We start from the raw sequence: 57,671 nt of genomic DNA, 5'->3' as shown, positions 1-57,671 counted from the left end.
CCACCAGCAACACATGCTTCCCTTTCACATCACCAATGATGGTGCCGCCGACGCCATACTCCTTCTCCCCCTTGCGTATGATGGCATAGGGTTTGTCGGACGCCAGGGATGCGGCCACTGCAATGGGCACCGCACCGACCGCAACACCCGCGACACAGTCAAATGATTCCTGCTCTGATATGGCACAGCCGATTGCCGCAAGCAGTGCGGGCTGGGTCGCTGCCTCTTTTATGTCAATATAATACGAACTCTTTGCTCCGGAAGCGAGCGTAAACTCACCGAACTGTATTGCCCCGTATTTTATCAGGGATTCTTTCACTGCATTATCTACCATGGTACGTCTTTCACTCCTATGAGATAGCCAATAATATTTGCTCCGCGATGCAGAAGCGGAGTCAGGATGATGATCCAGACCAGTATGAGAGGGGTGATAGTGGAGATGACCCACTCAAAGTTAACGATCAAAAGCAGGGCAAATGCCCCGAAAACGAGATCATACTGATCGGCAATCAGCCATTCCTCTCCGCGGGTCTTGTTGAGACGCCGTTTGGCAAAACTCTTCACCATATCCCCCAGGAGCGCGCCTGCGGCAAGGCAGACCACCACCGGGGGTGTCAGAAGCGAGAGGCCAAGGCAGGGCTCAGCTGCCACCTGAATCATCCCGATACAGATTCCGGACATTACACCGCCAAAAAGACCCCGCCAGGTCTTTCCATCGCCCAGCATTCGTCTCCCGTCACGCCAGTTCCTCCCGCCGTCAATCGGTCTTCCGCCGCCGAACACAGCAGCCGCCGAATTCGGGACATAGGCAGGAATCATAATCCAGAAAGCGAGGAGTAAAGGAAACAGAATGTCATATATACCGATGCCAATACCTCCCCGGAAGTACAAGAATATAAGACTGAAAGAGATCATTAATGTATCGGATCTCTGTTAAACACAGAAATTGTCTGAAAAACAATCCTTAATACAGACGGGATGGATAATAGAGAATGTTGGTTAATTTTAAATAAATGATAACCCAGTGTGATGTTCAATGGTGGCATTAAAACAAACAACAAGCCTGTGCCCGAAATGCGGGGCAATCCTGCCGGCAGATGTAATAGAAGAGGATGGAATGATATACATCGTGCGGGAATGTCCTGAACATGGCGTCAGTAAAGATCTCTACTGGTCCGATGCAGAGATGTATAAGAAATTTGATCTCTTCGAGGGAATAGGACCTGGCATCGACAATCCTCAGAAAGAAGCGGCAGACGGGTGTCCGCTGGACTGCGGCCTGTGCAGCAACCATAAATCAGGGACCCTGCTTGCAAATATTGACCTGACAAACCGCTGCAACCTTGCCTGTGATTTCTGTTTTGCAAACGCCCATGCCTGCGGCTATGTCTATGAACCATCCTTTGATGAGGTGACGAGCATGCTGCAGATGCTGCGGGACCAGAAACCGGTGCCGGCTCCGGCGGTGCAGTTCTCCGGTGGCGAACCTACCATGCGGGATGATCTCTTTGCAATTATTAAAAAAGCAAGAGAGATGGGATTCAGCCAGATACAGATTGCCACAAACGGTATCAAAATAGCACAGAACCCGCAGTACGCAGCAGATCTTGCTGAAGCAGGAACGAGCACCCTCTATCTGCATTTTGACGGGGTCACCCGACAGACGAATCCACTTATAAAAATAAGCAAAAAAGTAATTGAACACTGCAGGAAAGCAAATCTGGGGGTTGTGCTGGTACCGACCATCATCAACGGCAGAAATGATCACGAAGTCGGAGACATCATACGGTTTGCAGCAGACAATGTCGATGTTGTCCGTGGCGTAAATTATCAGCCGGTGGCATTCACCGGTGCTGCCTCGGCAGAGAATGTGGCAAAGGAACGGGTGACCATCCCCGACCTTGTCGAGAGAATCGAGGAACAGACAGGGGGGGTAATTAAAAAGGATTACTTCTACCCGGTGCCCTGTGTGCTGCCACTCTCTGATCTGATCGAGACCTATACCGGTGAGCCACAGGTGAGGTTCACCACCCACCAGCACTGCGGGGCTGCCACCTATGGGTTTGTCACAGAAGATGGAATTATTCCGATTAATGAAATGATTGATGTGGACGAATTCTTTGATGCCGTCAGACATATGGAAGAGAAACTGAACCACGGTGACGGGTCACTGAACAAGTACAAGACCCTCATCGAAGGCATCAATGACATGAGAGTCTCTCTCAAAGACAACAAAGTCAGCAGCAACACCCTTTTCTGGAAAATAATCGCACAGACTCTTGTCAAGCATGATTTTGCGGCACTGCGAAAGTTCCACCTGAATGCTCTTTTTATAGGCACCATGCATTTCATGGATAACTTCAATTACGACACGGCACGTGTGCAGCGCTGCTGTATCCATTATGCCACCCCGGACGGGACACTTATTCCCTTCTGCACCTACAACAGCGGTCCTGTATACCGGGAAGAAATATGGCAAAGATATGCACAGCCCATCGTCACAACAGATGAAATTGTTGATCCTGACACCATCATCTAAAGAAACAGGCGCCACACAAGGACGAAAAAACTCTTTTTTTTCTATCACACGGACTACACCGATGATATACATTGTTCCAAAACCAACCGACACGCCGGAAGACAACTCCACCGGGATGGTCATTCGCGCACTGAAAGAGCGGGATTACCCGTATGCACTGCTTGATCTGGACACGACAGACCCCTTCTCACATGAAATTTCAGGAGAAACGGTCTGGGTCTGCGGCATCAGACAGGACGGAGTCCAGTTTGAAGTCATCAGCGCTCTTGGGCTTACAAACAGAATGGTTAACGACCCGTACGCAATTGCAGTGTGTGCAAGCAAGGCACAGACCACCGCCCGTCTGCTGGCGGCAGGTGTCCCGACACCAAAGACCATATTCACCGGTTCACTCACTGAGGCAGAGCGGTTTCTTTCCCGTCATAAAATGGCAGTCTACAAACCCCTCTACGGGTATGACGGGAATGGAATATTCCCGTTCACCGACACAAGTGAACTCCCTGAAGGGCCATATTATCTTCAGGAATACATAGAAAATGACCGTGATTATCGGGTATTTGTTATTGACGGCGTTGCTGTCGGTGCCATTGTCCGTGTCTCTGACACCTTTGCCCACAATATCCACCAGGGCGGGACAGGGGCTGCACTGATGGATTTGCCGGATGCGATGAAAGAGGTTGCAGGAGCTGCTGCCCGGGCAGTCGGAATTGACTACTGCGGTGTCGATCTGCTGGAACGGGGCAACAGCTATACAGTTCTTGAAGTCAACGGCACGCCGAACTGGCACTGTATGGAAGCACCCATACCCGCCCTTCTCGCAGAATACCTCATTGGAGAAGATATAAAAAAATAACTGATTCAGGAGAGAGAATCAATCTCTTTTTCCGTCCGCTGTGCCAGTTCACGCATGCGTGCAGCGATACGGTTCGGAGCTGAATGTTCATTGTCTTTCATAATCTCTGCAATCTCCTGGCCGAGAATAAAGATTGCGTGTTTATGCTCCATTTTGCTTTTATGAACCTGACTGGGATCAATTTTCAGGGCGTAATATTCCGAAAAATCATTCTCAGGATTATCTTCCTCGAAACTGTCCCGAATCTCTGCCATAATCTTGTGGAGCCTGATTAACTCTTCCTTGTGCACTTGTCTCTCACTCACCCGTCCAATCTTACTGATGCATCACAAAGAAATCATCCATGAAGGGATGACTTTCTGCCACCGGTCATGTAGTATACTGTATCTCTGTTTATGCATTTAAGGTATTGGAGCATGACAAAAAAAGGACAGAACCGGCAGATTAAGCCAATTCAACAATAAATGACCCGTGATCAGGAGATTTTTATCAGTTTCATGGACACCGGCTTTTTAACAATCCCGGAAAAATCCGGTGCTGCAATGTATTCCAGATCAGCAGAAAACGCATAATCAACGATCTTCTGATCCACCATCCGGTCAATGATCAGGCCATGCCCGTCAGGAGGTATGTGCATGAGCAGATCATCAACGAGATCCGCATCTGATTCTTTAAGAATATCCCGTTTTTCCGAGAGAATCCGGGCAGTATGTTTTTCTTTTACCTCTGCCATATGCCACTCCATGGACCCTGGCTGTTTCTGGATTCGCACCTCTTCCCTGTGCCTGCGTGCCCGTTCCCGCGTGCCCGAATCGATCATATCCATCCTGTGATGCAGTTCAGGGATGTCCACCTCACCGTCTTTATTGCTGATATATTAACCGGTATCTTGTTACGCAGAGGTTTGATGATCTCTTTTCTGGACATATCCTCCACAGACCTGCCCCGCGGACTGATGGCGACAAAATCAATTTCTGCCACCTGCACCAGTTCACTGAGAATCAGGTCGCCGCCCCGGTCACCATCGACAAATGCCGTTGCCGTCTTCTGGCTGCAGAGACTGATAATTGTTTCCGGAACATTGGTTCCTTCAACTGCAATCGCATTCTTTATCCCATATTTCAGGAGATTGATGACGTCCGCGCGCCCCTCGACCACAATAATGGCATCGGAACCCGGCGCATTGGGACCTGCAGGCAGTTTCTCCTCACCTACTTCGATTATTTTCTCTATACGTGAGGACTCCCGGACAGAGTCCATAATCTCATTTGTGTTAATAGACCCTTCATCAAATGATTCAATTAAGAGTTCCTTGGCACGGCTGATGATTTTCTGGCGTTTCGTGACCCTGATATCTTCGATACGGTCAACATTTACCCGTGCAAAACAGGGTCCGACACGGTCAATGGTCTCCAGGGATGCCGCGACAATGGCAGTCTCGGCCTTGTCAAGGGATGAGGCCATGTGGATATCCCCCTTCGTATCACCTTTTACGCTCGCTATCTGGACGTCTATCCGTCCCATCCTGCCGGTGCGCTGAAGCTCACGGAGGTCAAGTTCCTCTCCCAACAAGCCTTCCGTCTGGCCAAAGATGGCGCCGACAACATCAGACTTCTGCACCACCCCCTCTGCTTCGAGCTTCATGTGTATGAGATACTTTGTTGTATCCTGTGAATGCATTGAATAATCCTCCGAATAATAATGAAAATGCCATGTCTGCGTAGTCCTGCGGTAGCGACTGCGTCAGCATATTTGTAATTACTGTCCGCCGCTATATAAATGAATTGAAATCTGATACAAAGATGTGTCACGCAGATGGTCGATACTGTGTATGTAGTCCGTATGGGTCAGAAAAATACTTCAGATAAATGAGACCAGAGAAAGGAACCACCGGATCAGGTAATGTTCGGGCCCGCGCACACAACCATCCCACATCAGCTAAAGACGGTTGTCCAGAGTCTTCACGAGCGCAGCTTTGTCCATGCCTGTAATACAGACCCGTTTCACAGACGACGTCTGGCCGCTGACGATGGTGACGGACGACTTTGGGATACCAAGAACAGATGAAACAAGTTTTACAATCGCTTTATTCGCTTTACCTTCAACAGGCGGCGCACGAATACTGCATCCGACAGCAGAACGCCAGACATTTACTCCCGCGGGAAATGCGTCCCTTTTGGCACCTGCATGCACATCAAGCATGCAATAGACACAGCCATCCCCGTTCTCCATGGCACATGCTGCTGATGTCATAAAAATCAAATATATGTAAATTGTGACCTGACATTAACAAACATGGATCATATGTGGCATGCGCCGTCCATCACCTGTTCTAAACCCATTGTCAGGCCGCCTGTTGCACACCTGGGTTGTCCCATGGATCATATCCAGAACTTTGCCAATCGATCACCCGGGGACCTATTGATGTGCAGTGTGTCAGCTAACTATTATTCTGCCTGTGTGCACTTATAACCTCTGCCGGGTAGCCACAGGTCGTCTCTACGGGAAAATTCGTTGCGCCGGTAGGAGAGGTGGCCGCCAACGCACGTGATACCGGGAAATACCCCCTGCATTCCTTCATAGGGTGTCCAGCCGGCGCGGGAATGGAGCAGGTCTGCCGTGATAGTCTCGGTCTTTTGCCGGGGATAGAGGGCCAGGTCTGCGGGAGCGCCGGGCAACAGTGTTGATACGGGGATGCCCAGCAGATGTGCAGGTGTATACACCACCTTCTCGAGGAGCGAGGAGAGGGCAATTCTGCCCCGGTATACCTGTGCCAAAAGGAGCGGCACCAGCGTTTCTACGCCCGGAATGCCGGAGGGCGCCGCAGAAAACGGCTGCGACTTCTCCTCTGCGGTATGGGGCGCATGGTCGGATGCAATGACAGGTATGGCATCCCACATCTCCCAGAGCGCCTTGCGGGTCTTTTCATAACGAACAGGCGGGTTTACCTTGCAGCACCCCTCCGGAACCGTGCCGTGCTCTTCAATGGAGAGAAAGAGGTGGTGGGGCATCACCTCAAAGGATGCCGGCAGAGCCGTCATGGCCGCCGCCGCACTCAGAGGGGAGGAGAGATGGCAGAAATGGGCGGACAAACCCGGGGGGAATTGTGCTGCCACCATCTCCATACATGTTGTTTCACCCTCCTCCGGGCGGAGCGCTGCATGCGCTGCAAGTGAGGTGTCATCCCCGGGGAGCACATCCTCACAGTGAAGCGTGACAAGCGCGCCCAGGTCTGCAATAACGGGGAATACCTGTGCAAGCTCTTTGGGAGAGACGGCACCTCCATAACTGGAGGCGGCAGCGAAGGTCTCGCCAAAGGCGAGGGCGCCTGCCTCCCAGAGGCCGGTGATATCCGATTCGCCCGAGACATACCCGTTTATTCCAAACCGGCAGTATGCATCCCGCGTGGCCTCTGCCACACGTGCCCCGAATGCATCGGTGCCGGTCAGGGGCGGGATGGTATTCGGCTGGTCGACGACCGCAGTCACTCCCCCTGCAAGCGCACTCTGTGACCCGGACACCCAGTCCTCCTTGTATCCCTGTGTTGCCCCGCCCCGCATATGCACATGCATATCAACAGCACCGGGGAGACAGAGTTGGCCTGTGCAGTCAATCGTCTGGTCGGCCCGGCGGGCAGCCCCGACATGAATTATTTTGCCGCCCGCAATGGAGATGTCCGCCACTCTCCCGTCAGGCAAAAGTGCCCCTTTCAGCACCAGTTCAGCGTCAGAAGACATTATTTATACTCTGGTTGTTCTCATAAGTCATTGTTCCTCATTCAGGGGCACGCAGGATATCTTTTTTTTCTGCATACCATACTTCTGCAAAATGGTGCGGGTAATACCGGAGTTTTGCCTCCCTGAGACCGGGCACCCCGAGGTCTGATTCACGGTTGATGAAGGCATATCCCTTATGTTCTTCAAGGTAGCGGGCCGTCTCCTGGTTGATCACCTTGTAATTGCCTTCACGAAGAAAGCAGGCAGGAAGCCCACGACTTTAGTCGTGAGTAGTTGACGCCGGATTTCTTCATTCTGCCGGAATAGATTCAGCAGAAATATAAAAAAAAGGGATGTATCAGCAGACCCGCGGGACAGGATCGCCGATGGGTGCCTCGATGAAGCGTTCTCCACCAATAGAGGTCTCAAGAATAACGGATGTGCCCTCTTTCACAACGCCTATAATGGTCGCATCCCTGCCCTCCGGGTGTGACCGGATGGCAGCGAGGATGGCTGCTGCATCTTCCGGTGCGACACCCATCACGACCTTGCCTTCATTTGCCACATCGAGGGGGTTTATCCCGAGCAGTTCTGAGGCGCTTCTCACACTGCGCCGGATGGGGAGGGCATCTTCTTTGATGCGCACCTGCACACCGGACTTCTCTGCCATCTCATTGATGGCATTGGAGAACCCGCCGCGGGTCGGATCTTTCATTGCGTGAATGTCACCTGCCGCAAGGGCGGCTTTTACCAGCGGCCAGAGTGGGGCAACGTCTGATACTATTTGCTCACCGAGATCAAAGCCCTCACGGTGGGCCATGATCGCCATGCCGTGATCGCCTAACGTGCCGCTCACAATGATCACATCACCCGGCTGAAGGCCGCAGTCACGCACCGGTTTTTCAGCCACACCCACACCTGCGGTGTTGATGGCAATACCATCTATCGCACCCCGCTCAAGCACTTTGGTGTCGCCTGTCACAATGGCTGCACCGCACTCGCCCAGGGCTGTATCCATCGACGCGACGATTTTTTCGAGGATTTCAATGTCAAACCCTTCTTCGATGATCATCGCACAGGAGAGGGCCACCGGCCGTGCACCCATCATCGCCAGATCGTTTACGGTGCCGGACACCGCAATTCTCCCGATATCGCCACCGGGAAAAAAGAGTGGTTTTACGACATGGCTGTCTGTGGTAAATACCAGATTGGTGTCCCCAAGGGGAATCACCGCACCATCGTCGAGTGCCTCCAGCCCGATACCGCCTGCGTTATTATGGGTATACTTTGTTAGCGTCTCACCAAGCAGTTCAGAAAAGACTGCGCCGCCGGCGCCATGCATCAAATTGACTTTCATTCGTCATCAACTTCTATCTCAATATTTGTCACAGATATTTCACGTCCTGAAACAATCTTCGGAAGTTTTCCACAATTCGGACAGACATACCGTTCATTGCCTTCATATCCGCATGAACAGGCAGTCTTCACCGGAATATTCCGATATTCAAGCACTGCGCCCTGAAACAGTTCATCCTCCTCAGAGAGGGCAGAAAACAGAAATTCGACCTGTTCCGGGTTGATCATACTCATCTCGCCAAAATCAGCTGAGATCTTACGTACCCTGGTTGCGGCATTCTCGGTGGCGGCACGGCGTGCCGTTGCATATATGTCATATGCAACCGTGTACTCGTGCATTATTCCTCCATTGCCGCATACACTTCTTCAAAAACCTTGAGCGTCTTCAGTGCCTCTTCCCTGCTCAGTTTCTGGATTGCAAATCCAACATGGACAAGGACATACTCGCCAACTTCAACATCAACAAGGTCAATACGGACTTCCTGTTTCAGGTCGCCGTAGTCAACAACCCCAATGTTGCCGTCTTTGATTTCGAGCACTTCAGCCGGTATTGCTATGCACATATGTTCTCCTCCTGAACACACCGGTAGTGTGATATGAAAAATGATTATTGAGCGCCGGGAAGGAGATTTGAACTCCTGAGGTGAAACACCAGTGGCTTTCAAGGCCACCGCCTTTCCGGGCTAGACTATCCCGGCCCATATAATAATCAGTGCTCCGGGTTAAAAAATGGTGTTATTTGCGAATCCCTGCGCATCCGATGACAAGCAGTGCAAAGATCAGCATCACGAGCGGAAATGGCGACTCGGTGGGCTCAGAAACAGGAATTACATCACCAAAATAGGATGCGGCAGCCGGGCCACTGGCAACAGATTTCGCATTTTCCACAGTGACGGTGACTGTGCCTTCATCACCGGCACGCACAGGCTCAACCTTCAGGTAGAGCATGCCCCCCGGAGAGGTCACGGTGAACACCTCCGGTGCAGTGCTGCCGGTATCGTCGATTCGCGTGGCAGATGCTGTTCCGTCCGTGTGATATATGCGCCAGTCAGTGCCAGTGGACGTGGTGACCTCCACTCTGCCCGGCAGGGTATCGACAATAAAGTAGGCCGGTGCGTCCCGTGTCGCGGTGGCAGACGCTGAAACAGTCTGACCAGGGGCAGGGGCCGTCGGTGTGGGCGTGGACTCTGCAGACGTGCCGGGGTCTTCCAGGGTGAAACTCACACAGGTAATAAACCGGGCCTCATTATTCCTGAAGTCAGAAAATTCAGTGTAATACCGGCCGGGCCCGGGGACGGGCACATCCTTGGAGAAGTATCCGTCTGCATCGGTCCGGATGTAGAGCGGCCCGTATATGACCGTGCCACGACTGTCTGTCACTTCAATCTGCAGGCCGGCTGGCCCGATGTCAGGGGCACGACCATAGATGGACAGTGTGTCCCGTGATGTCTGGGTGGAAGGAGAGAGAATGGTAATCTCACCGGATCTGTCAATGACCTTAAACATCGTTGTCCGGTCCGACCCTGAACTGAGGGGATAGTCCATAACATCCTCAACAATTTCAAACTTGTAGGTCCCCTCTTCCAGTGAGAGTGTCTGGAGCTGAATGGACCAGGTGCCGTCCTGCTGTATGACAAGGGCCTGCGATGTCAGTTCACGTGACATGGGCTGAACTTCATACAACTGTATCCAGGTGCTGTATCCGGGAGGAAGGGTGCTTGTCCCCCCGATGGTGACAATGTCGCCGCGATAGACCTCATCCGGGCATGAACACTTGATTTCATAGGCTGACGCCGCCCCCGAACAGAGAAGAATAAGTCCGAGCAGGCATGCCACCTTTTTCATATTCAGATACCAAATCATTGTACACTAATGATATCAGACGCAATACTAAAACCTCTCGCATGCTGGACAGGGACAGACCTGTATCAGAATGAAGAGACTCCCTGCCTGACTGTCATCTTCCGTAGCGGAGGGTGCAGCTGGAACCAGTGCCTGATGTGCGGCTACCGGTTTGAACGCTCCCACAGCAGGAACCGTGATGAGATCCTCGCAGAACTCCGCGGCCAGCTGCGCTGGGTGGCAGAGAATTACCCGTCTGACTCCTATGCAATGGTGAAGATATTCACGTCAGGCTCATTTTTTGACCCGCAGGAAGTCCCCCCGGCATTTCTGGATGACGTGGCGGCACTCTTTGCCGGCAAGGTTGTCATCGCCGAGACACGAACGGAATATGTGGCAGAGGACGCGCTCACCTCCTTCCGGGAGGCACTGGAGGCAGGCGGGGATGCCGCACTCTATGTGGCGATGGGTCTTGAGACCACCAATGACTACATCAGGGAGAAATGCATCCACAAAGGACTCACCTTTGACGATTTTAAGGACGCTGTAGAGACGGCCCGACGGGCAGATGTCGGTGTCAAGACCTACCTGATGATGAAACCGCCGTATCTCACCGAACGTGAGGCTCTCAGTGACATGAAACAGTCCATCCGTGAGGCCATCCCATACTCTGATATCATCTCCATGAACCTCTGCACCATCCAGAAACGCACCGAAGTGGAGCAGTACTGGAGACAGGGGTCGTACCGCCCGCCCTATCTCTGGAGTGCACTCGATGCACTGCTCTCCACAGACCACTACGTGCAGTGCGACCCGGTCGGCGGAGGCAAACGGCGGGGGCCGCACAACTGTGGCGAATGTGATTACGAGATTGTGGATGCCATCAATGAGTATAACCGTACGGGCAACAAGATTCACCTGAAGCGGTGTGTGGATGCCGGGTGTGCCTGTGTGGAAGAATGGAGATATGTACTGGAGAATGAAGAACCCTGGTGCATGCCGCTGACAAAATAATCATTCACAATACCGGGATTTTTCCACCCGTATGTAAAGAACAGAGGGGGGCCATCCCCCAAAGAAAATATAATATTTTTATTTTTGAAGATACTTTGCCAGCATCGGCAGGAATGTGCCGGCATCACTGACAACCCCAATGGCCTGCATCGTCCCGCGGTCCATCAGTTTTGTCACCGACGCGGGATTGATGTCCACGCAGATGGTCTTCACGTATGACGGCAGGCAGTTGCCGACGGCAACTGAATGGAGCAGAGTGCCTATCATGATGACCATGTCAAGGTCTCTGAGATATTCACGCATGCGGTCCTGTGCCACCATCACGTCTGTTATTACATCCGGAAGGGGGCCGTCATCGCGTATGGAGCCTGCGAGGACAAACGGCACATCGTTTTTGATGCATTCGTACATGATGCCCTTTTTAATCACACCCTGTTCCACCGCAGCACGTATAGAACCTGCCCTAATGATCTCACTGATGGCATAGATATGGTTTTTATGCCCGCCCGCAGCCAGCGTCCCGGTATCAAGGTTCATCCCGAGGGAGGTGCCAAAGAGATCGTACTCAATATCATGGGTGGCAAGGGCATTCCCGGCAAAGAGTACGTCTACATACCCCTCCCGGATGATCTCTGCCAGTGCCGGGGCACCACGGGTATGGATGATGGCAGGGCCGCCGACGATGCCAATCTTCCCGCCCCGGGCTTTCATGTCCTTCATCTCCTGAGCGATCTGCGATATGACCGTCTCACTGGGCCGTTCAGAGGAGACGGTGCCATGCATAAACTCAAATGTACTGACCTTACGCGGCCGCTCGGGGGGTTCGACACGAACACCTGTTTCACCCATGACAACCCGGTCGCCTTTACGGAGTTTGGACATCGGCGTACAGAGTGCCCGTTTCTCTGCAGGAACGACGACAATCAGACAGTCCATCTCGATTGCCTCCACACGCAGCCATTCATCCTCGTATTTCACCATCGTCGGGTGATTGGTCGTGGAATAGAATCCCTTGGGAACGACACGGTCTGCCTCAGCTTCAGCAAGTGCCACATCCTCAACGACCGGAGGCCGGGCGCCGAGGCGGTGAAGAACGCTCAGGATCTCTAAAAGCAGGGGTTCTTCGCCCGTACTGACCAGGATACGTGCATAGCTTTCATCCTGCTTTTTTTTCCCGATATCAAAGACAGTGATCTCGAAATTGCCCCCCATCTCCATGATGGCGTCAAAGACCCGGGTCATAATTCCGGAATCTATGATGTGCCCCTTCAGTTCAATCTCCCGAGAATATTCCATACAATACCTATTGGTAATTCTCATGATAAAAATGGCTTGATGCATCACACCCCCGGACCCGGGCGATCTATCCGTTAGCGGGAGAGAAGAATCTGCTGCGCTGCTGCAATATCTGCCGGCGCATTGACATTCACGGCGAGACGGCGGGAGTCCATGAGGATGGTAGTCTCCTGTTGCTCCTCACCGTTTTTTGCACCGTTCAGGATATTAATCCCGCATGGCACGGCATCGGTTTCGTCTATTCTCTGTACATAGGCAGGGTCTGCCCCACGCATCCGGCAGAAGGCGGCAGGCACCCAGACAGAACAGGCGTCTGTTCCGGCCGCCAGATAGGTGTCCCACACTGCCGATATGATCTCAGGCGTCAGGCAGGGTATATCACTCACTGAGGTGAAGACCGGTTCTGTAATGTCAAGCATCGCAATGCATGCTGTTATGTCCTCCACATATCCCGCCCCTTCTGCCTGGAAGGTGGTAATGCCGTTTGCCCGGCACCAGTTTCCTGTCTGCGGCACATATGGTGAGAGAACCGCAACCGGTTCAATGCCTGCCGCAAGAAAGGCATCGGTGATGTATGCAATCATGGGGCGGTCGCAGATGCGCAGCAGCGGTTTCTCCCCCATATTCAGCCGCGTACCCCTGCCGCCTGCAACGATCAGGGCAAGCATGCATCCAGTGCCTCCAGCAGCATACAGTTCTCATCACGCGTGCGCACCGCGATACGCACATACTCAGGAAGACCGAATGAGGCACAGTCGCGGACCAGGATACCGTGGGAGAGGAGACGGGATTTCAGGTCTGATGCACGGACAGGAGCCTGGAAAAGCAGGAAGTTCACTGCAGACGGACAGACAGATATGCCACGCATCTCCAGTGCACCTGCAAGGAAAGCCCGTTCTTCAGCAATCTGTGTGCGTGATGCCTGCAGCTGGTATGCATTGTCGAGTGCCACATGCGCATAGCTCTCCGCATATGCATTCACGCTCCATGGGGGGCGTATGGCCTCAATTGCCGCCACGAGATCAGGACTGCCCACGCCCCAGCCAAACCGGATGCCGGGAACCGCAAAGGCCTTTGTGAGAGAACGGAGGACAAAGACATGTTCAGAACGTACGCCGGTGACACTTTCCGCAGGGTCTGCAAGGTCAATGAACGCCTCGTCGATAAAGAGCTGAGTCCCTGCATCCTCATGCTTCTGTATCTTTTCCAGCACAGCATTCTTTTGCAGAAGAGATCCGGTCGGGTTATTGGGATTACAGAAGAATTCTGCCACACAATCATCCTGCCGGACAACGGGGATTCCACCAGCGCACCTGACAGAAACAGCATATTCCCCAAAGGTATGGGGGGGGACCGTGACCTGATCACCCGGACTCAGGGCGGCAAGACAAAAAGAACGGATAATTTCCACCGACCCGTTCCCCACACAGATCTCATCAGGCCTGCGCTCCTCAATACGCGCAATATGTTCCTTCAGGGCGGCATACCGGTTGTCAGGATAGGAAGATACCGGTATCCCATCGGGATTCCAGGAAAAGGACGGCGGAAAAGGATTTAAATTTTCACTGAAGTCCAGAATGACCTCAGCACTGCTGCTCGATACCAGATGGGTTCTCCCGCCATGCTCTGTTTTTTCAATCCGCCGAAATCTCACATATATTCGTTTATTTTACAAATTATTGAACATTTGGGCATCTGCCGGAAACCGCAGATGAGGGCGCACCAATACGCAAAGGTTATATGACGTGGTTATAGATGTTAGATTGTCTGAAAAAAGTCTGTCATAAAGCAGCTTCATGTCAGACAAATAGATGGCACGGAGCTGCCAAATGTCAGACACCGGAGATTTACATGATGGAGCGTATCACGATTCGTTTACCCCGGCAACAGATTGCCATGCTCGAAAAACTTGTTGATGCCGGGGAGTTTCCAACCGTATCTGAAGCGGTGAGATACGCAGTGCGGGAACTCATTGAAAAGAAAGCGAACCGTGTTCTGAGAGACAGCGAACAGATCTCGTTTGAGGTTTAGGGGGGGAAAATACAATGGAGAGAATACTGTATGCCTGCTACGACGATAATTACCTGGAGGGAATTATCACAGGCGGTCTTCAGAATGCTGGGCGACTGATGCAGTCCATTGATAATCATTCCTACTCAGTTCCTCGCATGTACGAGAAAATTTATCAGACCCTGGAGGTTTAGGATGCAGACTATTATTAAGGAAGCTTTGAAGAACGCTGAACAGGAAAAGCAGGTGGCCCGCGGCGTCATCGGAGACGATGACTTAATCGGGAAACCCCGGATTGTCATTGTCGGGTGCGGCGGTGCCGGAAACAACACCATCAACCGACTGTATCATATGAAGGTTAGTGGTGCGGAGACCATCGCTGTTAACACAGATAAACAGCACCTTGAGATGATCCAGGCCGACAAGCGTGTTCTCGTCGGAAAGTCGCTCACCAAGGGCCTTGGCGCCGGCGGATTCCCGGATATCGGCAAGCGTGCCGCAGAGATGGCCCGCACCACCCTTGAGGGTCTTCTCGCCGATGCAGATCTCTGCTTCGCCACAGCAGGCATGGGAGGCGGAACCGGTACCGGTGTCGCACCGGTCGTCGCACAGATTGCAAAAGAACAGGGCGCCATCGTCGTTGCAATGGTGAGTTATCCCTTCCAGGTGGAGAAGGCCCGCCTCCTCAGGGCAGAGGAAGGGCTGGAGGCACTTGCAAACGCAGCTGACTCCGTCATTGTTCTTGACAACAACCGGCTCATGAGCTTTGTGCCAAACCTGCCCCTCGGACAGGCGTTCTCAGTCATGGACCAGCTCATCGCAGAGACGGTCAAAGGCATATCAGAGACCATCACCGAACCATCCCTCATCAACATCGATTACGCAGACGTCCGTGCCATCATGAGCAAGGGCGGTGTTGCAGTCATGCTTGTCGGAGAGAGCAAACAGCAGAACAAGGCAGAGAGCGTCGTTCATGAATGCCTGAACCACCCGCTCCTCGACATTGACTACCGCGGCGCAACCGGCAGCCTCATCCACATCACCGGCGGCAGTGACCTGACACTCTCTGATGCCGAAGAGATTGCAAGTTCACTCACCTACGAACTGGATGCACATGCAGATGTCATCTGGGGAGCACGCGTCAAGAAGGAATACGAGGGCAAAGTACGTGTCATGGCCATCATGACCGGCGTGAAGAGCGCACAGATCCTCGGGCAGAGCTATGACATTTCAAACTCAGCTTCAGCACCTATGACCCGGTCAGTCGGACGTGGGGATGTTTCCGGCCTGATGCGATCCTCCGGGCGTCAGGTGGCCCATGAACAGACCAGCGGCGGACTGATTGACTTCATCCGCTGATTAAAACTAACAATTCCAACTCATCATTACCCGTCATTCGCCAAACCAAACCAAAAAATCACCCCCACTCCCAAAAATCGTCCCCGCACGATACAATAGGGAAAAACACTCCTCCCTGCATGCGGGGAGGCAACCCATTTTGTTAATTTATCCATTTTACAACCGAACAGAGGGTTGTGTTACGAAACATTAATATGCGGCAACTATGCAATATTAAAGAACTACAGTGAACCCTTCACTGGCCCCGGGAATGCCTGCCCGCATGGACAGGCCGTACAGGAGTTGAACATCATGAACAGCCATATGAACAAAGTCGGTTCTCCGGATTTCGTAAGAACTCTTTTGAAATGGTTATCATCAGGAGTTTATCCTGTACATATGTTTCCTGCGGATCAACTGAAGATGAATTGTTGTGCCATAAATACAAAAGGTAAGGTAGGGCATGTTGACTGAACTTATTGACAAAAGAAAGAATATGCTGACAGATTCTGAACAGCACAAAGACAACAGAAATGAACTGAACGCTCTTGCAAGCACCTGTGCACGTGAGCGCAACCAGCTTAACGGGCAGACGCGTGAATTTGTTGACGAAGCACAGAAGCACAAGGAGCTTCGTGACGAGAACAACAAAGCAGTGCAGTCCATAAAAGTTGAGCGCAACCAGCTCAATGAGAAGGCAAATGCACTCTTTGAGGAGATTGATGAATACAAAAAAGAGCATGGCGCCATCAATAACTCCCGCGGGATAAAGGACGTTCAGAAGAGAATCGATAAGCTCGAGATGGACCAGCAGACCCGCGTCATGAATACTGACAAGGAGCGGGAACTCATTGATCAGATCAAACAGCTCAGACTCCAGATCAAAGAGCAGGAAGAGGAGATCGAGCAGAACAAGGAAGTTCACACCAAGCTCCAGGAAGCACGGGAATTCCGCCGGGCAGCATCAGAGTTTCATGCAACCGTTACCGAGAAGGCAGAACTTGCCCAGCAGCACCACGACCTGATGGTCGAATGCTACCGGAATGCCGACAAGTCACGCGAAGCCGCGGACGAAGGACACCGGAAATTTGTTGAGGCACAGGAGGCTGCAGATGCTGAGCACAACCAGTTTATTGCATGCCAGAAGGAACTCCGTGACTACGATAAAGTGATCGGCGGAATCCGCAAGAAGGGTAAGAAGACAAGGGTCAACAAGGAACAGAAAGCGGTCAGAGAGGAAGCAGAACTGGTCTTCCAGCAGTTCCGGGCCGGCGAAAAACTTACTACAGACGACATTCTGCTTCTGCAGCGTGCAAGACTCATATAATCTTTTTTTATCAGTCCTTTCATCAGACTTTTATAGAAGCGAATTGACTTCTATGTATATATGTCAGGTGACCGGATGCTCATTCTCTGTGTTGACAGGGATGATGATATCGGCTTTAAGGCTGGGATCCAGAGCCCGGTTACGGGGAGGGACGAATGTCTTGATGCCGCCACCCGTCTGGGTCTTGAGGATCCGGAAGATTCTGACGTCAATGCAATTTTTCAGGGAATAAAAATATACGATGAGCGCCTTGAGAAGGGGGACGATGTCCGCATCGCAGTGATTGCAGGCAATCATTACAATTCGATTGACGGCGACCGGAAGATAGCAGAAGACCTGAGGAAGATAGTCTGGGATCTGGAGGTAACTGAGTGTATTCTTGTAACAGACGGTGCAGAGGATGAATTTATTCTGCCTGTGATCCAGTCACATGTATCGGTCTCAAGCGTCCAGCGCGTCATTGTCAACCAGATGCCAAACCTTGAGGGCACCTACTATATCATCAAAAAGATCCTTGACGACCCGAAGCATGCACAGTCCATCCTGATGCCTGTCGGGCTCGTGATGCTCATTTTCGCCATCGGCAGTCTCCTCGGGACGACAGAGCTGGCAATATTTATCGTGGTCGGTGTGCTTGGTGTGTTCCTGCTCTTTAAGGGACTGGGTATTGATGAATACTTCAGTTTAGCCCTGCGTGGGTTGAAGGAATCGTTTATCGGCGGCAGAATATCGTTTGTATGTTACATCGCCTCAATATTCATCGGCCTCCTGGGGATTGTCATGGGACTCTCAAGTTTCCTCACATGGTATACTCCTGATGCGGGAGTGCTCTTTTATCTGCTCACCTTCATCTACGGTTCCGTCGGCTACATCGTCGCTGCCATCCTGATTGCCCTTCTCGGCAAGATCATCGATGTGATACAGAATGAACCGAAGATGCTGCCGCGTACAATCACACTGCCGTTCTTTGTAACGGGTCTCGGGCTCATTGCCTATGGAGCATCCGTCTATGTCATCTCCCTCCCCACTATCGAGGGCTTTCCGATTGACGGTGTGGACGGTTTACGCATCATGATGCTCACCACCATTGCAGGCCTGATACTGGCGTTCATCGGCTTCTACATCCAGAAGGTGCTGCAGAAGGTCGAGAAGTACGCACCGGAAGTGAAAGAAAAGAGCAGCAAACGGTTTTCACGGCATTAATCCATTATTTTGCAGGCCGTACATCCGGGTATCTTCTGCCCACATGCCTGCCTGAAAAGCAGTATTATGCAGTCCCCCTCGTTACTGCATTTTTCAAAAAAGTGGTGTGCCATATGCCGGAGAAAAAGACTGCAGGCAAACGTTCTCTTCATGGCGACGCATGACCGCACCACAAATAAATCAGCCCTGCCCGCGCTAAGCACAGACAGATAGTGGGAGGGAAGTGTTCTTACGGGAAAAAAGGTTCACAGGCACATGAAATGCCGTCTGCCGTGGTTGTGTCAACCACCCACGGCTAAAGTCGTGATTATGCCTGACCCGCTGTCCCGAAGTAGCCCATCCCCGGAAGCGAAGAGGTCTGATTATAACTGCGGTTCACCTGAGGGGAGATGACAGTCACCTCGGGCATTTCAATCCCAAACGTATGGGCAGGGAACCAGTATGACCCTTCCCCATAGTCCTGGGAGACACTGCTGACGACAATTGTCGCGTGATCCATATCAATCGTCCGGTAGCGCGCATCCGGGTACCCTGTAATAGCACCCAGTTTGCGTTTCAGATCGGACTTCCCCAGAAGATGGACAAGGAGCACAATGCCCTCATCTATTGAATAATTGAGGTCGATCACCGCATCCTCGTCATTCAGGTGTATGGTGCAGCCCTCTACCGTGATGTAGCTGTACTGGTTCGGGTCTGCGGCCCCTGCCGGTATGATCATTGCAAGGAGCAGAAGAGCGCAACATATCACCGGCAGCAGTTTCATACTACACTGTCTGTCAGAGATGATTATAGCCTTTATGGTCGCGGAAAAAAGAAGAGATGATTTATTTCTGTGCAAGCAGGATCTCAATGCTTGAGACATTGGTCTGTCCGCTTTCAGTGTCGATTACTTCAGTGGATGTGACGATCTCTTTTTTTGTGACATCCTGGAGAAACCGGTTCAGTGAAATTTCTGCAGTATCAACGGCCCGCGATATGGCCTTCCCCCGTGCCTTTATCGAGACCTCCTCCGCACCGTTGTTAAACTGGGTAATGACTGCCAGTACATAGTTCATCACTGGTTTGTTTCCGACGAATACTGTGTTATCCTTAATCATTTGCTGTTCACCTCATACGTACTTCTTTGAGACGATGAGTTCTGCATTAAGCACAGAGGCACCGGCTGCACCCCGGATGGTATTGTGTCCCATCGCCACATACCGCAGACCCTCACGCATTCTTCCGACAGAGACCGTCATCCCCCCGCCGCGATTCCTGTCCAGCCGCGGCTGCGGCCGGTTGGGTTCGTCGGCATAATGAACAGACTCTGCCGGAAGGTGGGGAAGCCCCGATATGGGCGGAGTGTAAGCCCTGTAGGCTTCAATGACATCTGCCACCGGTGCTTTGGTGTCTGCCCAGATCGCCATGGTGTGCCCGTCAATGACCGGCACACGGTGGCAGCTCGCAGATACCCGGAATGGTGCATTCTGAACTTCTGCCCCATCGAATGACCCCATGATCTTCAGTGGCTCACGCTCCATCTTCTCCTCCTCCGACCCGATGTATGGGACAACATTGTCATAAATTTCCATGGCGGGAATCCCCTGAAATCCAGCGCCTGAAATCGCCTGCATGGTTGCCACCGTGAGGTTTGAGAACCCAAACGGCATGAGCGGAGCAAGAGAGAGGCAGAGCACAATGGTTGAACAGTTTGGATTGGCAACAATGAAGCCGTCAGTGCCCTTGTCACGCTGCACGTCAATGAGCCCGAGATGATCGGGATTTACCTCAGGCACGACAAGAGGTACATTACGGTCCATCCGGTGAGAAGATGCATTACTGCAGACACCGACACCCGCAGCAGCAATATCTGTTTCAAGAGTGGTTGCAATATCTGCGGGAAGCGCAGAGAATACCAGATCCAGGTCTGACACTGCCGACACCGTCGTTGGTTCCACAACAAGGCTCCCAATCTCTTCCGGGAACGGGACATCAAGACGCCAGTTAACAACGTCCTGATACCGTTTCCCCGCACTGCGATCAGACGCAGTCAGAGTTGTGAGCCTGAACCACGGGTGGTTGGCAAGAAGTTCTACAAACCTCTGCCCAACCGCACCCGTAGCTCCGAGCACACCTACATTAATCATAGATATTTTATATTATAGCTGAAGGGGGTATAAAAGGTTTGGTTCACTCCATGCGGATGGCTTCAGCCGGGCATTCATCCACACAGGATTCACAGTCAATACAGAGATCAGCGTCAACTACTGCGATACCGTCCTGCATCTCAATCGCTGCTGCGGGGCAGATGTCAACACACGCTTCACAGCCGGTACATTTATCTTTATCAACTACTGCTACCATGGGTAATCCTCTTTATCCTCGTTATCAGAAAAGCCATAAAAAAGGTTCGATTGGGTCTGGATGTATCAGAGACCGAGGACGTCGTCCATCGAGTAGATGCCGGGCGTTTTTCCGGTGACAAAACGGGCCGCACGGATGACGCCATGGGCAAAGACCGCCCGATCATAGGCACGGTGGGAAAGCTCGATAGTCTCGTTGTTTGCTGCAAAAAGAACCGTATGGTCGCCGACAATATCTCCGCCGCGAATGACGTGCACCCCGATCTCATCCTTTCGCTCGGTCATCCCCTCTCTGCCATAGAGGCATTCCGTCCTGCCGGTCTCCTCACCGATAATCTCAAGAATGGTCCGCGCGGTCCCGGACGGCGCATCCTTCTTGTAGCGGTGATGGGCTTCAATGACCTCGATGTCATAGTCCCCCAGGCGCTGTGCCGCCTCACGGACAAGTCTCCAGAAGATGTTCATGCCGACACTGTAGTTGCTGGAGATGACCGCAGGGACACTGCCAGCGATGGCTTCGTCGATCTTCGAACGCTGTTCAGGGGTGAAACCGGTGGTGCCGACCACAAGCGCTGTGCCCGCCTCTGCACCTGCGATGATATTTTCAACCGCTGCGTGGGCGATCGTGAAATCGATGAGGACGTCAGGTTTCATCTCCTGCAAAAAGGTGCGGATTTCTGTTGACGGGTACACGGGTTGCCCCAGGAGGCTGCCATCCCTGATGTCCACGCCGCCGACAAACGTCAGGCCGTCTGCCTCATTGATGAGGTGTGCAATCGTCGTGCCCATGCGCCCGAGGGCCCCGCATATGGCTATTTTAGTCATAACGGGACAACACCTCCTTTAACTCTGCCTCTGCAGCGTCTGTCATGGAGTCAAGCGGCAGGCGCAGGGGTCCTGCGGCCATGCCCCGCATGCCGACGGCCCGCTTGACGGGAATGGGGTTGGTGTCGATGAAGAGGGCACGCATCAGAGGGGACAGTTCGTAATGCATATCCCGTGCACCGGCATAGTCGCCCGCACGGAAGCGCTCATAGAGGGCGACAAACCGCGCGGGTTCAACGTTCGCCGTAACCGTAATCACACCGGCGCCGCCCAGTGCGAGCACGGGCAGGGTCATTGCATCATCGCCGGAGAAGACCGAGAAGTCCTTGTCACGGGTCCCTTCGATGATCTCTGATATCTGGTTGATGTCGCCGCTCGCCTCTTTGACACCGACGATGCCCGGGTGGGCGGCCAGTTCGGTGATCAGGTCAGGCGTCAGGTTCTGGCCAGTACGGGAAGGCACATTGTATATGATGACCGGGACGCCAATATCTGCGATTCTGGTATAATGCTTAATAAGACCGGAACGGTTCGGTTTATTGTAATACGGAGAAAGAACAAGCACCGCATCCGCGCCCTGATCTGATGCGGATTTGGTAAATCGCAGGGCTTCGGCGGTATTATTTGAACCAGTACCGGCAACGACCGGCACCCTGCCATTGACGGCATCAATTGTCTCTCCAATGACAATCTCATGCTCTTCAAATGTCAGTGTTGCTGACTCACCGGTTGAACCACAGGGCACAACCCCGTGCACTCCGTTTTCAATCAGATACTCAATGTTGGCGCGAAGACCCAAAAGATTCAGGCCCGCGTCAGCGGTATCTTCGAACGGAGTGATAAGTGCAGGATAAACGCCCTCAAACATAAAAGGATTATATTTCTTTCCTTCTATTTACCTTTCTCGTGATATAGCCTGCCACACGGTTTCTGATGCGTTTGCTGTCGATAATTGCCACTTCAGAAACGGCACACTTGTTTTCATCAAAATTTCCGGTGAACCGGCTGCCGTGCTTTACGATCAATTCCTGGGCCAGTGATTTAATGTACGTTGGTTTGACTCCCATTCAGATGCTCCTGTGAACTACCACAAAGCCAAAGACTTAGTGGCTTCCTGCTTCATTCTCCGGAGTATTCTCCATTAGTCCACAGGCCCTTCCCCTCGTTCCGAAGGTGAAATGATTACTTGGATCTCGTAATCAGGTTCCCTCTTATTAGTATTACAAATACTTAATTTATGCCCATGAAAGCAAACGTTTACATCCCCCTGACTAAAGACCAGGGGGATTTACGCACTTTCTTTGCGGCCAATGCAACCCGAGAGCATAATAATATTGCGTGCCGGCACCGGGGAGGGCATAGCCCATGCTGATGCCCCCGTCCGGGATCAATCGCGGATCGGCCTTCCTTATGATGAGGGCTGCCTCGCACAGGGCTGCGGCCACCTCTTTGCGGGTCTGCATACAGAACATATCGGTTTTTCAGATTGTTTAAGGAGATTGCAGGGGATGAATAGACATTTACGTCACGACAGAGAATATACTCAGATGAAACCCGTCGTCCTTGACAGTGTAACAGCCATCACAAGCCTCATTGTGCTGATTGCAGCTGTTGTTCTGCTGCCCGTTCTGCTTCCGGCACCATATGCATATATTGCAGCAATCGTCCTCTTCATCGCCTGCATAAGCACCGGCGGACATTACATCGGACGGCAGACCATTTAGGCCTTCTTTCCCGGTATTTTCTTGAGGTATTTGTAATAACTCAGCGGATGCGCGATTTTTTTACAGTATTTATCCGGATTGACGCAGAGACCGTAGGTCTTCAGCATCGCACAACCCGGTGGCGCATACTCTGTTCCGCCTGACCCGGATATATGCTCCACCTGGTACATCGTGCGCTGTATGTCAAAGTCAGGCGCCCGGGCAAATACCTCGACAATCGCGGTCTCATCCAGACCGATGACATGCAGGAATGCCGTCAGAGTAAAGCGTGCGGTATGCGGTATATTGGTGCCGTCCGTGACAGCAGCAATGATGGCACGAATGCAGGGCGGAAAACAGCCTTCATCCACCTTGCCATACTGTTCGAGGATCTGCTCCTGGTAGACATGGGATACATCCTCTGCATACGTGCGGAGGCGGACGGCAACGGGACCGGGGACGGCAAGCGGCAGCGGCGAGCGTATGTCCTGGCGGATCTGCTCCCTGAGGATGGACACATAATCGTCCGGTGTGCATACGACCCGGCCGTGCGAGACATCCCGGTTGACGAGGCGCCAGCGGGGTTCGCGCATACGCGAGACAAGACTGACATACTGTTTGACACTCATGTCGGGCGCCGTGATGTCAATTTTTACTGCTGTCGCAATATACGCAGTTACCTCCGGATCTTCTGCCTTCAGAAAATAGGCGGAACGCTCCGCTTCATACCGGGCGAGTTTGTCCAGCACTGACGTGTCGTCCATGCAGGAGACAAGCAGTCGTGCGATGGCATAGGAGTATATTTCGTCATCGGGATGTGTGATCGCCGTGTTGACGTCATCAAAGGCAGGCGGGCGCAGTGAAGCCTTCACGCGGTCTGCTGCCAGCTTCACCAGATCTTCCCCTTTGCCGGAATCTCTGCAGACAAGGGAGTCAATCGGTATGCCGGAGCTCTGGACGTATGCCTTTGCTTCTTTTAAAAATGGATATTTTGCAAGGTCTCGGATATCGAGCCTTCGCATCAATCCGCCTCAATGCGCGGGGCAAGGAGGAAATCAACATGCCCGTGACCGTCTGCAAAGTCAAAGGACACCCTGACCGGGTGGTCGTTTCCAATCTGCACATCCACCTCGGCTGTACGGGCCATCACCTTGCCGATGTCACGCAGGTAGTCCAGAGAGAAGAGTGAGCGTACGTCTGTGGCTTCGAGTGATATGAGCTCGTCTGCGCCGCGCTCAATCCGGATATGATCAGAGTCCCCTTCTGCTTCCATGAAGAATGTACCGGTGGCTGCGTCCACACCCAGTGCAATCTTGTCGGATATGACCGAGGCTGCCTTGATGCCGTCGTTGATCAGCGCACCGGAGATCCGGATCTTTGCCGGCAGTTCAATGGTCGGCGGCTGGGGATCTTTTCTTAAGGTATTGACATCAAGAAGGGTGACCGAGTACTGGTAGCCGGAGAAGACCATCTCCATCTTATGCCCGTCTTCCGGGAGTTCAAGGGACAATACATCCCCTTTTCCCATCATCCCGATGACATTCTTCATCTTTGTGATATCAATGCCCAGCTCACACTCTGTCGCAACAAAGGACGAGAATGCCTCACGGCTGAGGGCGAGTGAGATCATCGCGACATTTGCCGTGTCTACTGCGCGTGTCTTTAGTCCGTCTTCTCCGACATGCATGCGGCACTCGGTGACAAGAGCTGCAATGACGTCTATTGTTTCCCTGAAGGTATCTGTATCAATGGCTGCTTTTAACATTATTTTACCCCTTTACAAAGTCTATTATAAGTTATACCGGCATAATTTTTATTAATATGTAGGTTTTTGCGTGATATAAACATCATGCAGAGGATTTTAGATTATGGGTTCACAGTGGGGAAGAGACGGATATTACCGAAAGGCGCGTACGGAGGGTTATCGATCCCGTGCGGCCTACAAGCTTTTAGACATACAGAAACGGTTCCAGGTCATTCGCAGGGATGATGTTGTAATAGACCTCGGGTGCGCCCCGGGGAGCTGGCTGCAGGTGCTCCGCGGGCTCACCGATGAGCAGGTGATCGGTATTGATTTAAACCCGGTGCCACCGGTTGAGGGCGCCGTTATACTTACAGGTGACTTCACCACGGAGTATATACGCGAAAAGGTCGGGGCAATGATCACTGAGGTCAATGTCATCGTCTGTGATGCGGCACCGAATTTCTCCGGGAACAAGAGCTTTGATCAGGCCCGTTCGGTCGGACTCTCTGAGGAGGCCTGTGATTTTGCCGTGGATTTCCTGAAACCCGGCGGCAATTTTGTGGTAAAGACCTTCCACGGCGACATGTTTCATCTGATTCTCGATAAAATGCGCCGGAATTTCTATGGCGTGAAGGTATACCGTTCAGAGGCAGCTCGAAAAGGAAGCACTGAAGTATACATAATCGGAAAGAAATTCAAAGGGCGACGGAATGATTCTGAAGGATAACTACGGAAGAACGGTCACAAACCTGCGCATTTCACTTACGCCGAGATGTAATCTGAACTGCATCTACTGCCACGCGGAAGGCGAGGTGGCACCCAAATCCCTGATGTCGGCAGAAGACATCGGGGAAATAATGCGTGTCGCAAAGCATTTTGATATGCGCAGCATCAAGTTCACCGGCGGGGAGCCGCTGATGAGAACAGATCTGGTCGATATTGTCTCGATGGTGCCTGAGGGCATGGAGTCATCCATGACCACGAACGGCACGATTCTTGAGTCAGTGGCACAGGATCTCAAGGATGCCGGACTCTCACGGGTGAATATCAGTCTGGATTCACTGCGGCATGAGCGCTATAAATCAATTGCCGGGAAGGACTGCCTGTCGGATGTGCTTGTCGGGATTGACGCGGCGATTGAGGCGGGGCTGACGCCGGTGAAGCTGAATGTGGTCCTGATGAAGGGCATCAATGACGATGAGATTGCAGATTTCATTGAGTTTGCCCGCAGCCGTGACCACCTGATTTTACAGTTCATCGAACTGATGGACGAGTTCAGGGACTGCCCCTACCATATGGAGCTGATCAGTCTTGAGGAGGAGCTGCAGCGCATCGCAAAGACGGTGGTCACCCGGCGGATGCACCACCGGAAGAAGTACCTGCTGGACGGGGCGGAGATTGAAATAGTCCGGCCAATGCACAACACCGAATTCTGCGCCTTCTGCAACCGCCTGCGGGTGACATCGGACGGATTTTTGAAGCCCTGCCTGATGCGCCATGACAATCATGTCAATATCCGCGGACTCAGGGGTGCGGCACTGGAAGATGCGTTCAGAGAGACAGTGATGCTTCGTCAGCCGTACTACTGCTGATACCTTCCAAATACTTATTTCAGGTGTGGCACCACCTGATACTATGCTTGAAACGAACGAATATACTCCGGTTCTTAAAAAACTCTATGAGAAATCACTGATTCTGCAGTCACCAAACGAGTTTGAACCCGTATTCTGGTTTTATTTTAAGGACGCCATTGCCCACCTTGACTTTACGCTCTGTATCCAGGGATACAATATCCAGTCCATGAGAAATATCATGAATATGGAGTACATGAAGTGGCGCATCGGTGAGGAGAAGAAGGACGGCCGTGACCGGTTCCCTGCCTTCATCAACTGGCTGAAGGCAAACCACCGCGAGACCTTTGATGCACTGCCCACCCTCTGGCGGGAAATTTATGACACAGAGAGTCCGGCCTCCTACCGCTCCTTCCGGATTGCCATGGACCCGGCAGCGCTCAAGCCCCTGCCCGTCCAGTTCTTTACCACATGTATTGACGAGTTCTTTGACAAGGGATTTTTAAAGAGCCTGTATGCGGATGCCTCTCTCGGCAGGTTATATCAGGAATTTATTGGGAAGTCAACTACCCAAGACTAAAGTCGTGGGCTTCCTGCCTGCTTTCTTCGTGATATGAATCTCATCGTCGGGACCGGCTCATCACGAGGGTTGACCCATCAGGGAATTGTCTGGCCGGATGCCGCAACAATCCCCATACAAACAATTACTCATCATTTTTTCCCGGAACATACCCCTCCATTCATTTATATATGATAAATCGCAAGACTGTAGTATTCAATCAAGAGGCAAAGGACCGGATACACCATGATTCAGTTTAGAATATTGCTTGAAAAGGATGAGGATGGATGGTTTACTGCAACTGTCCCTTCCCTTCCGGGATGTATCTCTCAGGGGAGAACAGAAGAAGAGGCAAAGAAAAACATCGCAGAAGCAATCGAACTGCACCTGAAATCCCCCCCGGAATTCCCACCAGCGACTTCTTTCTGCAGCTCTTCACGCATCAATTTTCCCCGTTAATTTTTACGCCGGATTGTGTGAAAATCCAACACTGGAACAGGAGGGGGGCACCCCCTCCCTTGCTGTTCATGAATACGAACAACCCTGTGATCGCACATTGTGATGATCAAAGAAACCATGGAATCGCCAAAGTTTCAATTTGTTACACAAATCGATCCCTGAACACACAAATTCCACCAGTCTCCAAACAAATAAAGTGAAAAGGCAAGGGAAAGGACAGGCAGGCATCCCCCCTGCTCAAAGTTGTCAGGCATAATCCTACCCTGAGTACAGAGGGGGAATTTATCCCGAAGTACAGTAGAGTTATGTATTGAGGAGAGGGAGAGATGATGGATGTCGCACAGGTCTGTTCAGACCTTGTACAGATTAATACAGAAAACCCGCCGGGACGAACGGATGAGGCGGTGGAGTATGTCGCAGGCATGCTCGATAGTATGGGGTATCGCCCCCGCATTTCTAAAAATCCGGGCGGGCACTGGAATGTCTGTGCCGGTCCGCGCGACTGCAAACTGCTCTTCTGCGGCCACCTGGATGTGGTGCCCGCAGGTGAGGAGGGCTGGACGCATGACCCTTTCTCCGGAACAATTGAGGACGGCTTCGTCTGGGGCCGCGGCTCGACGGATATGAAGGGCGGGTGTGCAGCGATTCTTGCAGCACTGGAGGAGGCGCTGGATGGTCGGAGCAGATCAGATCAACCGGAGATGTGTGGTGCGGTGTCTGTGGCCTTTGTCTGTGACGAGGAGACGGGCCGGGTGGACGGTGTACAGCACCTGCTGCGGGAACGGGAAATTATGCCGTGCGACTGCCTGATTGCAGAGCCGACGCCCTGCCTGAACCCGGCTGTGGGCCAGAAGGGGCTGTGCCGCTTCCGGGCGACCTTCCGGGGCACGCCGGGGCACGGCTCGCTCTATCCGTTTGCAGGTGAGAATGCCATTGTGCAGGCGTCCGGTTTTATCCAGCGTATCATGAGCGTTACTGAACATGAGTATGCCCCGGAGGGGATGGTTCAGTCGCTTGTCGCAAACTCTGAGGAGGCGATTGCGGCCATCTTCCCGGACGCCGACGTGGCCCGCCTTTTGACCCGCATCACCTGCAACCCGGGGCTGATCACCGGCGGCGAGGGGACCAATATCGTGGCCGAGGAGTGCACGGTCGCGCTTGACATGCGCCTGCCGTGGGGCTGCAACCCGGATGCGGTGCTGGCGAAAGTTGAGAGGGACGTCTCTTCTCCTGCAGTCTCTACAGAGAGCTGCGCTGCGCCGACCTGCACGTCACCGGACTGCCACCTGGTGCGTCGCCTCTCTGCAGCAATTGAGGGTGTCTACCATATGCCGGCCCGCCCGATACTGCAGTGGGCGGCGAGTGACGCCCGGTTTTTGCGGGCGGCAGGGTTCCGGGCGGCGGAGTACGGCCCGGGGGAGATTCATCTGCTGCACGCGCAGGACGAGCGGGTGAGAGTCAGCCAGCTGGAGCGGGCCGCAGATGTGTATGCATCGCTGATCGCCGCGTATGTGCGTGAGACGTGATTGCCGCATAATGTGCGTAACGTGTGCAGGCCCTGACTGGTTTGCATGTGCATGAGATGTGATTGCCGCGTTAATGTGTGGACTCTGATTGGTTTGCGTGCGTGTGACTGCGGCAGTGTTGTCGCCAATGAACCCCAACCGATATGATCAGACACATTACGATTCGCCTCCCTTTCTTCTGACCTCTGATTGCGATGGTTTTCACCGTTTTTGTCGCAGCAGATACACCGCGCCATACAGCACCACCACCACACACGACACATGCCCGGAAACAGGAGGGATGCCCGTCCATCCCTCCCATATGACCTGTCACTGATCAGGGGGAGGGCTGCAGGGAGGGGGACTTTTCCCCTCTCTTGCTGTGTGTGATGCCAATTCATTCCGATTCCCGAATGTTACCAGGAGGGAACCACCCATAGCTTAAATTATTTTTATTAGAATACAGCTATTAATGAACAGACATGTGCTTTTTTTAGCAGCCGCTCTCTCCGTCGTCCTCGTGCTTGCATGTGCAGGATGCTCAGAGCTGCCGGTGGATGGGCGTGACGTTGGTTCAGGGGGGGAAGGGGAGGCGGCGGCCCCGACAGCAACGCCGAACTGGGTGCAGGAGGCCACACCCATCAGGGCTCCTGAGCCGGTGGTGACGACACCTCCGACCATAGCTGAACCGGAACCGGAACTGCCGGTGTATACCGAGATTTACTCCAACAAGGTCTACCTGCTCTATGACGTAATAGCGCTCAACTATGACCTGAAGGTGCCTGCAATGATCATTGATCTAAAGATTGATCCGGATATGGTCGCAGACACGAATGAAGTATTCAGTAATTATGGCAGCAAAAAATGGATCACCATAAAAAAGACATACCCTGACCCACGCGCCGACCTCATCGTCACCATCTTTGACCGCGCCACCGGCGATGTAGTTGAAGAGTATGACTTTGCGCAGTTCAACCAGGAGCACGAAAAGCAGACCATCACCCTCAGATACCCGGGCCTCTACCAGATTGAGATGGAGGGGAACAACGTGGATGTAGGCATCACGATATCGGTCCCTGAAGAAAATGTCGCGGATAATGATGCGCTGGTCCCGGCGGACTGAGAGAGAGGGAGAGAGAGGAAGAAAGAAAGAGGATCAGCCGAGATGAACGGTTCGTGATGAACTGCCCGCGATGAGTTGAGAAGTTGGATGAACTGAACTGAAATGGGGGGAAGAATACGGGCAGGAGATATCTCCTGCGCATTAATTTCAATCTGTTTTTTGGCATGGTGAAGGGTTCGTATTTGCCGTGCCCGTCTATGTTGCAGGCCCGCAGCATTTTCCTTGCATCAGGAGATGATTATCAGGACAGGAGATGCCTTACCTGCCGGGTAAATGGTTTGGTAAAACAGTGATGAGTTCCATATGTCCTTCGCCCCGCCATCTCTCTCATCCAAACCTGCCAGATCACTCCAGCTCCCGTCTCATCCCGCGCTCCACCACTGTTTCGTCCCGCAACATCCCGTTCACTCCGCCCAAAACCCGCAAATGCCACAAAAAATGCATCAAATCCCGCCCATTCCCATCCCGTTCCGCACATTCACAGGAACAAATGCAAAGGTATTATATCCAGAAACACCAATCTCTGTAAGCACCTCGGTAGAAGAGATGTGCGACGCTGTGTGTCCCGGTAGGGTAGTGGACATCCTAGAAGCTTGCGGAGCTTTTGACCCGGGTTCAAGTCCCGGCCGGGGCGTCAGTTTTCGGGAATTCCCCGATTTGTTTTTTTTGGAATTTTTGTTTGGTGAATCATTTGGTATTTTTCCGGGTGATTTTTTGATTTTATTTCAGCTTCGGCGTTGAGGGACTTGTGGATTGCCCCCTGAATGTCCAAAATCATATTGGAAGCGGGGATTATACTGCGCCATCCTTGTTTTTTCCCACCACCTACCCTTTTTGACCCTCTGTTTTGAGGAATTGGAGACCAGAATGGACGTATTTTCTGCTCATATTTACTGCCTGAAAAATACGGCTATTTTACCATGTATTTACTATAATGACGGTTAATTATAGACTAATAAGGGGCCGCTATTGACGGGTATTTTAGGAGGACGTATTGTTTGTCTCAACTGAGAACTGGTCACTCTGGGCTTCTGTGTGGATGCGTTTTTCTACGTTTTTTCACGATTCTCCACCCTTTTTTATTCCCTGCGTTAGAGGATTGGAGGATAGAATGAACGTATTTTTGGGTCATCTTTTCTGCCGGAAAAATACGGTTGTAATGCCTGTTATTTGCCAAAAATAAGGATTATTGCAGACTACTGAGGGGTCGCCATTGACGATTATTTTTGGAGGATGTTATCCATTGTCTCGGCTGAGAACAGCCCGCTCCGGGCTTCTGTGTGGACGCGGATTTCCGGTTTTTGGGCCATTTTGGCGGTTATATATGCGTTGCTTAACCACGGGGCCATTTTTTTGAATTTCTTCGGATATTTTAAACGTCCAAAACAGATCATCACATTGCCCACCGTAATATTCCAGAAGAAATCACCCCCTGTGCAGCAACCGGAAGTATTTCAGATCCCATAGTTTAAACAGATCTCATGAACCACAGTGTTCAGCCGCAGGGGCACGCCGCCTGACCCGGCAGATCTAAGCATTGGCAGATGATTTGTATAGACCACAGCCGGATGTGGGGCAGAAATGGAAGCCATAAAATCACATATGCTCACATAGTTACTATTGGATGGAAGATTGTGGCACATGCTGTCAAATTCTGACTAAATCAAATGGGGCATCACAAAATACTGACAATCTAGGAAATATGGATGAAAACACCCGTCATTATTAATAAAAATGCAAGTTATTATTAATAAAAACATGAATACATACATATAAGAGTTCAGGTTGTATCCCATACATAATATTCAATATAACATCGATGGCATTCAGCCAGTTTCCTGAATCTCAGTGCATACAAAAATCAACAAGGAGGAATTCCCAACTTGTATCGTGACAAAAAAATAGGCGTAGTTGTACCCGCATATAAAGAAGAGCTCCTCATCAAAGATACTCTGAAATCCGTACCGGAATATGTAGACCGTGTCTATGTCGTAAATGACGCTTCCCCGGACCACACCGGAGAAATAATCGCGGAATATTCTGAGCATGACGGAAGGGTTGTCCCTCTGACGCATGAAGTGAACAAGGGTGTCGGTGCAGCGATTGTCACCGGATACGAGGAAGCCCTCAAAGACGGCATGGACATTGCCGCAGTCATGGCCGGTGACAACCAGATGGATCCAGGATTCCTCCCGGAACTGCTGGACCCCATTGTTGACAAGAAAGTTGACTACACCATTGGAAACCGCCTCATGAGCCAGGAGTACCGTCAGCAGATGAGCAAGTGGCGCTTCTTTGGCAACGCAATACTTACCCTCCTCACAAAGATTGCATCCGGATACTGGCAGATGATGGATCCGCAGAACGGATACTCGGCCGTATCGACAAGGGCCCTGGAACGCCTCAGTCTCAAAAGCATCTATCCCCGCTACGGCTACTGCAATGACCTTCTGGTCCAGCTCAATGTCTGGGGATTTAAGATGAGGAATGTCCCCCACCCGGCCCGCTACGGACGGGAGACATCCGGCATCCGCTACTCGTCATACATCTGCAGACTCTCCTGGCTCCTGCTGCGCAAGTTCCTCTGGCGCCTGAAGATGAAGTACATCGTCCTCGGCTTCCACCCGCTGGTATTCTTCTATTTCTTCGGAGCAATACTCACCGCAGTAGGCGTCATCGCAGGCATCGGCACCCTATGGGAGAAGTTTGTGGCAGGATATCCTGTTCTTGTTGTCCACGGGATTCTGTCATTCCTGATATTCATGATGGGAATGATGTTCCTGCTGTTTGCTATGTTATATGATATGGAACAGGAGCGGAATACGAATGGATGGTATTGAGATGCGATCAACTACTCCGGGGAATAATTGATGGCTGGGGAAAAATCCAGTCTCTCAGTTACTGTTGACATTGAGGACTGGTACCATATTCCTTCTGTTTGCGGATCCACATTTTCTGTATACAAAGATGTGGATGAGTTCTTTGAAAAATGGAATACCAGATACGACTATCTTTCTGAACCAACAAAAAGAGTGTTGAATCTTCTGGATCAATTTAATGCTAAAGCCACTTTTTTTGTAGTTGCCGATGTAGTTGAGAATTATCCTGGTCTTGTGGAATCGATTGCTGAGAAAGGGCATGAGATTGCATGCCATGGACTTCATCACAAATGCAAAATTGATCCGAAGACCAAAGAACCATTAATGACCCCTAAAGAATTTGAAAAGCAAACATTAGAGGCAAGAAATATCCTTGAGGAGGCGTCCGGTCAGAAAGTCATAGGTTACAGGGCACCAAATGCACTCATTGGTGGCTGGATGCTTGATTCTCTTGAGAATATAGGGTTTAAATATGATTCTTCTGTATGTGTAAATTCTTTGTACAATAAAACAGATTCCCCTCTTAGAGGGGTTTCCACCTATCCCTATTATCCACTGAATGGTTCTCTTGAGATGGGGCCAAAGAGAAAGATCATAGAGCATCCTTGGGCATACTATGACTTAGCTGGTTTCAGGATTCCAACCTCAGGAGGCCCAATGCTCCGGTTTCTTGGATCACACATAATTCTCAAAGGTCTTCAAAATAGTTTAAAAAGAGGAAATGCAGTTTTTTACTTCCACCCGATAGATATTTCGTTTGAAAAATTCCCCGAAATAGGTAATGGAAGACCGTTATACTGGGCAATTAAAGGAACTGTAGTAGAAAATAGAATCAAATATGTTTTAAAAGAGACTTCTAAGAATAATATTTGTTTTAATGAGTTGTCTAATTTATCAAGTATATAACATTGGTTGGTTGAATATGTATATTCGTAAGTTTACATTGTATTTTTGGTATATTCTCTCACGGTGTGCTCCCACTAGCGGTATGCGGGTGTCTGCACTCAATAGGATATCTTATGTAATAATTGGCGAAAATTGTTATCTTGGTCCGAGTATTACAGTCACTCCATTTGGAGGGGGTGCGTCTTATTTTCAACAGAAAAAAGGGACTATTTTTTTAGAGATTGGTAATAGAGTAGCAATAAGTCCTAATGTTTCATTTTTTTGTTCTATGCACCCAGAGAATTCAAAGTTATCAAAATTGTATGGAAAAATTGATAAGATTACTGTAGAGGACGATGTCTGGATTGGCGGTGGTTCAATTATATTGGCTGGTGTAACAATACACAAAAATTCAGTTGTTGGTGCTGGTGCAGTCGTAACAAAAGATGTTCCCAAGAATACTGTCGTTGGTGGAGTTCCTGCAAAACCAATAAAAAATGTACCTGATTTGGAGGATTAAATGAAGGGAAAAATTCTTGTTACAGATGGAAGATCGCTTGCTACATTAGCTATAATTCGTTCTCTTGGAGAAAAGGGATTTGAAATTCATTGTGGTGACGATTTTAAATCAAATTTATCCTCATATTCTAGATATGTGAAAAAAAGAATTATATACCCTACTCCAAATTTGCAAGAATCTGAGTTTATTAATTTCATCATAGATCTGGCTAAAACAGAAAATTATGCTATGATTATTCCAGTAAGGGATGATACTACACTTCTTCTGTCGAAGTATAGAAAAGAAATTTCAAAATATACCCATTTATATCTTGCAGATTATGATTGTATTCAAAAATTCAGAGATAAAGGTCAAACTATTAAAATAGCTCAAAATGCCAATGTTCCAGTTCCCGATACATTTTTTCCTGAAGATATGAATTTGGAAGAAATCAAAAGTAATCTTAAGTACCCCGTTTTGATAAGAGCAAGAGTAAGTTCTGGATCAAGGGGTATAAAATATTTAAAATCACAATCAGAATTTGATCTTGCTTATCAGGAAATAAAAGACGAATATGGCGAACCTATCATTCAGGAATATATTTCTAAATCTGGGTATAGTACTGCATGTTTACTTTTAAATGATCATCAAGAACAAATAGCTTCCTTTAGCTATGAGAGAGTTAAAGAATATCCCATTAATGGCGGTCCAACTGTTGTAGGAATAAGTTCTGATGATGAACTTGTAAAAAAATATTCATTAAAATTGTTGAAAAGTATAGGATGGAAAGGCGTTGCTGAAGTTGAATATATAATTGATAAAAATGGAAATCCATTGTTGCTCGAAGTTAATCCCAGGTTTTGGATGCCACTTAATTTAGCAATAAAATCAGGTGTTGATTTTCCATATTTGATCTATAATTTGGCAATGGACGAAAACATCAGTCCTGTTAATACTTATGAGATTGGTCTAAAATATCGATGGGTATTTCCAAATGAAATATTATGGCTTACTCAAACCTCCGAAAAGGTTCAGGGATTTAGAGAATTTATAAATTTCTGGGATAAAAAAACTTGCTATGGCGTAATTTCTATAAAAGATCCTATGGCCTTGATTGGGATGATATTTCAAAGTTTGAGTTTTCTTTTTAATTCAGAAAAACGAAAAATAATTTTCGACAGAGGTTGGGATTTAAGATGAACCATAAATATTCTGATGATGAAAATATTAAAATATTGGCAGTTGGTGACATAATGTTGGGAATATCTTCTTTACGCGCAATTGCTGATAAGAATACTATCCCTAATCTAATTTTACAAGATAATAAATCAATTATTAAAGACATTTTACCCTCTTTAAAAAAGAAGGACATCCTTTTTGGCAACTTGGAATCTCCAATTTCAAATCAATTTGATTGGGCTTCATTAGATAATCCAAAGTTGATAATGGCCCCTGGAGAAGCAGTATCCACACTTAAATATTGTAATTTTGATGTTTTAAATATAGCTAATAATCATACATTGGATTATGGTACAGAGGTTTTTGATGAAACAATTCAATTTTTGAAAAAAGAAAACATTAGAGTAATTGGTAACCATGCGAAAGCAAATCTTGAAACAATTAAAGTAAAAAATATAACTATTGGCTTTATGGGCTACAACCTCTGTGATGAAGGGAACAAATCAAGTAATTCAAACATATATTCCGACATAAATAATTATAAACAATTAGTTGATATTTTGGTTATATCATTACATTGGGGATGGGGAATGGAACATTCATTTATACCTTCTAAAGAGCAAATTGAGCTAGGCCACAAACTTATTGATATGGGCGTGGATGTTATTTTAGGTCACCATTCACATGTTTTTCAACATGTTGAAATTTATAATGGAAAGATCATCGCCTATAGTCTGGGTAATTTCATCTTTGACATGTGGCGTGATGAAAATATAAAGGGAGGTATTTTAGAAATAATGATTGATTCAAATAAAAATCTAGAGGCAAACATTATACCTACAATTCAAGACAAGTTCAGTGTTAAAATTGACTCTGAAATGATGAAATATAAAAATAAACTCCTAACCACAAATATTAATGAAACAATCAATAATTTAGAAATACAAAATTCACAATTAAATAAAAAACATAACAAAGAAATATTATTGTATTATATACTTCATATCCACAAATTTTCGTTCAACTTTCATATAAATACAATTTCCCGTTGGACTAAAAAAATTAGGTCATATATATCAGATGGAGGTTTTCAATGAGAATTCTAATCGGAATAGCACACCCAGCACATGTTCATTTTTACAAGAATTTTATTTGGGAAATGGAAAAAAAGGGACATGACATAAAAATTGTAACAAAAAATAAAGATGTATCTATTGCTTTATTAGACAATTATGGATTTAAATATGAGATTATTTCTACCAAAATGGCTACTGGATTAAAACGCATAACAAATCAACTTGAGTATGAGTACAAATTTTATAAAGCAGCTATAAATCATAACTCTGATATCGTTACCGGAATCGGCGGTAATACAGCATCACAGATTTCAAAGATCACAAAAGCCAAATCAATTATATTCACAGACAATTATCTTAAATATGATAAATATATAACACATCCATGGGCTGACACTATAATTACTCCGACATCATTTTCCCATAATTTAGGAAAAAAACAAATTAAAGTGCCAAGTTTTAAAGAATTAGCTTATTTACATCCAGATGTGTTTAATCCCAATCCAGATATTTATGACCTTATGAATTTTAAAAAGACAGAACGATTTGTTGTGGTCAGATTTGTTTCATTTAAAGCACTTCATGATAAAAAAGTTTCAGGGTTTAGTGAAACAAATAAAATTAGGTTAGTGAAGGAGATATGTAAATATGCTAAAGTCTTTATAAGTTGTGAAGGGAATCTCCCTCATGAACTACAAGATTATGTTATAAAATTTCCACCTGAAAAAATACATGATGCATTATACTTTGCAGATTTATTAGTTACTGACTCTCAAACGATGACGACAGAAGCTGCAGTTTTGGGAACTCCTGCTATCCGTTGTAATGACTGGGTAGGATCAGATAATGAAATGTTGAACTTTGTCGAATTAGAAAATAAATATAATCTAATATATAATTTCAGTGATTCAGATCTAGCAGTTAAGAAGTGTTGTGAACTATTGAGTAATAATGACACTAAAGATATCTATAGAAAAAGATGTGAAAAATTAACTAATGAAAAAATTAATTTAACAAAATTTTTGGTCTGGTTCTTCGAAAATTATCCTCAAAGTTTTACTGATCTAAAGGGAGCTCCCGATATGCAGCATTTCTGCACCACAACCCCTGAGATGGAACATGATCAGTAGGTCCAAAGGTTCTAGGAGTTGTTTTAGCATAAATCATCTAATATTCATTCCCAACTTCATCAGACTCCATATGAAAAAAATAAGTTCAGATAATGGTTATCATGGTTATTAATATTGCACAATACACAGTTAAGGATTCAATTGAAAAATTGCATCGTTGGGTAATAAATCAACAATATTCTGGATGGGATATTTATGATGGTCTAAACAGTCCATTGACAAAAAACATTAAGACAAACTTTCTTAAAGTTCTTGTATTACAGGGCAACAAGTATTCTCCTATCAACATTAGACCTATAATAGGCATAGAAAAAGGAATTGACCTGAAAGGAATGGCCATATTTGCTCAGGCATATGCTTCACTTTACAAAGTTACAGGTGAACAAAAATACTGTAATGAAATGGGAAAGGCAATTCATTTTATCAAAGAGAAATCTTTGAAAAATGAGCAGATGTATGATTGCTGGGCAAGTCACTATTACCCATACACGGGCATTCAAGGGGGGGCTTTGTCAACAGATACTCCAGACATTATTGGCACAAGCCAGGCGATTATTGCTCTGATTGAATCCTACAAAATTACAAAAAACACTATAGAAAAGGAAATCGCATCAAGTGCAATAAAATATCTCATTAATAAAATGTATATCGATGACACCGAGTTCCCGTTTTTTAAATATATTGGATCTAACGGAAATCCTAACCACATTACATTAAATGCTTCGGCCCAAGCTATGGAAGCAATATCGACGTTCCTATCTCTAAAAAACGATAGTTGTTTGCAATCAATATGCGAAAAAATCTCCCATACATTACTAAAAACTCAGAGAGATGACGGGTCGTGGGTATATAGTATATATCATAACGGCAATACAAAAAGGATCCAATTAGATTTTCATCAAGGATACATCATCGATGGATTATTGACCTATCTACCTTATTCAAATGATCGAGGTAACATCCAAGATTGTATTGAAAAAGCATCTCACTATTATCAAAATGTTCAATTTCGTCATAATGGAAGTAGCTATTATCGATATCCGATGCCTTATCCTATAGATATCCATAATCAAGCACAAGGGATTATTACATTTTCAAAGTTGAGTAGTTTGGATAGCAAACATATCGATTTTGCAAATAAAATCGCAATGTGGACAATAAAAAATATGCAAAACAGTTCAGGTCATTTTTATTACCAAAAATGGCCAATCATTACCAACAAAATCCCCCATATGCGGTGGGGACAGGCTTGGATGATGTTGGCACTAGCAACTATATTTGAAAAAAATAATGGAGAATCATTATGATTAAAGTACTAATGTGTGGTCCAGATGCTTCGTCTGGCGGTGTTACAACCCATACAAAACGACTTACTGAAGAATTAGAAGAATTAGGTGTAGTGATTATATCGCATAGTTTTTCCGGTTCAAACTTTAGAAAATTGTATCAAAGAACAATTGGATTAATGCTTAAAGCGATAAATAAAAGAACAGAATATGATATTATTCATATTCAAGCTTCGGGCGGTATTTTTAGTTTTATATCTGCAATAACAGGTGCAATAGCTTCTCATGGATTGAATAAGCGGTTGATTGTTACATTTCATAATTCTGAAACCAAAAGATTTGTGACCGTTCATAAACATGCTTTTGGGTTTGTATTAAATAAATTGGATAAATTAATCTTGGTTTCACATAAACAAGAAGAGGCCGTAATCTCATTATATGGAGATATTTCAGAGAAAATAATTGTTTTACCGAATGGATTCAAAGATTCACTATATTATGCCATGGATAAAGTGGCATGTCGCAATATGTTAAATTTGCCACTTGATAAAAAAATTATATTCAACATTTCAAACTTAATCGAGTCAAAAGGACATAAATTCCTGATATCCTCAATTCGAGAGATGATATCGGTAAATAATAATTGCTCATGTTATATCGCTGGAAAGGGATATTTTGAAAACACGCTAAAAGATCAAGTAAGTGAATTACAATTACAAAATTATGTTACATTTCTTGGATGGATACCCGATGAACAGATTCCAATATGGATTAACGCCTGCGATATCTTTGTTTTACCAAGTTTGGCAGAAGGCAACCCCATAGTTATGTTCGAGGCCCTTGGCTGTGGAAAGCCATTTGTGGGTACAATAATTGGGGGTATACCTGAGATCATAAACTCAAATGAGTATGGTCTGTTAGTAGAACCCGCTGACTACAAAGATTTATCAGAAAAAATTTTGATAGCACTGGACAAGGAATGGGATAGAGATGTGATTCTTTCATACGCAGAGCAATTTAAATGGAAAAATATTGCAAAAGAGACTAAGCGCGTATATGTTCAGCATTTAATTTAACCTAAGTATTATCGAAATTGAAAAACAGATCATTAAAGAATTATTTATGAACGAACCAACAATAATTGCAATAACCGGTAAGTGGCATTCCGATAATAAATCAATTTCAAAAACTGCAGAAAAATTACTCAATATTTTGTGCCCCATTTCAAAAGAAGTTATTACCATATCATCAAATATTCCAATAAACAACTTCAATAGCAAACACCATGGAATTGTAATAAAATCTAGAAGTAACAATAATTCAAATTTATTAGAGCAAATGTATACGTCACTCTACAAATTAAAAGTAACGGTTGTTATGATCCAATTGATTTTATCCCAAAAAATAGATATAATAATTTTCTGTTTTGGTGCGGATCTCTTTTTGATTCCAATAATAGTTTCACGTATTTTTGCCAAAAAAACAATAATTAGAACAGATTCTCGTCCTTCAGTTGCAAACACATACAAAAATAAAAGAACAATAAAATATATAATATATAGATTAATTGAACGAATAAATTATTCACTTGCACATATAATCATATCCGAAGCTCAGCATATGATAAATTACTATGAATTGTTACCATATACTAAAAAAATTGAAATTGGGACATTGTACGTTGAAGATTACTTTTTCATGAAAAATAATTTCAATCTAAAAAAATATGATATTGGTTTTATTGGGAGATTTTCAGAAGAAAAAGGGTTTAGCGATTTTATCGAATCTCTTAAAGAAATTTCACAAATACACCCTGGTTTAAATGTGTTAATAATTGGAGATGGAAATTTAAAATACAAACTTAAAGAACTATCAAACTATAAAATAGAGGTGAATTATATAGGGTGGATTGAAAAACAAAATCTACCTCAGTATCTATCTAAATTGAAATTTCTGATCCTACCTTCATATAAAGAAGGGTTGCCAAACATTGTACTTGAGGCAATGGCCTGTGGTACAGTTGTTTTAGCCACTCCTGTAGGAGGGATTCCTGATTTATTAAAAGACAAAAAGACAGGTTTCTCCCTAAAGGATAATTCTCCTGAATGTATCACAAAGAATGTATTATGTGCATTAAATTGCCAATATACTCATGATATCATCAGCTCAGCACATTATTTAATGGAACAAAAATATTCTTATCAAAAGGTTTTGGATAATTATCAAAAAATAATTGCAGACGTGATATCCAAATGATCCAGATCAATAAAATTGGCAATCGAACCATAAAGCAATTGATCCTCATCAATGTATGTTTGTTCATTTTGGCATTAATAATAATTTGGCAAACGACACCCGCTGAAGGTTATGAATTCTCAATATATGAAGCATATCCAAATGGCATATTTTTAATATTTTTAACATTTGTCATTGGCTTAACAATATTATTATTGATAATCTTTCAGGAAAATATAAGCAAAATTCAAATTATTTTGGCTTTGTTACCTATATTATTATGCGACATTATAATGTTATTCCTACCCACTATTCGAGGGTATTATATATATGGAGACGGGGATATCTTGTCTCATATAGGGCATATGATTGATATCCAGAAATTCCATTTTATTATCGATAACCGTTATCCAATGGATCATATTCTGGGAAATATCATTGTATACTTTACTGGAATAACTAATGCTAAAATATCTCTTATCATTCCTCCCCTATTCTCACTTATAATGGTATTACTAATATATATATTCGCCAATGAACTCCACATTGGAAAAAGAGAAAAGTTGTTAGTACTGGCACTTGCAACCATACCAATGTTTGGTACATCAAATGTTCTTTTTTTTCCAAATGGTCAAGCATTCTGCATTTTTACCCTTGGAATGTATTTACTATTAAAGATATTTCACAACATTAATACTTGGCAGCCCTGTGTATTATTAACTATTTTTACAATTTCCCTTGTTTTCTTCCATCCACTCGTATTTATAGTATTTTTAATGGTAATTGGGGCATTAATTTCAGTAATTTATTTGCATGACAAAGCACAGTATTCCATTCAATGGTTTTACTTTTCGACAATAGCAATTGGTCTATTATTTTTTGTTATATGGAGTGACTCCCTTAATCTTGGAGTTAATAATATTCTTGAACCAATCCTCAATGGTTTTTTAAATAATATTGAAACAAATTCTGAATTAGTTGGATATTCACAAAAAGTTAGTAACATAAATCTTGATTATACCTATCTAGGCAAATTAATCTTTAAAACATATGGACAATATATACTTTTGGGGACAATATCAATTATATGCATAGCATTGATGGGTTTTTTAATCATTAAAAAGAACTTTCTAATAATTAACACTGATTTGGTTTTCATAGGAGTTGGCTTCCTTTTTTTCTCAATTTTTTCAATATTTTTGCTTTTCAAAAGCGGCGCATTTGGATTCCTGAGAGTATATAAATTTGCACAATTATTTTCAATAATATTGATTCCAACCACATTAATTTTTTATTATAAGCAATTAAAATTACATTCAAAATTTAATGCTCGAACAATATATTTATTTTTTGCCATAATATTTGTGGTTACTTTAACCTATTTTTCTTTTTTTAATCTTCATCTCTCTCCATCAATTAATGGATTAAATCAGCAGGTACCTCAAAGTTACTATTCTGGGATGGAAAAATTTTATGAACACAGAAATACGCAATTCAAAATAATGGAATTTGGCATATCTCAACGTAGATATTACCATGCAATGTTTGGTCAGATCGGATTACAACAGAATGTTAGGTGGTATGGGGTCTTAAGTCCCCCAGATCATTTTAATTATCAAAAATATCCAACTCTGGGCCAAGGATTGATAGGAACAGAATATTTTATTCTAACGAGCAAGGGTATTGAGTTCTACCCTAAATTATATCCTGAATTTAAAAATAAATGGCGATATAACCCTAATGACTTCGAAAGAATTGATCAAGACACCTCAATAAAAAAGGTATATTCTAACGACAATTTGTTAGTGTTTTTAATTAATGATTAAACAAGGAAACTGAGCAACTTGTTCTCCCTGTTCAACAGACAAATTCCCTATTGAACTAAAACTGGCAAACTTAAGTTACAGAGAATCCAATATTGACTGTGGAAAGAAGGATAATATTATCCATAATAGTTTCCTTTTTAAAAACAATCTAGTATTACAGTTAATTAGTATTAATCTTCCAGTTTTCCTATTGCCACTTCGTATTAGACGTATTGAATAATAAATATTTAATTTAGCTACATATTCAAGAATTAACTCTTTGTTTAATGGTGTAATATCCTCTTTCAATGCAATTTGAGCAGTTTCAATTATTGGACTTCCTTTTTCAAAGTTGCTTATATCATTACAAGCCCGGTTAATACTTTCCCTATGATAAATTGCTCCGATATTATAACTAAAGGCGATTGGATATTTCAAAGCTATACGAAACCACATGTCCAAATCTTCACCCATTTTACTTTCAGTTGAAAATAAACCAATATTTAAAAAAACCTGTTTCGGGATTGCAACAACCGAGGAACAAATAGGTGGTTCTCCAAAAACCATCGAATAAAAATAATTAGGAATTATACCTTCCCATGGTGCGGAAGGTAAACCCTTGTATTTAGCAATTCTTTTTTCAAAATTATCTTCACATATCATATATGCAGTTGCATATGCTCCAATATTTGCAAATTTTTCTCGCATTCTTTGAATAGTCTCCAAAAAACCTGGCAGCCACTCATCATCCGCATCCAGAAACGCGATCAACTCCGCCTCAGCCGCCTCAATCCCCCAGTTCCTCGCCGCTGAAACTCCCTGGTTCTCCTGCTGAATAAGCCGGATTCTTTGGTCGTCAAATGACCTGACAACCTCTGCACCTCCATCCGTTGAGCCATCATCGACCACGATCACCTCAAAGTCCTGAACTGTCTGACTCAAAACCGAGTTAAGCGCCCTTGCAATATGGGGTTCTTTGTTATAGAGAGGAATAACCACCGATACTTTAGGCATCTGAATTCTCCTGAATAATTTTCCTTAGGTTCTGTCCTGCCTTCATCGCAGATTCCTGAACAGATGGAATCGCTTGTTCGAGTTCCTTCCTGATCTGATGTTGATTCTCTACCATTGATAAGATCATATGAGCCGCTGTATCAGCATTAAGATTCAGAGGACTCAGTACATAATCCTCGTGCCCAAATATATCCCGGTTTATCCCCTTTGCCTTGATGCTGTAGGCAAAGCTTAGAGTCGGGACACAGGATGAAAGGGCCGCGATAGTCGAATGAGTGCGTGCACCTGCAAAAAGAGACATCTGACCGATGATATATTTTGTTTCTTCGGCATTATAATGGGGGGACACAAGTGAAATATTCCCTGTCTTGTCACCTACCAGAGAAAGTAATGTGCTCATAAATTCATAATCATTTGATCCCCTATTCGTTACATGAGGGATCAGATAAATCGGCATTTCGGTTTTTTTTGCAATTTTTTCAACAATTTTCGCGGCGATTCCCTTCCATGCCTCTTGATCTCCACCTGTCACATACTTAGCCATAAGTGGGCTGAGATTGATTCCCAGAGAATCATCATCTATCGGTAAATCATCCTCAATACCGGATGGCTTAACGGCGTCCATCAGGAATGCAGGGTCTGCCACGGGGGATACATTTTCCCTAACTCCAATACTCCTCAGATACTCAACAGTTGCCGATTCCCTGGCAAAAATTCCTGTGACATCCTTGAGATGGTTGCTCATATACTGTTCATAATCAGGCATGGCACTGAATGGACCTACCGAAGCACCCCAGATAAACATTGGTTTCCCGTTCTCAACAACGATATCGTCAAGGTCAGTAATATTGGTCGGCACTCCATAATCAAGCGAATAATTATCCCCGCCCACAGAAAGAACCGCACTAGCATCTTTGAGATAGGGAAGCATCTTCTGGTAAGTAATATATTTTATTTTATCCCGGTTGAAAAGATGCTTATAAACATAACTAATATTTTCTGGTTTCCAGAAATGGGATACAGCCTCCTTCTTATTTAGTTTGAGGCAGTTCACATGTGTTATAGATGCATCATATTCGTTGTGGCGCTGTTCTTCAAATTGTGCATCATTTTGGAAAAAACTGACGCACAGGAATCTCGGATTAACAAAATGCTCCCGAAGAATCTTCGTTGTCCCCCGCACGATCGCTTCACACCCACGGTTCGTATATGGTCCGTTTCCGGCAAGGATAAACAACGGTCTCTCATCATTCATGGCGTGCACTCCTGATTCTTCTTTGGATATAACGGATACTTAAAATCGGTAATTGCATAGTTCGTTTCACCTGATTTACATTATTCAACTTCTTAATGAGGGGTTTCAGCGTTCTTCGGAAGCTTTCTACGTTGGAATCGGAACCCAGAGACCAGTTCATCCGACTTGAAATTTGCATCTGATCTTTGAGTGATATTTCAGAAACTGTAATTGGATTCATCAATTTTTTGGGAGGAACCCGCTTATCTGGCACCCTCCCATTCTCTTTCTGTGCGTTATACAGCCTGTGTGCAAGGTGTTGTCGTTTGGATGCAATGACACCTGCCTGACTCTGAACAACTTTATCAACGTGAATTGGATCAAGATTTACTTCTTTTCGCCTGACTCCTTCAGCAATCAAATCCTGTAGTAATGGCGACCTCACCAACACAAGATTTGACCCCCTGCTATCCCCCGAATACCCCGGCAACCAGGCATCCATACAGGTCACATCCGCACACTCGGCAAAGACATCATCACAATAGTTACAGGCATTCGGTGTAAACCACCGGTTCACCCAGGCCTCAGCAATCCCCTCTTTCCAGAAGATTCTGCTTTCTTCACCATCTTCGGTCGTGAAAGAAAAGTGAAAATTACTCGCCGGTTGATCCTTGCTCTTCCCACGGTGACGCACCGCCGTCACCTTCCCCCGCACGCCGGCAAGTGCAGCGATATACTCGGTAAAATGCCTGCTCTTCAGCTGACCACAGGTAAGGCCAACGGTGACGACAACCCGCTCCCTGAGTTTTTTGTTTCTCTGCTGGGCAAGCCGGATCGCCTTGATGAAACAGGGCAGACCGGTGATGGCATACCGCCCCGGATGGTCGAGGATATGACTGATGACCTCTGACATCTCCACCGGGTAGTAAGCTGAACCGGCCCCGGTGCGCACACCCTCCGGAGTATCAAAGACCCTGAAGGAGAAGAGACACTCAGGATCGCCAGTAGGGGCGGTGCAGATGACATGGTCAACGATTCCCTCCGTGAGCAGCGTCTCCAGGAGCCAGGTTGCCATACCACCCGAGGCACTTGTCGGGCGGTGTTTATCAGAGTAACCTACGTAAGAGGCAAGGGAGTAACCAGCCTCCGGGCGATGGCTGATACCCGGCACATCAGCATAGAGTTCCTTTCCGATCGTGTCCTCATTCTCTTCATGATCTGCAAACGGGCAGACCTTCAGGCAGAGGCCGCATTCTGTGGTGCACTCCGCAATTGCCACCGGATTGTATTCCCCGTGGCGGTTCCATCGCATCTCCAGGACACCCTGTGGGCATAGTGCAGCGCAGAGGCCACAGCCGATGCATAGATCATTTTCTACGATTTGAGTAATATTAAACACGTTCATGCAAGGATCCTCCTTATTCCAGGGGGCAGATATGACGAAAACAGCTGGCGTTCAAACGTATTGAGGCCAAATTTCAGGATAGCAATTCCATAAAAAAGAACAACCGCACCGCCAGCAATGACCAGTGGAACAATTGTGCTGAGGAAGAGGAAGTTCCCAAGAATTGATGCAGCTAAAAATACAAGAATGAAAGCTACAATCCCTGGCACCATGGATCGTATGAAAGTATACGCACTCACCCCAAGCACCCGTGTCGCATACCAAGGAGTAAAGATAGTATTTTTCAGGGTGAGGACGATTACCCCGGCTGCTGCGACACCATAATAACCCCACCCGGTCAGAATCGACAACCCAATTGCAAGGGCAAAATTCGCAAACCCCATAAAGAATGTTACGATCCCAGGTATCCTCACCCGATTATATGCCACATTGATAGCAAAGAGGGGAAGAACCGCGAGGTTGATGACAAGATGACAGGTCAACAGCATCATCAACGGGGCGAGAAACGCAAACTCAGAACCGACCCAGATCGTAATGAGCTGCGGGGAAAACCCACAGACAAGACCAATAGGGAGGGCCATGGCAAGCCCCATGAATTTGACCGCACTTTTTGTGACCCTGATGAGGGTCTCAGTCCGGTTCTGAACATAGTATGTGAGAACCATCGGCGTCAACACTCCCGAGAGCGTTCCTGCAACTGCCCGGAGGAGCACAACCCACTGGAGGGCAATTGCGTACTCACCCCCCGCATCTGCCCCAAATATCATATTCACAACGATGAGATCAACCTGAAGGAAGAGAAGAGAACCAATCTGGTTGATCACCACCCACCAGCCCATCCCACAGAGAGATTTCACTCTTCTTTGGTCGAAGGAATGAAGAGAGACTTGGAGGTTGGGGCAGACCCTTTTTGCGAATATGATAGAGATGCATGAGGATACAACAGAACCCCCCAGATAGGCAAGACCAACCAAGACGAGGCTGGGGCCAAATAGTGTAAAGAAGAGAACGATCAGCCCAACCTGAACAATGATGTTGCTGATATTGACAATATTCTGCAGATCAAGCCGATTGTAGGCAAAGAGCTGGACCGTGAAATTCCCGCTCCATGCCCTGATAAAGAAGGCGGCACAGACCCCGAGGAAAAGAAGCTGAGCCCCACTCTCCTGACCCGCCGGAACGTTGAAGATTAAAGGGATAAAATATGCGACAACTACAGCGAAGGGGACCATCAGAGCGATGACTGCTGTGAGCCCAAAAAGCGACGTGTTGAATGTCCGGTTTGCCGCTTCATAATCCTCCCGCCGGAGGTCGACCGTGAGGAACCGGGACACTGAAGTATTGAGCGAATGGATGAAAATGGCCACATACCCAGTGACCGAGGTTGCAAGCGGGATGAGGCCGTAAGCGGCAACACCGAGCGTATCGATGAAATAGGGAACAAGCAGGAGCCCTATAACAATATTAACGAGAAAATACCCAATATTTGCAGCCAGATTTCGCGGGAGCTGTGAAGCGAACTTCTTATTTGTTTCTGAATCTGATTGCACTGTAAAGCCTCATTGTAAGAATAATTGATATCCACCCCAGGTAAACTAATATTCTAATGATCAATTCTTTTCTTAATTGTTGCACATTTATAACCGAATAACATCTTTCTATCCCAAAAACGCTATTAATTACAGGATTGGGGTCGATGAAAACGGCACAGGGGAGGAACAACGAGCAAAACTCGCAAGAACATCACAAATTTGCACCGCACTCTTCCCCTCACCAAACCGACCCACCCACTGCAGAGCGTCAGGTACGGCTTGTCTTACCATTTTGACTACCTTCTCTCGGTCAGCCCCAACAAGTACATTCCACCCGTCTTCCAGCGTCTCCACCCACTCGGTATTCTCCCGCAGCGTAACACAGGGCACCTTCAGGATATACGCCTCCTTCTGCACGCCACCAGAGTCAGTAAGAATCATCCTCGCATGTTTCATAAGATGGAGCATGTCCAGATACGCAAGGGGTTCAAGCAGACGAATATTCTCAGGGAGGTCGTCATAGAGACCATACTCTTTCAGGTATTTCACCGTCCGCGGATGGGCCGGGAAGACAATCGGGCCACCGATTTGCCCAAACGCATCCACAATACTTCTCAGGTTCTCTTCTGTGTCTGTGTTCGATGCCCGGTGAACGGTGGCAACATAATATTCACCTTCAACCAGATCCAAGTCTTCAAGAACTGTTGAAGATCGCTCCGCAATCTCAGTATTGTAGAGCAGGGCATCTACCATCACATCACCCGTAAGGTGCACCCCCTTCGTGATCCCTTCTGCTGCGAGATTGTCAACCGCCGTCTGGGTCGGGCAGAAGAGCAGGTCTGAGATGTGATCGGTGACAATCCGGTTGATCTCCTCAGGCATCGACCTGTCAAAACTCCGCAGGCCCGCCTCCACATGGGCAACCGGAATATGCAGCTTCACGGCCGCAAGGGCGCCGGAAAGGGTGGAGTTCGTGTCACCATAGACAAGCACCATATCCGGCTGTTCCTTTTGAAGGACAGTTTCAATCTCAGCTAGCATTCTGCCCGTCTGTTCACCCTGCGGGCCGGACCCGATGCCCAGATTATAGTCCGGTGCCGGGATGGCAAGTTCGGTGAAGAAGACATCTGACATATTCGCGTCATAATGCTGCCCGGTGTGGACGAGTATCTCTATATGCTCTGTCCGGAGTGCACGCGAAACAGGCGCACACTTGATAAACTGGGGGCGGGCCCCGACGATGGTGACGATCTTCATCTGAATTTTACCTTCTACTATTTTCTGCCAAAGGGCACTACTCCACGAGCGGATGCTGGTTCTTATCCCCACGACCAATTCCCCGATAGACATAGCCTGCTCCAATCCACGCATCAGGATCAGCGACATTCCTCCCATCGACAAGCACCGGATGGCTACATCCACAGAGCTCCTTCACCTCTGCTGGGGCAAGAGTCCGGTATTCCTTATGACCAGCAAAGATAACAACAGCATCGGCTCCCCTTAAGACCGCGTCAAGGTCACGGGTGATATCCGCACCTTCCGGCACATCCGGTGCCGTCTTCCGGTCAACCCATGGGTCATGGATGCGAACTTCAGCACCTGCCGCAATAGCCGCCTGATAGAACGGTTCGGCCGGTGTGTTCCGGGCATCATCTGAGTCATTGAGGAAGGCCCAGCCAAGGAGAGCGATCTTTGCACCCTTCAGGATCTGTGTCTTAGTTTCGGTATCTGTCTCAGTCATAGTTTCAGTATCGGTCCTACCTGCGCCAGCCTGAGCGAGAGCTGCCTGTTGAAGAGCAGACTCCGTCAGATGCAGCATGTGGCTCGGCATGAAATCATTGATCAGGCGGGATGAAACATACAGCGATGCAATGTCATCCGGCCAGTCAAGTGCCTCGGGCCCCAACTGCTCCACACCGCGTTCCAGGTGATAGGTGTCCTTGGTGAGACAGTGCCCACCGACACCGGCACCGGGCCAGAGGATGGCACGAGTTATTCCTTCACCTTTCAGTGAGTCAACACCGGTGCGGACTTCGTAGAAATTAATTCCCATCGCCTCACAGTAGAGGGCGAGCTGGTTTGCTGCGGCAATCTGCAGGTCACGGAAGGTGTTCTCTGCAGTCTTGGTGACTTCTGCTGCGGTCGCACTCATCGGGATTAACTCGCCTTTCGTGAGTACCGGGCCGTAGAGTTCACACGCACGCTTGGTCGAGACGTTGTCTATGCCACCGACGATCCGGTCATGCTCCCGGATGTTTTTCAGGAGCCGTCCCACCATTACCCGCTCAGGGGCGTGGGCAAGGCCGAAGTCTTCTCCTGCAACAAGCCAGGACTCCTCTTCAAGAATCTCGCGGGCCATGCCTGTGGTCGTGCCGGGGGTGATCGTTGACTCCAGGACAACGAGGGTGCCGGGCGTGAGATACCGGCCGACATTCCGTATGCCTTCAATCAGGGGAGTGAAGTTTGGAATGAGGTCTTTGGGATTTTCAAACGGTGTCTGGATGGCAAGCGTCACCGCGTCACACTCGGCAATCTTCGATAAGTCTGACGTGCAGGTGAATTTTGGTTTGCCACTATTTTCGCCGCCGTCTTTTCCCACAACCTTTGCAATCAGATCCTCAAGCCCCGGCTCCTCGCCCTTCAGGGGACTAACACCTGAGTTGAGCATTCCAATCTTATACCCGGAACTCTTTGATGCCCGCTGGAACCCATAGACCAAACTGAATTCTGATGCATCCGCAAAGAGCACGGCTGCGGGAATCCCCACATAGCCCATGCCGATGACACCAATGGTCTTGACCGGCCCGCGTTTCTCAAAGAGCTGCTGAAGTTTTGTGCTGGTGTTTGTGTTCATATATTGTGACCCTCGTATGATTTGTTTGATGAAATATTCTGGATTGTATGCATTAAATATGTCCTTCCCGTTTATTCAGAGAAAGGGATGTGGAATGTATGTATTCATTGAATTACTTCCCTACCCCTCTCCGTCGATGCAATCAGATGAACGGATGGGGAGAATTCATTGAACCTCTCTGTAAATCCATTCAGGATATCTCGTTTTTAATCGATTCACAGACCCGTACATTCGCCAGTCCCTGCTCGGGCGTAACGGTGAACGGATTACCCTTCTTCACACAGTCAATAAATGTGTTCAGCTCGGTCTTCAGGGGCTCAACCTTTCCGACCATGACCTTCTCGATGATATTGTCCTGCACATACCGCTGCTCTTCCACATGATAGTGCTCGGGCTTCCTGTAGACATAGACTTCCTGCGTCATAAAGTCCCCCTGAATCGTGAATTCCTCCTCTTCGATGTGGATCATGCGCATCTTTTTGGAAGACTTCCGGCTTGCCGAAAGATAGACCGGCGTCTTTTCAAACTGAAACATCGCCCCGCATATATCAAAGGTGCAAAACGACTGCATGGAATACTCGCCGTCAAAGAGCGCGTTAAAGACAATGTCAATATCGTGAATCATCAAATCTTCAACAACCGAACTCCCGGTCACCCGTGCCGAAGCAGGGTTGTGGCGTTTGATCTCCACATAGAGAGGATCTTTCACAATTCGCTGAATCTCAGCAATTATTGGGTTAAAGCGCTCGATATGACCGACACCCACCACCAGATCATCAGGTATCTGCGGTATCAAATCTTCTGCTTCCTGTGATGTCAGACAGATGGGCTTTTCAATCAGCATATGCACTCCTGCATCAATTACCGCTTTTGCCGTAGTATAATGGTAGGGAGTCGGCACACACAGACTCACCGCATCCACCGAACGCAGCAGTTCTTCCATCGACCCGGCACACTCGATACCGTTCTTTGCTGCAACATTTTGTGCGGCAGTCTCATTCAAATCAAATACCCGGACTGAATCAACCGCTTTCAGCTCTGAGTAGACACGGGCATGATTCTGTCCCATGACACCCACACCAATAACTCCAACATCCATTGTTACTCTACCTCGTTTATGATATTACAGATATATTCGCAATCAGAAAGACGTACGCCCGGATGCACCGGCAGACTCAGCACACGGGAAGACAATGCGTCAGAAACCGGACACACTACATTCCCGGAATCACGATAAAGCGGCTGCATATGCACCGGCATCGGATAGTGCACGGCAGATCCGATCTCCTTCTCCCGCAGATAGGCCATAAAGGCCTCCCGATCCATCACAAAATCATCCCCTACTTCCACCACATACTGGTGGTAGACATGGACTGAACCATCCCGGCAGTAGGGCGTGGAAAGCCCCGCACACTTTAGATTCTCATTAAAGTAGGCGGCATTTGCCTGCCTCTGTGCATTAAACCCGTCAAGTTTCGCAAGCTGAACCCGGCCGATGGCGGCATTCAGGTTGCTCATCCGCAGATTGAACCCCAGTTCGGTGTGGAGGTACTTGTCACTCTGGCCGTGGTTAATAACCCGTCTCACCCGTGCGGCAAGCTCCGGGTCATTGGTGGTGACCATGCCTCCTTCTCCAGTTGTCATGTTCTTTGTCGGATAAAACGAGAAACACCCGGCAGCGCCAAACCCGCCGACCTTCTCTCCATTATACTGCGCCCCATGCGCCTGGGCACAGTCTTCAACCAGAAAGAGATCATGTTCATCACAGATCGCAGCAACCGGAAGAATATCAAACGACTGACCAAAGAGATGCACACCAATGACCGCCTTCGTCCGGGGAGTGATGTGCTCAGCAATTTCCTCCGGGTTGATGGTATAGGTATCCATTTCCACATCAACCATAACGGGTGTTGCACCGCACATGCTCACCGCAGTCGCGGTTGCAATAAAGGTAAATGAAGGAACAATCACCTCATCCCCTGCTTTGATACCAAGCGCCAGAAGAACGGCATGCAAGGCCGCAGTCCCGGAGTTTGTGCCGACGGCCTCTTGTACCCCGCAGTAGGCTGCAAACTCATCCTCGAATGCGGTAACAACCGCACCCTGGGCAAGCATCCCCGACCGGATCACCTCTGTAACAGCGGCAATCTCTTCATCCCCGACGAGAGGCCGTCCGACCGGGATCATCGTTTCGCACCTTCAGGCATTTCCTTAAACCGGGCCGGACTCCCTATCGCAAGCATACGGGCCGGCACATCCCGCGTGACAACCGCACCGGCTGCGACAAGGGCACCGGCACCTACCTCCACGCCCGGCAGAATCGTGGCGTTGGCACCGATAGAGGCACCTTTCCTGATGACAGGGCCCCTCAGATGATCACCGCCATGCGGCGGGTAGGGATCATTCGTGAGCACCGCATTCGGGCCGATGAAGACATTGTCCTCTATCAAAACCCCGGTTGGTATGTAGACCAGACTCTGGAGATTCACATGGCTCCCGATGATGGTATTCCCCTCGATGATCGTGTTCGTCCCGACGGAGACGCTGTCACCGATGGTCGTCTTTTCCCGGATCATCACATTGTGTCCGGTGGAGAAATTCTTCCCGATCACTACGTCAGCATAGATGATCGTACCAGACCGGAGCACCCCGTCCACACCGATGGTCGTCCCCGGAAATGTTTCTTTGCCCATGTGCTCGCGTGAGGGAAAGCCAAGCGTTACGTTATCCGATAATATGGTATTGTTGCCGATGGTATTTGTTCCAAAAATGATGATACGCACCTCAGATCAATATGGTAACATTCTGTATATATTTTTGGAATATTCATATAAATAATGTGCACATTTGTTTGGAAAATTACAACAACGTTAATATACTGAAAATAAATGGCATATAAATCATTGCAACGGATTGCTCAGCATGAGAATGGTTCCGTTCACGGATGAATCGTTTACGGAATCCGTATACACCATTAGAACCATTCTCATATTTACCGCACTGCATTTTCAGGTATCCGCACCAGCCATTTTGGATAACCATCACTCAAATACTCAAAAAAATGCCAAATTCCCCAAAAACCGACCCACACAGAAGGACGGAGCGGACCTATCTCACCACAAGACATGCCATGCATCCTCTGCAGCACACACCCCAACAGCGTCCGTCAAATGACCCATTAATAACCAATAATAAGGCAAATAAGGCGCATATCTGCCGTAAATTACGCCACACAAAATGAGACCAAAAAAGAGCCTGAAAAGACAAAAAATAAGCCCAATTCACCCTTAATTCAATCCAGGTTACTCTCAGATATATCCCCAAAAAATGCCAAAATTCCCGAAAAACCGATCCACACAGAAGCACAGAGCGGGCCGTTCTCACCCCAAGACATCCTGCACATCCTTTCAAAATACCTGCCAACAGCGACCGCTCAATAGTCCGCAATCAACCGTCATCTGAGCAAATAACAGGCATTTTGGCCGTCTTTTCCCGGCATCCAGACGAAGTCAGAAAAGAGCCAAAAAACGTCTGTTTTACCCCCCGATTATACTTAACAGGGGGTCACAATGTTGATCGGATCATCGCATAACTTCAGGCATACCTGAATGAATATCTCAAAAAAGTTCAGCTATACTATCAGTGTATACCAGCAGCTCACAAAATCAGCCGGAAAATTGTTGATGCAGGACATAAATCCAGTGCAGGTATCAAACGGTAACAGCTGAAGAAGATCAGACAAATCTCAAAATGGTAGTCCTGACGCATCCATCCCCTCATCCAAAACCTCAATGAAATGATGATATCCGGCGCCTGTTCAGGGCGGGATGGACAATGTTGTGGAATCCGGAATCAAAGTGTTTTTGCCAATAATAAATACAATTAAACGTCACTTTTAGGGAATTGTGAATTACTTCGGCTTTGGATACACAAACGCTGCAAGTGAAGGCTTCAACAACAAGATTAATGTCATAAAGAGAGCTGTTTTTGGATTTAGGGATCCCGACTATTTCATTTTGAAGATCAGACAGATGTACGGATTAAACCAGTGCATATGGTTATGAACAGGGGAGGGGGGAAGCCCCCCTCCCCCTGAAATGTGATGAGTCGCAGGGAGAATGGGCAGGCATTCCCCCTTGCTCCACCTGTAGTTTAGAACGCGACAAAATAGGGTGAAGTTTGGGGTTCAGAAATATGGAGAAGAGTCATATTTATATCAATAGTCCCTATAAGCAGTTTTTCTTGGTCGGATTCCAATGATAACAATCTGATAATCAGGACAGAGTTCGAAAATAATACGCCAGGTTCCCACTCTCAGCCGATATGTATTCTGTATCCCTTTTAATTTGCGAATGTCGAGATCCGGAGAGAATCCTTCCTTTAATTGCTGAAGCCTGGTGTAAATGTGCGTATGATCGGGTTCCTCAATTGATTCAGGATCCCGTTTTGCCCGCTTCTCCAGAAAAATCCTATATTTCATGGAGTCTCAGAGTTCCTTTCTTTTTTCTATCCTGATACTCCGCAATCAGGCTGATTTCATCTTCATCTGGCTCGACTTCTCCAATGAGCCGTGTATCGATGATACTTTCAATCTTCTGAAGGAGAAAGAGAATATCGTTCATTTCACGTATTGCTTCAGCCATAGTCATACATCGCCATCAGTGAACTACCCCTGAGCTAAAGACTCAGGGACTTCCTGCTTCATACCCCGAACTTATGTTCGCGAGTCCACAGGCCCAACCCCTCGTTCCGAAGGTGTTAAACTCCAATTAAATTTTGTCTGTCAAGTGCGAATTTTTTGATATTGATCGCAGCATTGACATCCCGGTCATGATTTGTGTTACAGTCGGGACAAACCCAATCTCTGTCGGCCAAAGTCAACCCACCATTGTAATGGCCACAAACACTGCATATCCTGGTCGATGGTTCAAACCGACCGATACGCAGGATGTTTTTCCCCTGACGTTGTGCCTTATATTCCAGTTTTGTAACAAACGAACTCCACGAGGCATCCGCGATATGTTGTGCCAGACGATGATTTTTCAACATCCCTGCAACATTTAATGTTTCCAGCGCAATTGCCTGGTTCTCGCATATTAATCTAAAAGAGATCTTATGCTGGAAATCATTTCTTTGATTGCTGATCTTCTCGTGGAGTTTCGCTACTGATAATTTTGACTTTTCTCTGTTGTTGGAACCTCTTTGTTTCCTGCTCAAACGTCTCTGTAAGGCCTTCATTCGCAGAAGAGAGTTTTTGAGATGTCTCGGATTGTTGATCTTCTTTCCGCTGGACAGGACTGCAAAATCCTTAATACCCACATCAATATCAACGGTAGTCTTCTCGTCAAACGGCTGTTTTTCAGGATAATCTAATCCATCATCAACCAGGATGTTGATGTAGAATTGGCCGGTCGGCGTTATTGATACCGTTGCAGATTTCTCTGCACCCTCATATCTTCGGTGTAACTTCGTTTTGATCCAACCGATCTTCGGAAGTCTGATCTTATGGGCATCAAAATCCACAACATAATGTTGAGGGACTGAAAATGACTGAACTGGATTCTTCCGTGATTTGAACTTTGGAAAACCTTTCTTCTCTCTGAAGAAGTGAGTAAAAGCATTCTCAAGATTGAGTGTTGCACCCTGCAAAGACTGAGAATACACATCCTTTAGCCAAACGTGTTCGTCTTTTAATCCGGGTAACATCTTATTTAACGAAAATCCTGAAATCGATTTTCCATCTGATTCATATGATTTCAGTTTGTTTTCCAAAGCCCAATTGTAAACAAACCTACAAGCCCCGAAATGTTTAAAGAACAATTCTCTCTGCTCTTTATTGGGATATATTCGATACCTGCAGGCTTTCAACATGCCGGTTAATATACTACCTGACAAAATATATGTTTTATCCATATTGCAATATCTGAGTGGTGAAATCTACAAATTTACGCTTACATCCCCTTGGCTAAAGACCAGGGGGTTTTACGCTTTCCTTATAAAATTTAACTTGCGGGGTGAAGGGGCAGAGCGGGAAGTCCCCGGTCTTCAGGCCGGGGATGAAAGCAGAGCCCCTTCCTCGCTACGATAATTATATTGTGTATCGTCACGCAAATTGCGTCAGGAGTATCCTGCAACCATAAAGTTGTTGTGGGGAGATGGGTTATGTTCTCCCTCATATTTCCTTACAACATCCAGACAGGTTAGTCCTGATGTTCTGAAACATTATGTGAATTTCCAAATGGAGAAATGAATGATAGTATCCTACAAGTATCGTGCATATCCAAATCCAGTTGCAGAGACACGACTGAATGTAGCACTTGATACCTGTAGGTG

60 protein-coding genes, 2 tRNA genes and 2 pseudogenes (1 of these 64 running past the window's edge) are annotated in these 57,671 nt (G+C 47.4%); 28 read left to right on the top strand and 36 right to left on the bottom strand.

Annotation, left to right across the window (positions count from 1 at the left end):
* A protein-coding gene (gene pyrE / locus MKMG_RS00320) for an orotate phosphoribosyltransferase (protein WP_165074276.1) crosses the window boundary here: on the bottom strand, positions 1–334 show its 5' portion. The gene continues 182 nt to the left of window position 1, outside the view; 334 of the gene's 516 nt are visible here — the first part of the coding sequence; its start codon is at positions 332–334; the stop codon falls past the left edge of the window.
* Positions 328–819, bottom strand: coding sequence for a CDP-2,3-bis-(O-geranylgeranyl)-sn-glycerol synthase (locus tag MKMG_RS00315; protein WP_254059025.1), 492 nt, complete (start codon positions 817–819; stop codon positions 328–330). The genes pyrE and MKMG_RS00315 overlap by 7 nt, the downstream gene beginning before the upstream one ends.
* Before the next feature lie 217 nt (positions 820–1,036).
* Between MKMG_RS00315 and tes the strand changes: the two genes are divergently transcribed.
* Complete coding sequence (gene tes, locus MKMG_RS00310; RefSeq protein ID WP_254059024.1) at positions 1,037–2,539, top strand: tetraether lipid synthase Tes; 1,503 nt, start codon at positions 1,037–1,039, stop codon at positions 2,537–2,539.
* Between the two features lie 61 nt (positions 2,540–2,600).
* Positions 2,601–3,392 (top strand): RimK family alpha-L-glutamate ligase, encoded by a 792-nt coding sequence (locus MKMG_RS00305; protein WP_165074272.1) that lies wholly within the window; start codon positions 2,601–2,603, stop codon positions 3,390–3,392.
* 5 nt (positions 3,393–3,397) lie between these two features.
* On the opposite strand, the gene MKMG_RS00300 is transcribed toward MKMG_RS00305, so the two are convergent.
* The 11 genes and pseudogenes from MKMG_RS00300 to MKMG_RS00250 all read right to left on the bottom strand — a co-directional run bounded on the left by MKMG_RS00300 (position 3,398) and on the right by MKMG_RS00250 (position 10,309).
* Positions 3,398–3,697, bottom strand: coding sequence for a UPF0058 family protein (locus MKMG_RS00300; protein ID WP_371415175.1), 300 nt, complete (start codon positions 3,695–3,697; stop codon positions 3,398–3,400).
* A gap of 170 nt (positions 3,698–3,867) precedes the next feature.
* Entirely contained in the window at positions 3,868–4,212 is a 345-nt protein-coding gene (locus MKMG_RS00295) for a hypothetical protein (protein ID WP_165074270.1), read from the bottom strand.
* Positions 4,209–5,072, bottom strand: coding sequence for a DNA primase DnaG (gene dnaG / locus MKMG_RS00290; RefSeq protein WP_165074268.1), 864 nt, complete (start codon positions 5,070–5,072; stop codon positions 4,209–4,211). The genes MKMG_RS00295 and dnaG overlap by 4 nt, the downstream gene beginning before the upstream one ends.
* A 258-nt stretch (positions 5,073–5,330) precedes the next feature.
* A complete protein-coding gene (locus tag MKMG_RS00285) occupies positions 5,331–5,645 on the bottom strand; it encodes a DUF167 domain-containing protein (protein WP_165074266.1) in 315 nt (104 codons plus the stop codon).
* Positions 5,646–5,839: 194 nt separating this feature from the next.
* Positions 5,840–7,129, bottom strand: a complete 1,290-nt coding sequence (locus MKMG_RS00280; protein WP_165074264.1) for an amidohydrolase family protein — start codon at positions 7,127–7,129, stop codon at positions 5,840–5,842.
* Between the two features lie 37 nt (positions 7,130–7,166).
* Positions 7,167–7,346, bottom strand: a pseudogene (locus tag MKMG_RS00275) (hypothetical protein); the annotation flags it as partial.
* A gap of 120 nt (positions 7,347–7,466) precedes the next feature.
* Entirely contained in the window at positions 7,467–8,465 is a 999-nt protein-coding gene (gene hypE / locus MKMG_RS00270) for a hydrogenase expression/formation protein HypE (protein ID WP_165074260.1), read from the bottom strand.
* The gene (locus MKMG_RS00265; RefSeq protein ID WP_165074258.1) at positions 8,462–8,803 is read right to left on the bottom strand and encodes a hydrogenase maturation nickel metallochaperone HypA; all 342 of its coding nucleotides are present in this window, start codon (positions 8,801–8,803) and stop codon (positions 8,462–8,464) included. The genes hypE and MKMG_RS00265 overlap by 4 nt, the downstream gene beginning before the upstream one ends.
* Positions 8,803–9,027 carry a HypC/HybG/HupF family hydrogenase formation chaperone gene (locus MKMG_RS00260; protein ID WP_165074256.1) on the bottom strand — a complete coding sequence of 75 codons (225 nt, stop codon included), beginning with the start codon at positions 9,025–9,027 and terminating at the stop codon, positions 8,803–8,805. Before MKMG_RS00260 ends, MKMG_RS00265 begins: the two co-directional genes overlap by 1 nt.
* Before the next feature lie 52 nt (positions 9,028–9,079).
* Positions 9,080–9,162: transfer RNA gene (locus MKMG_RS00255), tRNA-Ser, on the bottom strand.
* A 37-nt stretch (positions 9,163–9,199) separates the two neighbouring features.
* On the bottom strand, positions 9,200–10,309 hold the full coding sequence (locus MKMG_RS00250) for a hypothetical protein (RefSeq protein ID WP_165074254.1): 1,110 nt from the start codon (positions 10,307–10,309) through the stop codon (positions 9,200–9,202).
* Positions 10,310–10,336: 27 nt separating this feature from the next.
* Here MKMG_RS00250 and MKMG_RS00245 point away from each other — a divergent pair, with 27 nt between their 5' ends.
* Complete coding sequence (locus tag MKMG_RS00245) at positions 10,337–11,320, top strand: archaeosine biosynthesis radical SAM protein RaSEA (RefSeq protein WP_165074252.1); 984 nt, start codon at positions 10,337–10,339, stop codon at positions 11,318–11,320.
* Positions 11,321–11,398: 78 nt separating this feature from the next.
* On the opposite strand, the gene MKMG_RS00240 is transcribed toward MKMG_RS00245, so the two are convergent.
* From MKMG_RS00240 to MKMG_RS00230, 3 genes are all read right to left on the bottom strand, one after another.
* Entirely contained in the window at positions 11,399–12,616 is a 1,218-nt protein-coding gene (locus MKMG_RS00240; protein WP_165074250.1) for a TIGR00300 family protein, read from the bottom strand.
* A gap of 74 nt (positions 12,617–12,690) precedes the next feature.
* The gene (locus MKMG_RS00235; RefSeq protein WP_165074248.1) at positions 12,691–13,284 is read right to left on the bottom strand and encodes an NTP transferase domain-containing protein; all 594 of its coding nucleotides are present in this window, start codon (positions 13,282–13,284) and stop codon (positions 12,691–12,693) included.
* The gene (locus MKMG_RS00230) at positions 13,272–14,270 is read right to left on the bottom strand and encodes a histidinol-phosphate transaminase (protein WP_165074246.1); all 999 of its coding nucleotides are present in this window, start codon (positions 14,268–14,270) and stop codon (positions 13,272–13,274) included. The genes MKMG_RS00235 and MKMG_RS00230 overlap by 13 nt, the downstream gene beginning before the upstream one ends.
* A 197-nt stretch (positions 14,271–14,467) precedes the next feature.
* Here MKMG_RS00230 and MKMG_RS00225 point away from each other — a divergent pair, with 197 nt between their 5' ends.
* The 4 genes from MKMG_RS00225 (at position 14,468) to MKMG_RS00210 (ending at position 18,494) form a co-directional block, all read left to right on the top strand.
* On the top strand, positions 14,468–14,647 hold the full coding sequence (locus tag MKMG_RS00225) for a type II toxin-antitoxin system ParD family antitoxin (protein WP_165074244.1): 180 nt from the start codon (positions 14,468–14,470) through the stop codon (positions 14,645–14,647).
* Positions 14,648–14,821: 174 nt separating this feature from the next.
* Positions 14,822–15,985, top strand: a complete 1,164-nt coding sequence (gene ftsZ, locus MKMG_RS00220; RefSeq protein ID WP_165074242.1) for a cell division protein FtsZ — start codon at positions 14,822–14,824, stop codon at positions 15,983–15,985.
* 442 nt (positions 15,986–16,427) lie between these two features.
* Positions 16,428–17,291, top strand: coding sequence for a coiled-coil protein (locus MKMG_RS00215; protein WP_165074240.1), 864 nt, complete (start codon positions 16,428–16,430; stop codon positions 17,289–17,291).
* 60 nt (positions 17,292–17,351) lie between these two features.
* Positions 17,352–18,494, top strand: coding sequence for a DUF373 family protein (locus MKMG_RS00210; RefSeq protein WP_165074238.1), 1,143 nt, complete (start codon positions 17,352–17,354; stop codon positions 18,492–18,494).
* Between the two features lie 307 nt (positions 18,495–18,801).
* On the opposite strand, the gene MKMG_RS00205 is transcribed toward MKMG_RS00210, so the two are convergent.
* The 7 genes from MKMG_RS00205 to MKMG_RS00175 form a co-directional block, all read right to left on the bottom strand.
* Positions 18,802–19,257, bottom strand: a complete 456-nt coding sequence (locus MKMG_RS00205) for a hypothetical protein (protein WP_165074236.1) — start codon at positions 19,255–19,257, stop codon at positions 18,802–18,804.
* Between the two features lie 61 nt (positions 19,258–19,318).
* The gene (gene albA, locus MKMG_RS00200) at positions 19,319–19,591 is read right to left on the bottom strand and encodes a DNA-binding protein Alba (protein WP_165074234.1); all 273 of its coding nucleotides are present in this window, start codon (positions 19,589–19,591) and stop codon (positions 19,319–19,321) included.
* Positions 19,592–19,603: 12 nt separating this feature from the next.
* Positions 19,604–20,620, bottom strand: coding sequence for an aspartate-semialdehyde dehydrogenase (gene asd / locus MKMG_RS00195; RefSeq protein WP_165074232.1), 1,017 nt, complete (start codon positions 20,618–20,620; stop codon positions 19,604–19,606).
* Positions 20,621–20,663: 43 nt separating this feature from the next.
* On the bottom strand, positions 20,664–20,837 hold the full coding sequence (locus tag MKMG_RS00190) for a 4Fe-4S binding protein (RefSeq protein WP_165074230.1): 174 nt from the start codon (positions 20,835–20,837) through the stop codon (positions 20,664–20,666).
* A 65-nt stretch (positions 20,838–20,902) separates the two neighbouring features.
* Positions 20,903–21,661 carry a 4-hydroxy-tetrahydrodipicolinate reductase gene (gene dapB / locus MKMG_RS00185; protein ID WP_165074228.1) on the bottom strand — a complete coding sequence of 253 codons (759 nt, stop codon included), beginning with the start codon at positions 21,659–21,661 and terminating at the stop codon, positions 20,903–20,905.
* Positions 21,654–22,529, bottom strand: a complete 876-nt coding sequence (gene dapA / locus MKMG_RS00180; RefSeq protein WP_165074226.1) for a 4-hydroxy-tetrahydrodipicolinate synthase — start codon at positions 22,527–22,529, stop codon at positions 21,654–21,656. The genes dapB and dapA overlap by 8 nt, the downstream gene beginning before the upstream one ends.
* A gap of 7 nt (positions 22,530–22,536) precedes the next feature.
* Positions 22,537–22,728, bottom strand: coding sequence for a 30S ribosomal protein S17e (locus MKMG_RS00175; RefSeq protein ID WP_165074224.1), 192 nt, complete (start codon positions 22,726–22,728; stop codon positions 22,537–22,539).
* 480 nt (positions 22,729–23,208) lie between these two features.
* Here MKMG_RS00175 and MKMG_RS00170 point away from each other — a divergent pair, with 480 nt between their 5' ends.
* Positions 23,209–23,385: a hypothetical protein gene (locus MKMG_RS00170; RefSeq protein ID WP_165074222.1), complete on the top strand. Its 177-nt coding sequence runs from the start codon at positions 23,209–23,211 to the stop codon at positions 23,383–23,385.
* On the opposite strand, the gene MKMG_RS00165 is transcribed toward MKMG_RS00170, so the two are convergent.
* The gene (locus MKMG_RS00165) at positions 23,382–24,386 is read right to left on the bottom strand and encodes a DNA primase large subunit PriL (protein WP_165074220.1); all 1,005 of its coding nucleotides are present in this window, start codon (positions 24,384–24,386) and stop codon (positions 23,382–23,384) included. The two genes, MKMG_RS00170 and MKMG_RS00165, sit on opposite strands and share 4 nt — an antisense overlap.
* A complete protein-coding gene (locus MKMG_RS00160) occupies positions 24,386–25,129 on the bottom strand; it encodes a DNA polymerase sliding clamp (RefSeq protein WP_165074218.1) in 744 nt (247 codons plus the stop codon). Before MKMG_RS00160 ends, MKMG_RS00165 begins: the two co-directional genes overlap by 1 nt.
* A 103-nt stretch (positions 25,130–25,232) precedes the next feature.
* Here MKMG_RS00160 and MKMG_RS00155 point away from each other — a divergent pair, with 103 nt between their 5' ends.
* The 17 genes from MKMG_RS00155 to MKMG_RS00075 all read left to right on the top strand — a co-directional run bounded on the left by MKMG_RS00155 (position 25,233) and on the right by MKMG_RS00075 (position 43,320).
* The gene (locus tag MKMG_RS00155; RefSeq protein WP_165074216.1) at positions 25,233–25,835 is read left to right on the top strand and encodes an RlmE family RNA methyltransferase; all 603 of its coding nucleotides are present in this window, start codon (positions 25,233–25,235) and stop codon (positions 25,833–25,835) included.
* Positions 25,819–26,700 (top strand): GTP 3',8-cyclase MoaA, encoded by an 882-nt coding sequence (gene moaA, locus MKMG_RS00150; protein WP_165074214.1) that lies wholly within the window; start codon positions 25,819–25,821, stop codon positions 26,698–26,700. Before MKMG_RS00155 ends, moaA begins: the two co-directional genes overlap by 17 nt.
* 43 nt (positions 26,701–26,743) lie before the next feature.
* The gene (locus tag MKMG_RS00145; RefSeq protein ID WP_165074212.1) at positions 26,744–27,259 is read left to right on the top strand and encodes a hypothetical protein; all 516 of its coding nucleotides are present in this window, start codon (positions 26,744–26,746) and stop codon (positions 27,257–27,259) included.
* A gap of 225 nt (positions 27,260–27,484) precedes the next feature.
* Complete coding sequence (locus MKMG_RS00140; RefSeq protein ID WP_165074210.1) at positions 27,485–27,697, top strand: type II toxin-antitoxin system HicB family antitoxin; 213 nt, start codon at positions 27,485–27,487, stop codon at positions 27,695–27,697.
* Positions 27,698–28,023: 326 nt separating this feature from the next.
* Positions 28,024–29,223 (top strand): M20/M25/M40 family metallo-hydrolase, encoded by a 1,200-nt coding sequence (locus MKMG_RS00135; protein ID WP_165074208.1) that lies wholly within the window; start codon positions 28,024–28,026, stop codon positions 29,221–29,223.
* Positions 29,224–29,674: 451 nt separating this feature from the next.
* The gene (locus MKMG_RS00130) at positions 29,675–30,325 is read left to right on the top strand and encodes a hypothetical protein (RefSeq protein WP_165074206.1); all 651 of its coding nucleotides are present in this window, start codon (positions 29,675–29,677) and stop codon (positions 30,323–30,325) included.
* A gap of 562 nt (positions 30,326–30,887) precedes the next feature.
* Positions 30,888–30,959 (top strand) — tRNA-Arg (locus MKMG_RS00125).
* Positions 30,960–32,208: 1,249 nt separating this feature from the next.
* Positions 32,209–33,165 carry a glycosyltransferase family 2 protein gene (locus MKMG_RS00120; RefSeq protein ID WP_165074204.1) on the top strand — a complete coding sequence of 319 codons (957 nt, stop codon included), beginning with the start codon at positions 32,209–32,211 and terminating at the stop codon, positions 33,163–33,165.
* Between the two features lie 30 nt (positions 33,166–33,195).
* Positions 33,196–34,110, top strand: coding sequence for a polysaccharide deacetylase family protein (locus MKMG_RS00115; protein WP_165074201.1), 915 nt, complete (start codon positions 33,196–33,198; stop codon positions 34,108–34,110).
* 88 nt (positions 34,111–34,198) lie between these two features.
* The gene (locus MKMG_RS00110; RefSeq protein ID WP_216842854.1) at positions 34,199–34,609 is read left to right on the top strand and encodes a DapH/DapD/GlmU-related protein; all 411 of its coding nucleotides are present in this window, start codon (positions 34,199–34,201) and stop codon (positions 34,607–34,609) included.
* Positions 34,610–35,788 (top strand): ATP-grasp domain-containing protein, encoded by a 1,179-nt coding sequence (locus MKMG_RS00105; RefSeq protein ID WP_165074197.1) that lies wholly within the window; start codon positions 34,610–34,612, stop codon positions 35,786–35,788.
* The gene (locus MKMG_RS00100; protein WP_165074195.1) at positions 35,785–36,864 is read left to right on the top strand and encodes a CapA family protein; all 1,080 of its coding nucleotides are present in this window, start codon (positions 35,785–35,787) and stop codon (positions 36,862–36,864) included. The genes MKMG_RS00105 and MKMG_RS00100 overlap by 4 nt, the downstream gene beginning before the upstream one ends.
* Complete coding sequence (locus tag MKMG_RS00095) at positions 36,861–37,973, top strand: DUF354 domain-containing protein (RefSeq protein ID WP_165074193.1); 1,113 nt, start codon at positions 36,861–36,863, stop codon at positions 37,971–37,973. Before MKMG_RS00100 ends, MKMG_RS00095 begins: the two co-directional genes overlap by 4 nt.
* 101 nt (positions 37,974–38,074) lie before the next feature.
* Positions 38,075–39,280, top strand: coding sequence for a hypothetical protein (locus MKMG_RS00090; RefSeq protein ID WP_165074191.1), 1,206 nt, complete (start codon positions 38,075–38,077; stop codon positions 39,278–39,280).
* A complete protein-coding gene (locus MKMG_RS00085) occupies positions 39,277–40,335 on the top strand; it encodes a glycosyltransferase (RefSeq protein WP_165074189.1) in 1,059 nt (352 codons plus the stop codon). Before MKMG_RS00090 ends, MKMG_RS00085 begins: the two co-directional genes overlap by 4 nt.
* Before the next feature lie 46 nt (positions 40,336–40,381).
* Positions 40,382–41,515 (top strand): glycosyltransferase family 4 protein, encoded by a 1,134-nt coding sequence (locus tag MKMG_RS00080; protein WP_165074187.1) that lies wholly within the window; start codon positions 40,382–40,384, stop codon positions 41,513–41,515.
* A gap of 68 nt (positions 41,516–41,583) precedes the next feature.
* On the top strand, positions 41,584–43,320 hold the full coding sequence (locus MKMG_RS00075) for a hypothetical protein (RefSeq protein WP_165074185.1): 1,737 nt from the start codon (positions 41,584–41,586) through the stop codon (positions 43,318–43,320).
* Between the two features lie 75 nt (positions 43,321–43,395).
* Here MKMG_RS00075 and MKMG_RS00070 read toward each other — a convergent pair whose 3' ends face one another.
* The 9 genes from MKMG_RS00070 to MKMG_RS00030 form a co-directional block, all read right to left on the bottom strand.
* Positions 43,396–44,313, bottom strand: coding sequence for a glycosyltransferase family 2 protein (locus MKMG_RS00070; RefSeq protein WP_165074183.1), 918 nt, complete (start codon positions 44,311–44,313; stop codon positions 43,396–43,398).
* Complete coding sequence (locus MKMG_RS00065) at positions 44,306–45,568, bottom strand: polysaccharide pyruvyl transferase family protein (RefSeq protein ID WP_165074181.1); 1,263 nt, start codon at positions 45,566–45,568, stop codon at positions 44,306–44,308. The genes MKMG_RS00070 and MKMG_RS00065 overlap by 8 nt, the downstream gene beginning before the upstream one ends.
* Positions 45,561–46,952, bottom strand: coding sequence for a Coenzyme F420 hydrogenase/dehydrogenase, beta subunit C-terminal domain (locus tag MKMG_RS00060; protein ID WP_165074179.1), 1,392 nt, complete (start codon positions 46,950–46,952; stop codon positions 45,561–45,563). Before MKMG_RS00060 ends, MKMG_RS00065 begins: the two co-directional genes overlap by 8 nt.
* A complete protein-coding gene (locus MKMG_RS00055; protein ID WP_165074177.1) occupies positions 46,949–48,502 on the bottom strand; it encodes an oligosaccharide flippase family protein in 1,554 nt (517 codons plus the stop codon). The genes MKMG_RS00060 and MKMG_RS00055 overlap by 4 nt, the downstream gene beginning before the upstream one ends.
* Positions 48,503–48,631: 129 nt before the next feature.
* Positions 48,632–49,741 (bottom strand): non-hydrolyzing UDP-N-acetylglucosamine 2-epimerase, encoded by a 1,110-nt coding sequence (wecB, locus tag MKMG_RS00050; protein ID WP_165074175.1) that lies wholly within the window; start codon positions 49,739–49,741, stop codon positions 48,632–48,634.
* Between the two features lie 37 nt (positions 49,742–49,778).
* Positions 49,779–51,338, bottom strand: a complete 1,560-nt coding sequence (locus MKMG_RS00045; protein WP_165074173.1) for a nucleotide sugar dehydrogenase — start codon at positions 51,336–51,338, stop codon at positions 49,779–49,781.
* Between the two features lie 190 nt (positions 51,339–51,528).
* Positions 51,529–52,437, bottom strand: a complete 909-nt coding sequence (locus MKMG_RS00040) for a Gfo/Idh/MocA family protein (protein WP_165074164.1) — start codon at positions 52,435–52,437, stop codon at positions 51,529–51,531.
* Between the two features lie 2 nt (positions 52,438–52,439).
* Positions 52,440–53,525 (bottom strand): DegT/DnrJ/EryC1/StrS aminotransferase family protein, encoded by a 1,086-nt coding sequence (locus MKMG_RS00035; RefSeq protein ID WP_165074162.1) that lies wholly within the window; start codon positions 53,523–53,525, stop codon positions 52,440–52,442.
* Positions 53,522–54,115, bottom strand: coding sequence for an acyltransferase (locus MKMG_RS00030; RefSeq protein ID WP_254059028.1), 594 nt, complete (start codon positions 54,113–54,115; stop codon positions 53,522–53,524). Before MKMG_RS00030 ends, MKMG_RS00035 begins: the two co-directional genes overlap by 4 nt.
* Before the next feature lie 1,128 nt (positions 54,116–55,243).
* Between MKMG_RS00030 and MKMG_RS00025 the strand changes: the two genes are divergently transcribed.
* On the top strand, positions 55,244–55,402 hold the full coding sequence (locus MKMG_RS00025) for a transposase (protein WP_165074159.1): 159 nt from the start codon (positions 55,244–55,246) through the stop codon (positions 55,400–55,402).
* A gap of 405 nt (positions 55,403–55,807) precedes the next feature.
* Here MKMG_RS00025 and MKMG_RS00020 read toward each other — a convergent pair whose 3' ends face one another.
* Both MKMG_RS00020 and tnpB read right to left on the bottom strand, forming a co-directional pair.
* Positions 55,808–55,981, bottom strand: coding sequence for a hypothetical protein (locus tag MKMG_RS00020; protein WP_165074157.1), 174 nt, complete (start codon positions 55,979–55,981; stop codon positions 55,808–55,810).
* Between the two features lie 115 nt (positions 55,982–56,096).
* Positions 56,097–57,251 (bottom strand): IS200/IS605 family element RNA-guided endonuclease TnpB, encoded by a 1,155-nt coding sequence (tnpB, locus tag MKMG_RS00015; RefSeq protein ID WP_254059023.1) that lies wholly within the window; start codon positions 57,249–57,251, stop codon positions 56,097–56,099.
* Positions 57,252–57,447: 196 nt separating this feature from the next.
* Here tnpB and MKMG_RS00010 point away from each other — a divergent pair.
* Together MKMG_RS00010 and MKMG_RS00005 are read left to right on the top strand one after the other, a co-directional pair.
* Positions 57,448–57,588: pseudogene (locus tag MKMG_RS00010) on the top strand (IS200/IS605 family transposase); the annotation flags it as partial.
* Positions 57,589–57,671: helix-turn-helix domain-containing protein (locus MKMG_RS00005; RefSeq protein WP_165074296.1), on the top strand; the 83-nt coding region annotated here is incomplete at its 3' end. It lies immediately after the preceding pseudogene.

Source organism: Methanogenium sp. MK-MG (genome assembly GCF_009914725.1).
GTDB lineage: Archaea > Halobacteriota > Methanomicrobia > Methanomicrobiales > Methanomicrobiaceae > Methanogenium.
Note: the sequence above shows the minus strand (reverse complement) of the source record. Positions and strands in the feature narration are given on the sequence as shown.

Bases quoted from the DNA above. Each gene is read 5' to 3' on its own strand.
- MKMG_RS00315 (WP_254059025.1), bottom strand. From the start codon at position 819: ATGATTCCTGCCTATGTCCCGAATTCGGCGGCTGCTGTGTTCGGCGGC.
- tes (WP_254059024.1), top strand. From the start codon at position 1,037: ATGGTGGCATTAAAACAAACAACAAGCCTGTGCCCGAAATGCGGGGCA.
- MKMG_RS00305 (WP_165074272.1), top strand. From the start codon at position 2,601: ATGATATACATTGTTCCAAAACCAACCGACACGCCGGAAGACAACTCC.
- MKMG_RS00295 (WP_165074270.1), bottom strand. From the start codon at position 4,212: ATGATCGATTCGGGCACGCGGGAACGGGCACGCAGGCACAGGGAAGAG.
- dnaG (WP_165074268.1), bottom strand. From the start codon at position 5,072: ATGCATTCACAGGATACAACAAAGTATCTCATACACATGAAGCTCGAA.
- MKMG_RS00285 (WP_165074266.1), bottom strand. From the start codon at position 5,645: ATGACATCAGCAGCATGTGCCATGGAGAACGGGGATGGCTGTGTCTAT.
- MKMG_RS00280 (WP_165074264.1), bottom strand. From the start codon at position 7,129: ATGTCTTCTGACGCTGAACTGGTGCTGAAAGGGGCACTTTTGCCTGAC.
- hypE (WP_165074260.1), bottom strand. From the start codon at position 8,465: ATGAAAGTCAATTTGATGCATGGCGCCGGCGGCGCAGTCTTTTCTGAA.
- MKMG_RS00265 (WP_165074258.1), bottom strand. From the start codon at position 8,803: ATGCACGAGTACACGGTTGCATATGACATATATGCAACGGCACGCCGT.
- MKMG_RS00260 (WP_165074256.1), bottom strand. From the start codon at position 9,027: ATGTGCATAGCAATACCGGCTGAAGTGCTCGAAATCAAAGACGGCAAC.
- MKMG_RS00250 (WP_165074254.1), bottom strand. From the start codon at position 10,309: ATGAAAAAGGTGGCATGCCTGCTCGGACTTATTCTTCTCTGTTCGGGG.
- MKMG_RS00245 (WP_165074252.1), top strand. From the start codon at position 10,337: ATGATATCAGACGCAATACTAAAACCTCTCGCATGCTGGACAGGGACA.
- MKMG_RS00240 (WP_165074250.1), bottom strand. From the start codon at position 12,616: ATGGAATATTCTCGGGAGATTGAACTGAAGGGGCACATCATAGATTCC.
- MKMG_RS00235 (WP_165074248.1), bottom strand. From the start codon at position 13,284: ATGCTTGCCCTGATCGTTGCAGGCGGCAGGGGTACGCGGCTGAATATG.
- MKMG_RS00225 (WP_165074244.1), top strand. From the start codon at position 14,468: ATGATGGAGCGTATCACGATTCGTTTACCCCGGCAACAGATTGCCATG.
- ftsZ (WP_165074242.1), top strand. From the start codon at position 14,822: ATGCAGACTATTATTAAGGAAGCTTTGAAGAACGCTGAACAGGAAAAG.
- MKMG_RS00215 (WP_165074240.1), top strand. From the start codon at position 16,428: ATGTTGACTGAACTTATTGACAAAAGAAAGAATATGCTGACAGATTCT.
- MKMG_RS00210 (WP_165074238.1), top strand. From the start codon at position 17,352: ATGTCAGGTGACCGGATGCTCATTCTCTGTGTTGACAGGGATGATGAT.
- MKMG_RS00205 (WP_165074236.1), bottom strand. From the start codon at position 19,257: ATGAAACTGCTGCCGGTGATATGTTGCGCTCTTCTGCTCCTTGCAATG.
- albA (WP_165074234.1), bottom strand. From the start codon at position 19,591: ATGATTAAGGATAACACAGTATTCGTCGGAAACAAACCAGTGATGAAC.
- asd (WP_165074232.1), bottom strand. From the start codon at position 20,620: ATGATTAATGTAGGTGTGCTCGGAGCTACGGGTGCGGTTGGGCAGAGG.
- MKMG_RS00190 (WP_165074230.1), bottom strand. From the start codon at position 20,837: ATGGTAGCAGTAGTTGATAAAGATAAATGTACCGGCTGTGAAGCGTGT.
- dapB (WP_165074228.1), bottom strand. From the start codon at position 21,661: ATGACTAAAATAGCCATATGCGGGGCCCTCGGGCGCATGGGCACGACG.
- dapA (WP_165074226.1), bottom strand. From the start codon at position 22,529: ATGTTTGAGGGCGTTTATCCTGCACTTATCACTCCGTTCGAAGATACC.
- MKMG_RS00175 (WP_165074224.1), bottom strand. From the start codon at position 22,728: ATGGGAGTCAAACCAACGTACATTAAATCACTGGCCCAGGAATTGATC.
- MKMG_RS00170 (WP_165074222.1), top strand. From the start codon at position 23,209: ATGAAACCCGTCGTCCTTGACAGTGTAACAGCCATCACAAGCCTCATT.
- MKMG_RS00165 (WP_165074220.1), bottom strand. From the start codon at position 24,386: ATGCGAAGGCTCGATATCCGAGACCTTGCAAAATATCCATTTTTAAAA.
- MKMG_RS00160 (WP_165074218.1), bottom strand. From the start codon at position 25,129: ATGTTAAAAGCAGCCATTGATACAGATACCTTCAGGGAAACAATAGAC.
- MKMG_RS00155 (WP_165074216.1), top strand. From the start codon at position 25,233: ATGGGTTCACAGTGGGGAAGAGACGGATATTACCGAAAGGCGCGTACG.
- moaA (WP_165074214.1), top strand. From the start codon at position 25,819: ATGATTCTGAAGGATAACTACGGAAGAACGGTCACAAACCTGCGCATT.
- MKMG_RS00145 (WP_165074212.1), top strand. From the start codon at position 26,744: ATGCTTGAAACGAACGAATATACTCCGGTTCTTAAAAAACTCTATGAG.
- MKMG_RS00140 (WP_165074210.1), top strand. From the start codon at position 27,485: ATGATTCAGTTTAGAATATTGCTTGAAAAGGATGAGGATGGATGGTTT.
- MKMG_RS00135 (WP_165074208.1), top strand. From the start codon at position 28,024: ATGATGGATGTCGCACAGGTCTGTTCAGACCTTGTACAGATTAATACA.
- MKMG_RS00130 (WP_165074206.1), top strand. From the start codon at position 29,675: ATGAACAGACATGTGCTTTTTTTAGCAGCCGCTCTCTCCGTCGTCCTC.
- MKMG_RS00115 (WP_165074201.1), top strand. From the start codon at position 33,196: ATGGCTGGGGAAAAATCCAGTCTCTCAGTTACTGTTGACATTGAGGAC.
- MKMG_RS00105 (WP_165074197.1), top strand. From the start codon at position 34,610: ATGAAGGGAAAAATTCTTGTTACAGATGGAAGATCGCTTGCTACATTA.
- MKMG_RS00100 (WP_165074195.1), top strand. From the start codon at position 35,785: ATGAACCATAAATATTCTGATGATGAAAATATTAAAATATTGGCAGTT.
- MKMG_RS00095 (WP_165074193.1), top strand. From the start codon at position 36,861: ATGAGAATTCTAATCGGAATAGCACACCCAGCACATGTTCATTTTTAC.
- MKMG_RS00090 (WP_165074191.1), top strand. From the start codon at position 38,075: ATGGTTATTAATATTGCACAATACACAGTTAAGGATTCAATTGAAAAA.
- MKMG_RS00085 (WP_165074189.1), top strand. From the start codon at position 39,277: ATGATTAAAGTACTAATGTGTGGTCCAGATGCTTCGTCTGGCGGTGTT.
- MKMG_RS00080 (WP_165074187.1), top strand. From the start codon at position 40,382: ATGAACGAACCAACAATAATTGCAATAACCGGTAAGTGGCATTCCGAT.
- MKMG_RS00070 (WP_165074183.1), bottom strand. From the start codon at position 44,313: ATGCCTAAAGTATCGGTGGTTATTCCTCTCTATAACAAAGAACCCCAT.
- MKMG_RS00065 (WP_165074181.1), bottom strand. From the start codon at position 45,568: ATGAATGATGAGAGACCGTTGTTTATCCTTGCCGGAAACGGACCATAT.
- MKMG_RS00060 (WP_165074179.1), bottom strand. From the start codon at position 46,952: ATGAACGTGTTTAATATTACTCAAATCGTAGAAAATGATCTATGCATC.
- wecB (WP_165074175.1), bottom strand. From the start codon at position 49,741: ATGAAGATCGTCACCATCGTCGGGGCCCGCCCCCAGTTTATCAAGTGT.
- MKMG_RS00045 (WP_165074173.1), bottom strand. From the start codon at position 51,338: ATGAACACAAACACCAGCACAAAACTTCAGCAGCTCTTTGAGAAACGC.
- MKMG_RS00040 (WP_165074164.1), bottom strand. From the start codon at position 52,437: ATGGATGTTGGAGTTATTGGTGTGGGTGTCATGGGACAGAATCATGCC.
- MKMG_RS00035 (WP_165074162.1), bottom strand. From the start codon at position 53,525: ATGATCCCGGTCGGACGGCCTCTCGTCGGGGATGAAGAGATTGCCGCT.
- MKMG_RS00020 (WP_165074157.1), bottom strand. From the start codon at position 55,981: ATGGCTGAAGCAATACGTGAAATGAACGATATTCTCTTTCTCCTTCAG.
- tnpB (WP_254059023.1), bottom strand. From the start codon at position 57,251: ATGGATAAAACATATATTTTGTCAGGTAGTATATTAACCGGCATGTTG.